Origin of the sequence: Rhodococcus sp. 06-1474-1B (genome assembly GCF_002258885.1) — a bacterium.
Classification (GTDB): Bacteria; Actinomycetota; Actinomycetes; order Mycobacteriales; family Mycobacteriaceae; genus Rhodococcoides; species Rhodococcoides fascians.
Map to the genome: position 1 here is coordinate 171,198 of NZ_NOYR01000033.1, position 56,646 is coordinate 227,843.

Below are 56,646 nucleotides of genomic sequence, written 5' to 3' on the forward strand. Positions count from 1 at the left end.
GTGGTAGAAGTCGACCCACTCGTCCATCTTGCCGAGCTCGACATTGCCGACCACGTGATCGAGAGCCTGGAAGATGCGCTTGGGAGCGCCTTCCGGTCGCTGCAACGTCGACGTCCGCGGTACATAACCGGGGAGGTAGGTGCCGGTATAGCGGGAGCGGTCGACCAACGTGTGTCGGGTGTCGCCGTAGGTCGCGATGGCCGCGGTGCGGACCGTGCCGTGCTCGTCGGACATGTCGGTCGGTTCTTGTAGTACGCGCGCGCCCTGGGCTCGCGCATGTTCGATGCACCGGTCCACGTCCGGCACGGCCAGCGCGATGTCGACGACGCCGTCGCCGTGGCGCGTGTGGTGTGCCACCAGTTCGCTGTCGGGGTCGACGGCTCCCTTGATGACGAAGCGCACTGCGCCGGACTTGAGTACGTAGGCGTGGTGGTCGCGTTGGCCGGTCGTCGGGCCCGAGTAGGCAACGAGCTCCATGCCGAACGCGGACTGGAAGAAGTGTGCGGTCTGCGTCGCATTGCCGACCACCCACACGATGGCGTCCCAGCCACTGACGGGAAAGGGATCTCGCTTGTCGTCGTACTCCACGAGTCCGACTAGCTGCCGCAGCTGATCGGCGTCGAGATCGGCGAGCTTCTCGTCGTCGTTGAGGATGTTGTCGAGGCTCATGAAAGCTCCTGGTTGGTCCGAGTGAGGCACACTGTTCCGCCCAGCCCAACATCGCGGTGCAGGGGAGTCAATCGACGCCTGAATAGCTGTCCGTGCTGTGCAGATAGGGCAGGTTGCTCCGCACTTTGCTATACGATTCGTATAGCAAAGTGGAGGTGCGTCATGGAATCGACGTTGGACGAATTGGACCGGGCGATGCTCGCTGCGCTGCATGACAATTCGCGGATCGGCGTGCTCGAGCTGTCGCGAACGCTCGGTGTTGCACGTGCGACTGTGTCGGCCCGCCTGCAGCGATTGGAGGACAGCGGTGTCATCACCGGCTATCAGCCTCGAATCGGTTTGGCAGCAGCCGGTTACGGCGTGCAGGCGTTCGTCACATTGGAGATTGCCCAGGGTGCGCTCGGCGACGTCGTCGCCGTCCTGGAGCAGATACCCGGAGTGTTGGAGGCATTCGCGACAACCGGCGTCGGCGATGTGTTGTGCCGGGTTGCCGCGGCGTCTCATGATGATCTGCAGCGAACGTTGATCGCGCTCAATCAATCTCGCACGATCGCGCGGTCGACCAGTGTTGTCGTACTCTCGGAATTGGTCGAGTTCCGGGCACTGCCACTGCTCAACAGCGCCGAGTCCGATCGAACCCCCAGAGCCCCCGCATACCGACGGACGCGCGAGTGATAGGCCTCAGGCCGGAACGATCCGGCCACGTGCGTCGCCGAACCCGATGCGCGCACCGTTCGGCCCCGGAGCGCTGGCGGCGATAACGACCTCGTCGCCGTCTTCGAGGAAGGTCCGGGTCTCCGCGCCGAGTGACACCGGTTCCTTTCCGCCCCAGGTGAGTTCGATGAATGCGCCGCGTTGATTCTTCTCGGGTCCCGAGATGGTGCCCGACGCGAACAGATCACCGGTTCGGGATGTCGCGCCGTTGCTGGTCTCGTGAGCCAGCATCTGGGCCGGCGACCAATACATCGAACTGTACGGCGGACGGGATACGACGTGGCCGTTCCACGTGACGGACAGATCGATATCGAGTGCCCAAGAACGAGATTCGCGGAGGTGTTCGAGTGGCGCGGGGTCCTGAGTCGGCGTCGACACCCGAGCCTGTTCCAACGCGAGCAAGGGGACCACCCACGGTGAGATGGACGTCGCGAAACTCTTGCCGAGGTTCGGGCCCAGCGGCACGTACTCCCAGGCCTGGATGTCGCGAGCAGACCAGTCGTTGACGATGACGGCACCGAACACGTGCTCGGAGAACTGATCCGGCGAGATGGGGCCATCCGCCGGAACGCCGACGACGAAGCCCATCTCGGCTTCGATGTCCAGTCGCCGACTCGGACCGAAGGTGGGCGATGGCTCGTCGGGTGCCTTGCGCTGACCGCAAGGCCGGGTGATGTCGGTGCCGGAGACGACAACCGTGCCTGCCCGGCCGTGATACGCCACGGGCAGGTGCTTCCAATTCGGTAGCAGCGGTTCGGCATCGGGCCGGAAGAGTCGGCCGAGATTGGACGCGTGGTGCTCGGACGCGTAGAAGTCCACGTAGTCCGCAACTTCGAACGGCAGGTGCATCGTGACATCGGAAACCGAGACGATCGCTTCAGCGGGGGTCGTGTCACTGACGATCATGGCGGTGACGGACTCGCGAACCTCGACCCACCGATTGCGGCCGCGCGCCATGAAAGCATTGAGGCTGGGCGAGGCGAAATCCGAATCGTTCAGAGCGACAAACAGATCGATCACAGTGTCGCCGTAGCGGACTCCGACCCGAGCGTCCGAACCAGGAGTACTGAAAATGCCGTAAGGAAGGTTGTCGATTCCGAACTCGGAGTCGGCGGGGATGTCGATGTCCGTCATGAACGGCGCGCTCCTTGGTTCACTGAGGTGGGACGAGTCCGAGGCGGACGAGGTCGTCCAGGGGTTCGCGGATGCTGCAGGTGCCGAACGATGCGAAGGCGCGTTGACCCTCGATCCCGGCGACGAGACCGGCGAGGACGTCAGCGTCCCGGATCGCCAGGATCTTCTCGAGCTCGCCGACGCGTGCGCCGCTGTGTGCGGCCTGCGCCGCGAGGATCACGTTGAGGAAACCGTGTTGCTCGAAACCGTTGTGGGGATCGGTGTTACGGGCGGCGTGGTGCAGACCCGCGGTGGCTTTGAAGTGGACCTCGCGCTGTGCCGCCTTGTAGATGGACCCGGCAAGCTCTCGCTCGTCCGGGTACTCGTCGGCCGTGACGCCGCCGGTCCTGAATTTGGCGCGATACCCGAACTCGTCGACTGCGTCGAAGATGTCGTCTCGTCGGGAGTCTCGGGGGATTTCGACATAGATGTCGATGTCCTGAGTGATGTTGCGCAAGGCGTCGATGTTCGTGCCGTCGGGTACGGCCACTTCGACGGCAACGACCGTCACGCCGGCGGTCCGGTCGGCGGCGCGTAGGCCTGCCTCCACGCTGCCCGGACCGGCAGGTGCGGTCAACGCGACCTCCATCCGGGCGCCCAGGACGAGTTCGTGCACCCGGTCCATCGGAACGACCAACGGGCCGACGAGGTCTGCGAAAGAACTCGCCCGGTACTCGAGATGTTGTGCTGCAGCAACATCGAGTGGTGCATTGCCGGGAGGGAAGGCAGCGGCGTCGTCGCACAGGCGGTGGAAGAACTTCGGGATCATCGGTTCGGCCCCCGGCCTGCCCACGTCCACGCATACCCGGTGTCCTCGCACGCGAGCGCTCCTTCACCGAGTTCGAGGGGGCGGAAAGTATCGACCATGACGGCCAGTTCGTCGAAGAACTCGGCGCCGATACTGCGTTCGTATGCACCGGGTTGCGGACCGTGAGCATGACCGCCCGGATGCACCGAGATCGATCCCTGGCCGATTCCGGAACCCTTGCGGGCCTCGTAGTCGCCGCCGACGTAGAACATGATCTCGTCGGAGTCGACGTTGGAGTGGTAGTACGGCACCGGAATTGCGAGCGGGTGGTAGTCGACCTTGCGCGGAACGAAATTACAGATCACGAAGTTGACCCCCTCGAATGCCTGATGCGCAGGCGGCGGTTGATGCACACGGCCGGTGATCGGTTCGTAGTCGGAGATGTTGAACGTGTACGGATACAGGCAGCCGTCCCACCCCACCACGTCGAACGGGTGTTGCGGGTAGACGTAGCGGGTTCCGACGATGCCCGTCGAACCACGGTGCTTGACAAGTACTTCGATGTCTTCGCCGTCGGCGAGTAGAGGCTCGGTGGGGCCGTGCAGATCGCGTTCGCAGTAGGGAGCGTTCTCGAGCAACTGGCCGTACTTCGACAGGAACCGCTTCGGTGGAGCGATGTGACTGTTGGCCTCGATGGCGTAGGCGCGCAGGGGGCCGTCGGGAATCCAACGGTGCGTCGTCGCACGCGGAATGAGCACGTAGTCACCCTGCTGCGCCTGGAGAGTACCGAACACCGTTTCGACGGTGGCAGAACCGGATTCGACGTAGACCATCTCGTCACCGATCGAATTGCGATACAGCGGTGAAGTTTTCGATGCGACGATGTAGGACAGTCTGACGTCGGCGTTGCCCAGAACGAGGCGTCGTCCGGTGACCACGTCGGTGTCCGCCACCGTGGATTCGGGAAACAGCTCGTGCAACTTCAGGTGCCGCGGCACGAGCGGATGGTTGGGCGTCGTCGATTGATCGGGCAGGTCCCACACCGTGGCATCGACGATGGCCGACGGTATGTGGCGGTGGTACAGCAGAGACGAGTCCGAGGAGAAGCCCTCTTCGCCCATCAGCTCCTCGTAATAGAGGTTGCCGTCGGGAGTTCGGTGCTGGGTGTGCCGCTTCGGCGGAACCGATCCGAGCTGCCGGTAGTAGGCCACGTGCTCTCTCCTGAGTTCTGTCACCGCTTGTAGTAAAGACATTAACTACTTTCACGTGATCTACGCAACCTTCAGTTGCGCCCCCGTACGTCGAACTGGCTGCGGTTGGTGATCAGTTTGGTCAACAGCATCACCAGGATTCGCTGTTCGGGTTCGGTGAGCGCGCTGGCCCATGCGTTCTCCCGTTCGTTCTGTTCGGCGAACGCCGCGACCATCTCGTCGTGCCCCAGCGCGGTCAGGGCGAGGCGCACCGAACGTCCGTCCTTCTCGTCGGGCGTGCTGGCGAGCAGGCCGCCGGAGATGAGTGTCTTGGACAGGTTCGACACGGCGGCGCGGCTCATGCCGGTCAATTCGGCTGCTCGTCGCGGCTCGATCGGGCCGGCGAGCCACGTGACGAACATCAGCCGAAACGACGACCACGACCAGCCTCGCGGGCGATGAACCGTCGACTCGAGGTCGTACGTGACAATGTTCGACGCTCGGTTCAGTGTCAGCAGAACCTCGGTGGCCAGCTGATGCTCGAACCCGTACTCCCGGGCCAGTGTGGTGTTGGCGGTGTCGATGAACGACCAGAAATCGGGCTCGGGTGCGTCGGTCACGGATTCACTGTAGCCACGAACACATCTGATCAACACCTTTACTACTCACGCAGCGAGATTCGTGTCCCACCGAGGAGGGGCCATGATGGACCCATGAGCTCGAAGAACCTGTTCGGTGGCCCCCGCACCCTGCTGATCGTGGCAGCAGTGGTCATCGTGATCGCACTCGTCGCTGCTGCCGCGACCCTGATCGTCCGCGCCGTGCTCGGACCGCCTGAGGGGGAGAACAAGTTCGAGATCCAGGGTTACTCTCTCGTACAGGTCGATCCCCAGGTCAGCGACCTCGCGCTCGCCACACGCTAGCCGACTCTGCACCGACCTGCGGGTCGTGCGTCTGCTGAAAATTTCGCCCGCCGCGCGCGAATGTGCGTAGCGTCGCGGCGGGTACCTCGTGTTCGGGAACAGGCTTGCTGATCCACTCGCAGTCACGGACGAAGATCAGGTTCGACGCCACCGCGTCGGCGCTGCGATCCTCCCGCAGTGGGCCGGAAATTCGGCCGAGGAAGTACTCGCCGTGCTCGGTTCGCGTCCAGACGAAAGATCCGTCCGCGACCTGCTCGAAACGCTCGACCCGGCGTAGCGAGCGTTCGTCGTTCGCCGACATACCGCAGAGTCCGTAGGTGAGGGCACGCTCGACGCCATTCGGCATCGGGGCGCGGTAGACGGCGTCCGGCATACAGCCGAGAGTATCGATGCTGGCTGGAATGCCCAATGGATGCTAAGTTGAAGTTTCAACTTAGGTACTTCGAAGGATTCGCCATGACTTCTGTGATGAACCCGCCCGTCGCGGGTGCCGCATTCGATGCGTTTCTCGCCGACGCAGCACCCGCGAGCCGGTCGCAGCAGATGTGGACCCCACACGATGGGCCGATGCCCGCGCTGTACATCAGTCACGGTGCGCCTCCGGTGTTCGACGACGCGCTCTGGATGAACGAGCTCTTCACCTGGTCGCAGTCGATGCCCAAGCCGAAGGCGATTCTGATCGTCAGCGCGCACTGGGAAGAGGCCCCGTTGAGCCTGTCCGCGACGGCTGCGGCGACACCACTCGTTTACGACTTCGGTGGATTTGCGCAGCGTTACTACTCGATGGAATACCGGACTCCCGACGCTCAGTCACTGGCCGCACGGGTGGCCGCGGCCATTCCGGCGTCGGAGAACCTGCATCAGCACACCGCGCGCGGACTCGATCACGGTGCCTGGGTCCCGCTCAAGGTCATGTATCCCTACGCCGATGTCCCGGTTCTGCAACTGAGCCTGCCGACGCACGCCCCCGACCGGCTGATGGCGATAGGCGCTGCGCTGAAGGAACTTCGGGCCGAGGGTGTGTTGGTCATCGGTTCCGGGTTCATGACCCACGGACTGCCGTTCCTGTCCCGGGAGAATTTCGCAACCAACACCGTGCCGACGTGGTCCGAGGACTTCGACCTCTGGGCCGCCGACGCCTTGTCTCGCGGTGACATCGGGACTCTCGCCGACTTCCGCAGTGCCGCACCGGGAATGCCGTACGCGCACCCCACCGTCGAACATTTCACGCCGTTGTTCGTCACCCTCGGTGCCGCCGAGAATCCGGAAGCTCCGGTGACGACGGCCATCACCGGTTTCCAGTTCGGTTTGGCGAAGCGGTCTTTCGCCGTCGCGTGACGAACGGGAACTGCCCCGTGCAATTGGGCACGATTCAGTTCTGAATCTATTTCGGCTCGGGGATTGTTATCCACGCCACTTCGCTCTACAGTTCTCAGCACCATCTCGGACATCGGTGTCCAAGATTGTCGGATGCGCTGTACGAAATGTCGCCGGGCGCGCGTCCTGTGGACCCCGTTGTCCGGCGCGAAGGAGTACAGCCGTGTCTTCTGCCCGACCTTGGACGCTGCGGGTAGCGATCGGTGTGGCGACCGTAGCCGCCGCCGTTGCCGCTGCGACCAGCCCCGCTTCCGCTGCACCCGATTCAAGCGGTCCGGCCGGTGTGGAGGTTCAGCCGCCTCTGCCGCCGCTCACGTGGCCGAAGATTCCCGAGTTCGACACCGACTTCTACCTTCCTCCCGCCGACGTGGTGGCAGCGGCCGCGCCGGGCCAGATCATCGCCGTACGGCCCGTCGAGCTGGCTACTCTCAACGTCATTCCCACGCAGGTCGACGCGTGGCAGTTGTCGTTCCGGTCCAACAACGGGCGCGACGAGCCGATCGCCGCCGTGACCACGGTCATCAAGCCGCGGGGCGTGCCTGCGGCACCGCGTCCGTTGATCTCCATCCAGGTAGCCGAGGATTCTCTCGCGGCCTACTGCGCTCCGTCGTACGCGATGCGAGCGGGTGCCATCCCCTGGCCGGTGACCGGCGCGGTGACGTCGGGCGCTCAATTCCTCGAAGTGCAGGCAGCGTTGGCGCAAGGATGGGCGGTGTCGGTACCCGATCATCAGGGCCCGAACAATTCGTTCGCCGCCGGGCCGGTCGCCGGTCGGATCACACTCGACGGCATCCGAGCTGCCGAGAATTTCGCGCCGATGCAGTTGGCTGGGGAGGCCACCAAGGTGGGGATGAGCGGCTACTCCGGTGGCGCGATCGCCACCGGGCACGCAGCAGAACTGGCCGAAAACTACGCCCCTGAGCTCGATATCGTCGGAGTCACCGAGGGCGGCACCCCGGCCGAACTCGGGGCATTGGTCGACAACGCGAACAACGCCCTGGGATCGGGCATCGTGGCCGCCGGCGTCATCGGTGCCAGCCGCGAGAGTCCCGAGCTGGCCGCCTTCATCGACGAACACGTCGACCCGTTCGGTAGAACGTTGTTCGCGGCCAAGGACAACCTCTGTGTCGGCTACTCGTCGGCGCTGCTGCCGTTCGTCAACCTGAAAGGCTTGCTGCACACCGACGGCGACCCGATCCAGCAACCGGTGGTGAAGAAGGCCCTGTCTGCGATGCAGCTCGGCCGCACCACTCCGAACATGCCGCTCTACGTCTACCATTCCAACCCGGACTGGCTGGTGCCGATCGGGCCGGTCAACGCGATGGTCGAGTCGTACTGCAGTCGACCGGGTGCCGACGTCACCTACACCCGCGATCATTTCAGTGAGCACATCAGTTTGGAGCTGATCGCTTTTCCGAGTGCGGTGTTGTGGATGCGCGATCGATTTGCCGGTGTTCCGGTGGAACCGGGTTGCCGGACGAACGATGTCGGCTCGATGGCGCTCGACACGCGTGCGCACCCGACGTTCGTCGCGGCCGTCGGCGAGATAATCGCCGGATTGTTCGGAAAGCCGATCGGGTCGTGATGGAACCCATCAGCGGGGCTGCGAACGGTGCGTCGCCTGTAGACTCCCTCGGTGACTGTCGCCGATGATCAGGGCCGCATCTACGCCGGACGATCCTCCGCTGTTCGGAAAGCCGATCGTCGAGCTCGGTTCTTGCACGCGGCTATCGAGGTCATCGGGGGACGCGGATACGCCGCCACCTCGGTGGCGGACATCTGCGCCGCGGCCGGCCTCGCGCGCAGTCAGTTCTACAGTGAGTTCGCCAACCGTGAGGCGCTGCTCGTGGACGTCTACGACCTGATCCAAGACGACGCGCTGGCCGCCGTCGTCGCCGCACTCGACGAGCAGGTCGACCGCGACCGTCGCTCTCTGGTCGTCGCAGCGATGACGGCCCTGGTCGGATCGATCGGAGGTGACCCACGTCGGGCGCGCATCTCCTATCTGGAGATGCTGGGTGTCAGCGATGCCGTCGAACAGCATCGGACGCGCCGTCGTGCGCAGTGGGTGGAGTTCTTCGAGAACACCCTGCGCTCGGAAGTCGGTTCCGATTTCGTTCCCCCGGGTGGATACCGCTTGGCCGCAACGGCATTCCTCGGTGCGCTCACTGAGATCGTCTCCGACTGGTCCCGCACTGCTCCGCCTCGTCCACCTATCGAGCAGATCGTGGACACGATGGTTGCCGTCCTGGCAGCGTTCGTTCCGGACCTGAACTGAACTGCAGCCGGCCGCGCAATACAGTGGACCGATGACAGACGCCACCGGTCCGCTCACCGGCCTCGTGGTCGCGGACTTCTCTCGTGTGCTCGCCGGACCGTACGCGACGATGATGCTCGGTGACATGGGCGCGGACGTGATCAAGATCGAGCGACCGGGTACCGGTGACGACACCCGATTGTGGGGCCCGCCCTACGATTCTGCCGGTACTGCAACGTATTTCAACTCGGTCAATCGAAACAAGACGTCTCGGTTCATCGACCTGCAGTCCGAGAGCGGTGTGGCCGAGGCTCGTGAGATCGTCGCGGGCGCAGATGTTGTGATCGAGAACTTCCGCGCCGGAACGATGGACCGGCTCGGTCTCGGCTATTCGGCTGTCGCGCAGACGAACCCTGGCCTGATCTACTGCTCGATCACCGGCTTCGGAACCGGCGGCGGCGCTGCTCTCCCTGGATACGATCTGGTGGTCCAGGCCGTCGGCGGGCTGATGAGCGTCACCGGACCCGACGCATCCACACCGACGAAAGTGGGCGTGGCGATGGTCGATATCGTCACCGGTCTGCACGCGATGAGCGGAATCCTTGCCGCACTGCATCATCGATCGAACACCGGTGCGGGTCAGCAGGTGCACACCTCGCTGATGGCGTCGGTACTGTCCGCGCTCAGCAATCAGTCGGCGGCCTACCTCGGGGCGGGCACCGTGCCGGTTCCGATGGGCAACAAGCATCCGTCGTTGGTGCCGTACGAGGTGTTCGAGACCGCCGATCGACCGCTCGCGTTGGCCGTGGGCAACGATCGGCAGTTCCAGGCGTTGGTCGACGTGCTGGGTACCCCGGATCTGGCTGCGGATCAACGCTTCTCGTCCAATTCTGCTCGCGTCGAACATCGAGATCAGTTGGTCGACATCTTGAACTCGGCGTTGCAGACGCGTACTGCGGACGAGTGGTATCGAGAGCTGATGGCCCGCCACGTTCCCGCTGGGCCGGTCAATTCCATCGAGGAGGCCTTCGCGTTCGCGGAATCACTCGGGCTCGAACCACGCATCGAGGTTCCCGGGGCAGCGGCCGAGGGCGTCCGAAATCCGGTGGATTTCTCGGCGACCCCGGTGAACTACCGGCTGCCGCCCCCGCCGGCCGGCTGAGCCCGCGCGTGGTGGTCCTGCAACGTGTGCTCCACTCCCGGGCTCGAGTCGGCGAATCCCCGGTATGCAACCTCCTCAGTGGAGCAATAGTTGCAGCGGCAGTAACTCATTGCGCTAGTTCAGCGCCCACTTCACCGACACGGACACGCTGACGGTCTGCCGTCCCGGTTCGATGGGCACTGCCGTGTCGAACGAAGCGGAGTCGCGAAAGCTCGTCGGCTGCTCCTGACCGGTGATCGACTCGGTGATCGACAGAACGTCACCGAGTTCGCCGCCTGCGAGCGACGCATACTGCTCGGCGCGATCGCGGGCGTCGGCGAACGCCCTGGACCGGGCATCGGTGATCAGCTCGGAATCGTCGTCGATCTTGAACGAGACCCCGGAGATTCGGGTCGCGTTGCCACCGGCGGAGGTGGCGTCGCCCAGGACTGCAGACGCCTTCGACAGGTCGCGCACCGTGACCTGCAACGTGTTGGTGGCCTGATATCCGGAGATGGCCGAGGTGCCGCCCGGCAGTGCTCCGGAGTACTGCGGATCGATCGACACCTGCTGCGTCTGAATGTCCTCGCGCGCGACGCCGGCAGCAATCACTGCGTCGGTCACCTCGGTAACTGCAGCATTGGCCTGTTCGATGGCGGCAGTGACGTCCTCGGCTGTGGCCTGAACGCCGATCTGAGTCGTCAACGTGTCCGGTGCACCCTGGACTTCGCCCACTCCGTTGACGTTCACTCCGGGAGGTCCGTCCGGGGACGTGGTCGCCGGACTGCTGCAGCCTGCGGTCAGGGCTGCGGCCAACACCAGGGCCGATGCGCACGATCCGATCGTCCATCGATTTCGGTTCACCGCCGTAGTGTCCACCATTGCAGGTGAATTGGGAAGGCTCAGGGCTTGCGATACTCGGCGTCGAACGTGACGGTCACGTCGTCTGCCACCTTCATGGCTCCGAACATCTGCGAATACGGCGTGATCTTGTAATCCGTTTGACGCACGGTAGTTTCGGAACCGATCTGCCATCTGTCGCCGGAGTCGGTGACGTCCACGTCCACGGTGATCTCCTTCGAGACACCGTGTATCTCGGCGGTGCCCGCCAAGCGAAATCCGGAGGCAACGGCAGTGATCTCCTCCGAACGAAATCGAATTGTCGGGTACCGATTGGCGTCGAAGGTCTTGAGTGCGTTGGCTTTTGCGACGATCTTCTCCGGCCCGATCAGCGGTGTCAGTCCGCCCTCGCCGTGGATCACCTCGAGTGAGCCGACCTCGGCGGTCAGTGACACCGCGGTGGGGGCGTCCCCGGACCACTCGACCGTCGCGGTCCAGGAGGTCACCGCAATCGTGAGTCGATGCCCCATCTTCGATGCCCTCCCGGTGACATCCGTCCGAACAGCCAGCTGCCCGCCGTCCGATGCGTCGAAAGCCCAGGTCTCGGTGGTCATCTTCGCGACTGTAGACGCGCGGCGGCCCGGCAGCTCACCGAAGCCGACAATGGAGGCTTAGTGTGAAGGAATGTTCTCCAATTCTCCTCGAACATTCGTCGCCGACGCCCTCCGCGGCTTCGTGGCCGCCACCGACGACGTCACCTGGCACGCCGATCCCGGATTCCTCACCCGTCGCTATCGCATCTCCGACGGTCAAGTCGCGCTGCTGTCCGGTGGCGGATCGGGCCACGAGCCGATGCATGCCGGATTCATCGGTCGCGGCATGCTCACCGGCGCGTGCCCCGGCCTGGTGTTCACGTCACCGAACGCCCTCCAAGTACACGAGGCATCCAAGGCCGTGGACTCCGGCGGCGGAGTGGTGCACATCGTGAAGAACTACACCGGCGACGTGATGAACTTCAAGATCGCCCGAGACTTGTTGCAGGAAGACGGTATTGCAGCCGATGTCGTTCTCGTCGACGACGACGTGGCCAGCGAGAGCGAGGACGGCCCGGGTCGCCGTGGCACTGCCGCGACCATCGTCGTCGAAAAGGTGTGCGGCGCAGCGGCAGAACGTGGCGACAGCCTGCAGGCGGTGGTCGCGCTGGGGCGTCGAACAGCGGAGAACGCGCGCAGCATGGCGGTCGCACTGAACCCGCCGACGCTACCGGGTGCCGACGGGCCGTCGTTCGAACTGCCCAAGGAGGAAATCGAACTCGGCATCGGTATCCACGGCGAGCGCGGCACCGACCGGGTGCCCCGGCTGCCTGCTCAGGAGGTCGTCGAGAAGCTGACCGAGCCCATCGTGAGCTCGCTCGGATTGAACTCGGGCGAATCGGTGATCGCCATCGTCAACGGGCTCGGCGCAACGCACCCGCTCGAACTGCATCTGCTGTTCGGAGAACTCTCGGAGTACCTCGCGGGTAAGGGCATCGAGATAACCCGCTCACTCGTCGGAAGTTTTGTCACCGCGCTCAACATGGGCGGAGCGTCCATCACTCTGGTGCGCGCCGACGACGAGATGCTCGAACTCTGGGACGCCCCCACCGATGCGCCCGGTTGGCCCAACGCGCAGAACCAAGGCGCGAAACCGGTGGGCGAGCGCGGCGCATTCGGGCCGACTTTCTCGCCGTCCGACACCGGAGAGAAGTCGGCATTCGTCTCGGAGTGGATCGGGTCGTGGGCCCAGCGGGTACTCGACGAGGAGCCCGCTCTGACCGAGTTGGATCGCAAGGCGGGCGACGGCGACTTCGGTACCAACATGGTGGCCGCACTGGAACAACTCGACCTCGACGCGATCAAGGAAACCTATTCGGCAGCAACGGTATTCGAAGCCGTGAGCGAGGCCTACCTCGGCCACGCAGGCGGTACGTCCGGTGCACTGTTCGGCATCTGGTTCCGCCAGTTCTACCGAACGATGCTCGAATCCGAGCCATCTGCCGTGGCTGTCGCAGCGGCCGCGCGGGCCGGACTGGACAGCATCACCGAACTCGGTGGAGCCCGCGTGGGCGACAAGACGATGATCGACGCCATTGCCCCGGCCGTCGACGCGCTCGAGAAAGACGGCGGCACCCTGCAGGATGCCGCCGACGCCGCGAAGTCCGGAGCCGAATCGACCAAGGACATCACCGCCAACCGGGGCCGCGCCAGCTATGTCGGTGAGGCCGCGCGAGGCGTCGTCGACCCCGGTGCGTTGGTCATGGCCTGGTTCTTCGAGGCAGCAGCGTCTAGCTGATCGAACCGAGGAACACCGCCGCGATCGCTTCGAGGCCGGCCTGATCGTCGGCGTCGAAGCGATCGGGTACCGGGCTGTCCAGATCGAATACACCGATCAGTTCCTCGCCCTGGTACAGCGGAACGACGACCTCGGAGCGAGTGTTGGCATCACACGCGATGTGGCCGGGGAAGGCATGAACGTCGGCCACTCGCTGTGTCTCGCGGGTGGTCGCGGCAGCGCCGCAGACCCCTTTGCTCAGCGCGATACGAACACAGGCGGGCTGGCCCTGGAACGGGCCGACCACCAGTTCGGTGCCGTCGAACAGGTAGAAGCCGACCCAATTGACCTCGGGCAGAGCGTGATAGACCAACGCGGAGAGATTGGCGGCGTTGGCGATCAGGTTCGATTCCTCGTAGACGAGGCCCCTGGCCTGCTCGGTGAGCTGCTCGTACTGCTCTGCCTTGGAACCGTTCAGTTCGGTCGCGGTGAAAGACATGCGCCGAGTCTAAGCGCACACCCCAGCACCACCAGATACGCCGACATCCCGCCCACCTGCACCCGCTGAGCGATGCCGAGACCGTGATCGCCGGGAAGGTTGTCGGCGATCAACAGCCACGCCGTGGCCAGGGCCGTGATGGCCAGCACGGCGACACCGAGCGTCCGAAGCAGGGGATAGGCCCCATAGCGGAATGCGGCGAGCGTGAACGCGATCATGACCGTGAAAATCGCGAACACCGCGATGGTGCTCGTCAGAGCGTGAAGATGATGAAGCTGGGGGAACAACCCGCTGGGCTCGATCGGACAGCTCGGATCGTCGGCGGCCACACACTCGAGGGGCAGTTTCGCGTCGGCGATGGTGGCGATACCGAAGATGCCCGACGCCACCCAGCCGGTGACGACGAGCCGTCGGCGAGGGCTGACGAGGAAACCGAGCACGGCGGCGAGGATCATCAGCGAACCCGTGACCACGTCTGCGGTGGAGAAGAATTCGCGGTACGGCTGATCGCGGGCATCGAGTTCGCTGAGGAACGACCGGGCCGGGTCGAGCCCGGTGTCGAGGAAGAATTCGGCCACCCACGCGGAGTACAGCAACCCGGCGAGGATCAGAAACACCACCGCGATTACTCGGCGGATATCCACACCTTCGGTTTTCGAGCGCACCGATCAAGGCTAACCAGTGAGCTCGTCGGCAGCTGCCACCGCCAGCGCGACGGCGGAGTCGCAGTCGTCCGCCATGACGGACAGCTCGGGAACCGTGCGGGCGTAACGCGCGGCCGAGTCCTCGTTATCGGGCAGGCCGAGAACGGGGTTGCCCAACACGATGTCGGCCGAACACACCGAATCCGAGTCGCGAGTCTCGACGGTGTAACCGCCCTGCCGGATCTTCTCGCGATCTGTCGAACGCAAGTCGCTGTCGTCGTAGGTGAGCGCGACGTCGAGCAGTACCAGGTTGTCCTCGAACGTCGCCGACGACGCCTCGAAGTGGCAGCCGTACGGATCCGCGGCAGGGTTCCACCGGTCGACAGTCCAGGTCTCGGGCAGATGCTCCAGAACGCTGCAGGGATCCTTCGTGGCCAACGGAAGGTTGTACCTGGAATCGGCACGGAGTGGTGGATCGCTCACGAGGCCGAGTGCGGTCTCGGTGACGGATTTCGCTGCACTGCAGGCGTCTCCGTCAGCAAGATAGACGTCGATCGTGGCGAAACTACGACCCGATTCGGTGAGGACATCGTCCATGGGCCCGGAGGTGGTGCCGTCGAACTCGTCGCGCAGCGGGAAGCTGACGCGACACGTCCCTCGGGAGGCGTCGTCGAGGTACACCTGTTCGTCGCCGATCGTGACTTGCTCGAAGTTCGGGTCGGCCGGCGTCGGCTGGTATCCGTTCAGCTTGATCGACACGGAGTCCGTTGCGTCCGATCGCCCAGGGTTGACTTCTGCCGAGCAGCTACTCAGTTCGCCGTCCGGTCGCAACTGAACCACGGTGCCGAGGGCGGTGAGGTCGTCCTCGGTGAGGAAGCCGCAGGGATCGAGGCTGCGGACGAAGGCCGCCGAGTCGGCCAGATAGCGGTCTGCCTCCGACATCTCGAATCCGTACCGGTTCTGCCCCGCAGGCGACGCACTGCCGGCGGGGAACGCGCTGCCGAGCAACACCACCGCGCATCCACTGGTCGATACCGACATCGCCGCTGCCATCGCCGCAAGCACCCAACTTTTACGCACTGTCCTCATCCCCCGACTCGAATCGACCGATCATCAGGTTGGACGCGCGGGGAGTGCTGTGGGTTTCAGTCGGTCACTATCGGATCTGCAGCAAGATCGTCGACGACGCGTTGGGCGGCGACGACCGGGTCCTCGTGTTCCCAGATCCGCACGACGCGCCAGCCTTCCTCGATCAGGCGGGTGTCGGTGTCGCGGTCGCGGGCCACGTTGGCAGCCAGCTTGTCGGCCCACCACTGGGCGTTGTTGCGGGGTTTCGTCGCGTGAATGGGGCAACTGTGCCAGAAGCAGCCGTCGACGTAGACCGCCACTTTGCGTCGGGGAAACACCAGATCTGCTCGACGCCGCATGCCCTTCAGCGGGGCGCGGTCGACGAAATAGCGCAGTCCTCGTCGGTGCAACTCACGACGCAGCGCCACTTCCGGTTTGGTGTCGCGGCGGCGTTGCTTACTGAGCCGTGCACTGGTTTTCGCGTCGGTGACGGGGCGTGTCGCGCTCACACCGACACCCGTTGCGTGTACCCACCCATGCGCTCGAGGTGGGCGTCGAGGTCGTCGAGAAAGCCGTCGGCGAAGCGGAGGTTGCCGGCTCGCGCGCGCTTGAGGAACCCGGCCGTGGCTCGCGCCGACAGCAGGGTGGAGTCGTCCAGGAAGTCGATCAGGTCCTCGGGCGGTTCGTGCACCGGCATGGTCGAGACGGTCACCTTGAAGCTCGCGCGGTCTCGGCCCCACGCGGCCGTCGGCCAGGCCTGACCGGGCAGCAATGCGGTGTCGCCTGCGACGTCGTAGGGCTTCGGGTCGTCGAGTGCACCGGCCACCCACGACGCCATCCGCACACTGACGGCATTGCCGACGAGCTTCCAGCGATGCCCGGTACGCACTCCGGCGCGCTCGACCGCGGGCAGCGTCCAGTCCGGATCGAACCCCTGCAGCCGCTCGGCCCCGATGATGCCGGGCGTGACGATCTCCCCGGACGGCAACCGGACGGCCGGCGGACTGGCGATGCCGAGGGAGGAACCGCCCTTGAGGGTGGGGACGGCGTTGACGGCCCAGCCCAGTCCGCGGGTGCCCTCGGTCCAGTAGAAGCCGCAGGGCGCAGTACTCGGATCGCCGTCGGGCAACGGCCCGGCATCCTGCGAGAACAGCACCTCACGCGGATCATCGGTGCGCGAGGCCAGCATCACCACGCGCTGTCGACGCTGCGGCAACCCGAACGCACGGGCGTCGACGACGCGATAGGCCCACATGTAGCCGAGGTCCTCGAGCGCGTCGGTGATGTGTCGCATCGCTGCGCCACGTCCGAGTTGCAGCATGAACGGCACGTTCTCCATCAACAGCCACCGCGGGCCGCGGCGACGTGAGACCAGCCGGAACACCTCGTCGACCAGCCCGGAGCGAGCACCGGTGATGCCTGCGGTCCGTCCAGCCTGGGAGAGATCCTGGCAGGGGAAGCCGGCAGCAACGAGCTCGGTGCCGGTGGGCAGGCTGCGCAGCGTGGTGACGTCGGTGTGCAGCGGAACGTTCGGCATCCGCGCCGACAGCACCGCGCCGGCACCCGGATCGATCTCGCACAACAGCTGCGTCGTCCACCCTGCCTCGGCCAACCCCAGCTCGAGCCCGCCGATACCGGCAAACAACCCGACCATCGACCGTGTGCTCACGTATGCCCTTCTCTCGCCCGACGGGTTCACGTTACTCGAGAGCCGGTGCGCTGAGCGTCCACGAGCTGAGCGTCGGTCGAACTTGACCTCGACCGCGCTCGAGGTTCCACACTGGAATGCACGCCGCCGAAAATCGGTTGGAAACTGAGCCTGAGCAATGAAATCATTCGGGCACCGCAATAAGGAGAACAACACGTGTCCACGGGTGTGCTCGACCCCGAAGCCCCAACCGTCGTTGAGTCGAACCCGAATGCTGCGCGGACACCCACGTCGCTGCAGCGTTTCGCGCCGTTCCTGGCCCCGTACAAGTGGTTCTACATCGGCTCCATCGTGGTCTCGCTCATCGCTACCCTGACCGGCCTCGTCATTCCGCTGGTGATGCAACGCGTCATCGACGGGCCCATCGCCGACCGCAACTTTTCCGCGGTGTGGTGGCCCGCGGCGCTGATCCTGCTGCTCGGCACCATCGACGCGGCCGGCATCTGGGTGCGTCGATACCTGGTGTCCCGCCCGTCGAGCCAATTCGAGATCAGTGCTCGGGCAACGGTATTCGACAAGCTGCAACGGCTGTCGGTCGCGGCGCACGAGAGTTGGGAATCGGGTCAGCTGCTCTCCCGTGCCATCGCCGATCTCGGGTCGCTGCGCCGGTTCATGGCGTTCATCGGCCCGTTCATCATCATCAATGCCGTCACGCTCGTCGTGGGTATCGGCGTATTGCTCGTTCAAGCATGGCAATTGGGTCTGATCATGTTGGTGACATCGATTCCGTTGGTGATCGCCTGCACCAGGTTCGAGACGCTGTACCGCGTCGTCGCGCGTGATGCTCAGGACCAAGCGGGTGACGTGACGACAACGGTCGAGGAGTCCATCCAGGGCATCCGTGTTCTGAAGGCGTTCGGGCGAAGTGCGCACTTGGGCAAGCAGTTTCTGCGTCAGGCCTACACTCTTCGCGGCACCGAGCTGAAGAAGGTGCGCTATCTCGCGATCATCTGGGCGGTGATCGTCGGACTGCAGCCGATCACCATCGGCGCGATTCTGGCCGTGGGGACCTACTCGATCGTGCAGGGCACGATGACGGTCGGCACGCTCGTCGCTGCCATCGCCATCGTCACGTTCCTGCTGTGGCCGATCGAATCCTTCGGATACCTGCTGGCGGAGTTGAACAACGCGCGGACCGCGGCGGATCGTTACTGGGAGATCATCGACACCCCGGAGACCGTGACGGATCCGGACAACCCCGTCGAATTGCCCGACAAGATCCGTGGCCGAGTGCAGTTCGACCGCGTCGGATTCACCTTTCCCGACGCGTCCTCGCCGCTGCTCACCGATGTCAGTTTTGTCGTCGAGCCGGGGGAGACCGTTGCGCTCGTCGGCAACACCGGCAGCGGAAAGACGGCACTGACGAACCTCGTTCCTCGTTTGTTCGACGCCACCGAGGGCACCATTTCGATCGACGGTATCGACGTGGCGTCGATGCGGCTGGCCGATCTGCGCTCGATCGTGTCGGTGGCGTTCGAGGATCCGGTGCTGTTCTCGGCCAGTGCGCGAGAGAACATCGCGCTCGGCTCTCCCGGTGCATCCGATGCCGAGGTCACCGAGGCGCTGGAGATCGCGCACGCAACGGAATTCGTCGACCGGCTGCCGTGGGGCCTGGCCACGCGCATCGGTGAGCAGGGTATGAGTTTGTCGGGCGGGCAGCGGCAGCGACTCGCATTGGCCCGTGCGGTGCTGGGCAAGCCGCGGGTGCTGGTGCTCGACGACCCGCTCTCGGCACTCGACGTGGACACCGAAGCGAAAGTGCAGAAGGAATTGCGGCGCGTGCTGGCGCATTCGACGACGTTGCTGGTGGCGCACCGGCCGTCGACTGCAGCGTTGGCCGACCGGGTGCTGTATCTGGAGAACGGAAGAATTGTGGAGCAGGGAACGCACGAGGGACTGCTGGCGTCGTCGCCGCGGTACCGCGACGTGATGGGGTCGATCCATGGCTGAGCAGACCGCAACCGCGGACTGGCGGGGAGTGGGCGGCGAGGACTCGGAGGTCGACGCCACCGGAAACCTGGTGTTGGCCGGGCGTTCTCGGCGGTTGCTCGCCTCGCTGGTGCGCCCGTACAAGAAGCAGGCCCTGCTGTCTTTCGTCATCATCCTGATCGACAACATCACCTATGTGGCCGGCCCGCTGTTCGTCGCCTACGCCCTCGACAACGGCGTCGGTGCTGCCGGACAGGGTGATTGGGGTCCGCTGCTGTGGGCCGTGGGCGGATACACCGGCTTCGGCCTGCTCGGAATGTTCACCACCTACGCGTTTCTCACCGTCTCGGGCCGGCTCAGTCAGAACATTCTCTACGACCTGCGTGGACGCGTGTTCGACCATGCGCAGAAACTCAGTCTGTCGTTCCACGAGAAATACACGTCGGGGCGGTTGATCTCGCGGTTGACCAGTGACGTGGAGTCGTTGCAGACACTGCTCGAAAGTGCGCTCAACGACGCGTTGACGGCCATCCTGTCGATGGTCTCGATTGCCGTCATCCTCGTGTATCTCGATGTTCCGATGGCGATGATCGTGCTCGCCGGCTTCGTACCGTTGGTGCTCGTCACCCGGTGGTCACAGCGACGCCAACGCCAGGGATACCGTCGAACACGGGTGGCGATCGCACGTGTGGTGGTCCATTTCGTGGAGTCGATGGGCGGTATCCGTGCTGTGCAGGTCTTCCGGCGTGAAGGTCGCAACGACGCGATTCTCGAGACCGAGGACTCGGAGTACCGGGACGCCACCACCGCGGCCCTGCGCGGCATGGCGAGCTACACCGGAATCGTTCGGTGGATCGGCAACGTCACTCTGGCGATCATCCTGGTGTTCGGTAGCTGGCGAGTGATCAACGGGCACATGGACGTCGGCGTGCTCGCCGCGTACGTGCTGTACCTTCGCCGGTTCTACGGCCCGCTCGACGAGCTGGCGATGGTGTTCAATGCCTACCAGTCGGCCGCCGCTGCGCTGGAGAAGATCTCCGGCGTACTCGAGGAAGAGCCGTCGGTGGTTGCCCCGAAGAACCCGGTGTCGATCGGAACGGTGAAGGGAGACATCACGTTCGACGACGTGCACTTCTCCTACGGCACCGAGCGCGTCGTGCTGCCGGAGTTCTCGCTGCACGTGCCGGCGGGTCAGGTGGTTGCCATGGTCGGTGCGACCGGAGCCGGAAAGTCGACGTTGGCAAAGCTGTTGGCGCGCTTCTACGATCCGACCGCCGGATCCGTGCGACTCGACGGCATCGACATGCGCGACATCTCCGACGAGGACCTGCGCCGCAACGTCGTCATGGTGACACAGGAATCGTTCCTGTTCTCCGGCTCGGTGGCCGACAACATCCGCCTCGGACGTCCCGACGCGACGGACGCCGAGGTCCGGGCTGCCGCCGAGGCCGTCGGACTGACCGAGTTCATCGCCTCGCTCCCCGAAGGGATCGATACCGACGTGCGTAAGCGCGGAGGCCGATTGTCCTCGGGCCAAAGGCAATTGGTGGCGTTCGCGAGGGTGTTCCTCGCTGCGCCGTCGGTAATCGTGCTCGACGAGGCAACGTCGAGTCTCGACATCCCGAGCGAGCGGTTGGTGCAGCGCGCACTCGAAACGATTCTGCAGGGCCGGACGGCGTTGATCATCGCGCACCGCTTGTCGACGGTGGCCATCGCGGACCGCGTCCTCGTCATGGCGGACGGCAACATCGTCGAGGACGGCACCCCGGCGGACCTCATTGCGGGAGAGGGCCGCTTCGCGCACCTGCACGAGGCGTGGGAGGACTCGCTCGTCTAGGTCCAGGGGGTGATCGGCGGCTTGACCCACATGATCTTCTCGTCGGCGTGCTGGGGCGTCGCCCCGTCGTGACCCGGGTGCTCGGCTGCCCACGCGGATTTGCGGTCGAGCAACTCGGCCACGATGGTCCACGTTTCCATCGTGCTCGGTGGATGCAGGTCGGCTGCGCGGGCCAGTTTTCGACGGGTGGCGTCGGTGAGATCGAGCAGTTCCGCGCCGCTGATGCCGCGCTCCCAGACGTAGCGCGCCAGAGCGGTGGCCTTGTCCTGTCGGCTCTTCGCGGCCTGCTCGGAATGCGCGAAATCGAACTGGCCGCCGCCTGGGTTCCCTGTCGTCACGGCCATCACCTTAGTAATCGTGAGCGAAATCGACAGGGCCTGCCGCTGTAAGGCGTCGCACACGGTAGCGGGCCAGAAGTCGACGTCGACGGGGGTCGGCCGGGGTGGAGCGCAGCATGAACGGCCGGGTCGGTGCAAAGAAAAGTCGCGTCCGCTTGTTCTACGGGGGGCCCTGTCGCATACCGTAGGACCTGTGATCACTCAAGCATCGGGTGCAGAGCACGTCTCCGTTCCCGCAACCGCCACCACCGACGCGAAATCCTGGCCCTCGATCCTGACGTGGCGAGCGCACGACGTTCCCCGCATGGAATCTGTGCGCGTCCAGCTTTCCGGCAACCGCATCAAAGCTGCCGGACGCATCATCGGTGCCGCCTGCAGTGATCATCCCGCGTTCAGCGCGTCGTACGACCTGGTGACCGACGAATACGGCGTCACCAAGAGGCTCTCGGTGCGCACCTCGCTCGCGTCGGGCGACCGGCAGGCCTCGGTCAGCCGCGACGACGAGGGCTACTGGATGGTGGAGAACTCCGCCAACCACCAGCGCTCGACCTACAGCGGTGCCCTCGACGTCGACATGGTGCTCAGCCCGTTCTTCAACACCCTGCCGATCCGACGATTCGGTCTGCACACCCAGGTCCAGGACCTCGAGGTGCCGACGGTCTACGTCAACCTCCTCGATCTGAGCATCCAGGAAGCGACGCTGACCTACAGCAGCGGCGCGCACGGCATCCACGTCATCTCGCCGGTCTCGACATCGTCGGTGACGGTCGACGCCGACGGCTTCGTCGTCGACTACCCGGGACTCGCCGAGCGGATCTGACGCACGACGCCACCGCGTCGCCCCGCGTCCTGCAGGTTCTCTCGCCACCCCGGCTCGCCCGGGGTGACGTCGGTGATGTCGAATCGCTGATGCTGCTCGTACTGCAGTCGCGCTGCGTGTCCGGCGTCGACCAGCGTTTCGGTCGAGTTCTCGTTCAATTTTTCGCGCGCTGTGGTGAGCGCATGCAGCGCCTCGTCGAGCGCGGTTCGTAGCGCGGTCGCGTTGCCCTCGGTCATCGCACGGACGAGAGTCGGGGCCGAGGACGCCACCCGGGTGCCGTCGCGAAACGACCCCGCGGCGAGCCCGAGCGCCAACGGCCCGCCCGCAGCCCCGACGATCGCCAACGCCTCGGCCAGCAGATGCGGTAGGTGCGAGATGCGGGCGACGGCACTGTCGTGCTCGACGCTGCCGGCCGGAACGACCACCGAACCGCAGTCCAGGGCCAGCTGGGCCACCCGGACCCACACGTCCGCATCGACACCGGGGTCCGTGGACACCACCCACACCGCGTCGGCGAACAGCGCCGGGTCCGTCGCCGACCAGCCCGAGTGGTTGGTACCCGCCATCGGATGGCCGCCGACATAGCGGGCCTGTAGTCCGCAAGCAGCGACGGCCGCCGCAACCTCGGCCTTGACGCTCACCACGTCGGTGATCGGGGCGGTGGGTGCGTGCTCGGCGATGGCCTGCAGCACGGAGTCGACGGCAGGCATCGGAACGGCGATGACGATCAGCGCATCCTCGTCTGCAGCCCTGGTCAGAACGGTTGTCAGATCGGTGCCGACGTCATAGCCATCGGCCGCAGCCCCGGCGATCGCGTCGACCGATCGGTTCCAGCCCCACACCCGGCGACCGGCGTCGTGCGCCGCCCGCAGAATCGACCCACCGATCAGTCCCAGACCGAGAACGCACACCGAAGAAGAAGTCACCCGATCAGATTGGCACAGGTGGGTGACTTCCAAGGGAGGTGGACTTCGAATACCGGCACCTACCGGACTACCGTTGCGCACATGGCCGCACAGCGCGCGAACAACAACCGTGCCTCCGCATCGGAGTACGACGACCTCGAAGGATTCGGCGTTGCAGTTGTCCGAGAGGACGGCAAGTGGACCGTGACGCCACTGTCCGACGACGCACTGACCAGCCTGTCGGCAGCAGAAACCGAATTGCGTGAACTGCGCAGCTCGGGAGCGGTGTTCGGACTGCTCGACGTGGACGAGGAATTCTTCGTCATCCTGCGTCCCGCACCCAACGGCACCCGCCTACTGCTGTCCGACGCGGTCGCCGCCGTCGACTACGAAATCGCCGCCGACGTCCTCGACGCACTCAACATCGAGATCCCCGACGTCGACCCCGACGAGCTCGACGACATCGAACCCTACGAGGAAGGCGACCTCGCTCTCCTCGCCGACCTGGGCTTGCCCGAGGCAGTGCTGGGCATCATCGTCGCCGAGACCGACGACTACCCGGACGAACAACTGCAATCCATCGCCGAGCGCCTGGGCTTCGAGGACGAATTCGCCGCAGCGGTGAACAAGCTGCGGCGGTAACCGATGCCGCTGCCCGACGCGGACATGATCCGCGCAGCGCTGACGGCCGCAGCCGAGGCATCGGACGCCGACGTCCCCGTCGGAGCCGTCGTGTACGACGCGTCGGGGCGTGAGATCGCGCGGGCCTGCAATGCGCGGGAGGCGTCGGGCGACCCCACTGCGCACGCCGAAGTGCTCGCATTGCGTCGAGCAGCCGCCGTCCACGGAGACGGTTGGCGACTCGAAAACTGCACTCTGGCAGTCACTTTGGAACCCTGCACGATGTGCGCCGGGGCCCTCGTTGCGGCCCGCGTCGGCACCGTGGTGTTCGGAGCCTGGGAACCGAAAACCGGGGCCGTCGGCTCGCTGTGGGACGTCGTCCGAGACCGTCGACTCACCCACCGCCCACAGGTGCGCGGGGGAGTGTTGGAAGCCGAATGCGCCGAAGTGCTGACCCAGTTCTTCGCCCGCCAGAGATAACGATCTCGTCACGGGGTGGCCGGAATGTCCAACATTGGGGAGGGTGGAGGGCAGGGCGCAACGCTGCGCTCCGAACTTGCGAAGGAGACACTCATGGGACTCGACGACAAGATCTCGAACAAGACCGAAGACCTCGGCGGCAAGGCAAAAGAAGCCGCAGGTTCGGCAACCGGAGACAGGGACCTCGAAGCAGAGGGCAAGGGCGATCAGACCTCCGCCGCATTCAAAGACGGTGCCGAGAAGGTCAAGGACGCGGCCTCGAACATCAAGGACAAGCTCACCGGTAAGTAACTTTGCGCTCTGAGCAGGCGATTTAGCCTCAGGCGCTCATTCCGGTACAGTCTTCTGCGGTGGCGTGTCCGAGCGGCCTAAGGAGCACGCCTCGAAAGCGTGTGAGGGTTCACCCCCTCCGAGGGTTCAAATCCCTCCGCCACCGCCAAAACTCCCCACCCGATCCGTCGGGTGGGGAGTTTTTTTGTGCGCGGGGTGGGGTGGCTGGGTGTTGCTCGGCAAACGCGCGCGCATTCGTCAGACGCGAGCGAATTTGCCACCGAATCGGGGTCTACTTCGCGCGCACCTGGCAAACGCGCGCGCGTTTGCGGGATCACCAGGGCCCGGGCGGGGTGGGGTGGCTCGGTGTTGCTCGGCAAACGCGCGCGCATTTGTCAGACGCGAGCGAATTTGCCATCGATTCGGGGTCTATTTCGCGCGCACCTAGCAAACGCGCGCGCGTTTGCGGCGGTAGAGGGGCGGCGACCGACTCAGACGCTCAGCATTGCCCCGCGCCCGCGGCGTCGAGTCCCCGCAGAATTTCGCCTTGATCGGCCTCGGGCACCGTGGACCAGCTCGGCGCGGTGGTCATTTCGCTGCGCAGACCCTCGACGGATTTTGCGCGGTCGGAGATTCCGGTTTGCTCCAGTGCATCGATGGACGGCAGAAACTGGGTGCAGGTCTGCTGGTACAGCGCTTCGCCGGTGACGCCCGAGGTTGGGGCATCGGGTTCAGCGGCAGGCGGAGCCTCGGGGATCGGAGTGTCGGCAGGAGCGGGTGCCGGTGCGTCGAGTGTGGTGCTGGCGGGGACTGTTGTGGAAGCCGCGGCAGACGTCGTCGTGCTGGCCTGAACGGACGTGGTCGACGCGTTCTCGGTCGACGCGTCGTCGCCGCATCCGGCTACAGAGGTGGCCACGATCAGCCCGAGCAATCCGGTCGCGATCTTTCGTTTCATCGCCACTGTGTACCACCTGCGGCTCAGAGCAGTGTCTGCGCGCGCCCGGTGATGGTGCTCAGTGCGGTGGACCAGGCGATGTGCTTGGGGTCCAGGAACGCTCCGTGTCCGGCTCCGGGCAGTACGACCAGCTCGGGGTCCGTGCTCCCTGCGCGGGTCGCGGCGTCGACGTAGACGCGGCTCTGGTTCACCGACACGGTCTGGTCAGCATCACCGTGCAGCGCGGTCAGCGGGACGTCGAGGGGGAGGTATTCGATGGGGGAGGCGATCTTGTATCGACCGGGAACGTCGTTGGGCATGCCGCCGAGGAATGCGGGTACGAACTTGTCGTTGCCGATGTTCGCCGCCCGTTTCATGTCGAACACCCCGGCCATGATGGTGGCACTGCGCGGTCGGATTCTGGGGTCCGCTCCCGGCGCGTCGATCGGCATCAGGTGACGCGCAGCGACCCACGCGGCAAGCTGTCCGCCGGCCGAATGTCCGGCTACATGCACTCGATCGAGGTCGAGTCGCCCGTCGGCGGCGTTCTGTACGACGGTTGCCAGTGCCTCGGTGGCGTCGTCGACGTCGGTGAGGGTGTTGGCCCAATTGTTCGGACCGCGCCGGTACTCGACGTTCCACACGGCGATGCCCTGGTCTGCGATGGCCTTGGACATCTGCTGGAAGTACGACAGATCGAGGTTCTCCTGCCATCCACCGCCGTGGATCATCACCACCACCGGCAGCGACGTCGCAGCGTTGGCAGGGAGATACAGGTCTCCGATGTTGTCGGGTTGGTACCCGTACTTCAGCCGGATCGGATCTCCGGTCGGTCCCGAAACAGGTTGCAGTGCAGCCGAATACGTCTCTGCTGTGTTCGGTGAGGATGCGGTGTCCGTGGAACTGCAGCCGACCAGCGTGACAGCGAGCAGGCCGGACAGGAAGTGGCGACGATTCACGTGCCCTGAGCCGTCCAATCGAGCAGCTCGGACAGCGACCAGGTGTTGATGACGCGATCGGCGGGAACGCCCTGGGCTTCGGCGCGGACACAGCCGTAGCCCTGCCAGTCGAGCTGGCCCGGTGCGTGTGCGTCGGTATCGATGGAGAAGAGGCAGTCGCGCTCGAGGGCGATGTCGATCAGGCGCTCGGGCGGATCCTGGCGTTCGGGCCTGGCGTTGATCTCCACCGCGGTGCCGAACTGTCGGCATCCCTCGAACACCACCGGGGCGTCGAACGTCGACTCGGGCCGCTTTCCCCGGCCGCCCTCGACCAGTCGGCCGGTGCAATGACCGAGTACGTCGACGTGCGGATTCGCGATAGCGGTGACCATGCGTTTCGTCATCGCCACAGAATCGGCCCGCAGGTTCGAGTGCACGCTGGCCACCACCACGTCCAGCTCGGCGAGCAACCCCTCGTCCTGATCCAGCGAACCGTCGTCGAGGATGTCCACTTCGATTCCGGTGAGGATGCGGAACGGCGCGAGTTGCTCGTTGAGCTCGGCGATGATGTCGAGTTGTTTTCGCAGACGCTCGGCGCTGAGTCCGTTGGCGACCTTGAGTCGCGGTGAATGATCGGTCAGCGCGCAGTACTCGTGCCCGAGTTTCTTGGCGGTGCGCATCATCTCGTCGATGGGGCTGCCGCCGTCGGACCAATTGGAGTGGGTGTGCAGGTCGCCTTTGAGTGCGGCCCGTAGTGCGTTGTTGCCGATGGGTTCTGCGGCATCGCGTTGTTCGGCCAGGTAGTCCGGAACGTCCTGGGTCAGCGCCTGCCGGATGATCAGCGAGGTCTTGGCACCGATTCCGGCCAACGACGACCAGCTGTCCGCCTTCTCGTGCTCGGATCGTTGTGCAGGAGAAAGCGATTCGACGACATCCGCGGCTCGGCGGTAGGCCTTGACGCGGTGGGTGTCCGAGCGCGAACGCTCGAGCCAGAAGCCGATCTCACGAAGTGCCTCCACCGGATCCATGGGTTCCATTGTGCCTGGCACCACCGACACCTGCGCACGGGGTAATCGGACAAAATTCTCAGGGAGTTGCCAGGTCGCTCACTCCCCATGGGCTTGAAGCTGCAACTATCATCGTCGGTCATGACCAAGAAATGGTGGACAGTCGGCGTCGTTGTCGTAGTGCTCGTGGCCCTCGGGCTGTATTTTGGCCCCAAGATCTACGCGTCCTTCCAAGAGGACGACGCTCCGGCAGCGACCGTCGACACCTCCGGTGCGCAGGCCGCCACCACCGACGATCTGAACGGCACCTGGACGGTGACGGCAGGCGATGCGTCGAACAAGACCGCGGCCGGCTACACCGTCGACGAGGTGCTCAACGGATCGGATGTGACCGTCGTCGGGTCGACGCCCGAGGTCAGCGGCTCGGTGACCGTGGCGGATAATTCGTTGACCGCCGGTGAGGTTGTGGTGCAGACCAATTCGATCACCACCGACAGTGACCGTCGAGACGGTCAGTTCCGCGGCAACATCTTCGACACCGCGACATATCCGACGGCGACGTTCACCATCGACCAGCCCGTCGACCTCTCGTCGTTGCCCAAGGACGGCACCACCCAAACCGTCACGGCGGAAGGCACATTGACGCTCAAGGATCAGACGCGTCCGGTGTCGGTCGAGATGGAGGTGCTGCAGTCCGGTGACACGCTCATCGCGTCGGGTGCAATTCCGACGACGTGGTCGGACTACGGCATCGAGCCGCCGTCGCTCGGTTTCGTGACCGTCGAGGGTTCGGGAACCGTCGACTTCCTGATCAATCTGAGTCGGCAGTAGCCCGTTCTCGTGGGGCCGCCGGTGTCCATCCCGGCGGTCCGACGACGTATCCGACGCGTTCCTTCCATGACCTCGATGCCGCGACATCCCGTGCGATGTTGCGGTATTCGTGTGTTTGAAGCGTCCAGATGTTGAACGTGCCGACGGGCTTGGTCAGTCCGTAGTTCGGTCGCTGGACTTCGTCGGCGTAGCTGCCGAACAGGCGGTCCCAGACGATCAGGATGCCGCCGTAGTTCTTGTCGAGGTACTGCGGATCGCGACCGTGATGGACGCGGTGGTGCGAGGGCGTGTTGAAGACGAACTCGAACGGCCGCGGCAATTTGTCGATCCGTTCGGTGTGTACCCAGAACTGGTAGACGAGATTGATCGAAAAGCCCACGAACACCATCCACGGCGGCATCCCCAGCAGCGGCAGGGGCAGCCACATGATGATCTCGCCGCTGTTGTTCCACTTCTGCCGCAGCGCCGCGGCGAAGTTGAAGTACTCGCTCGAGTGGTGAGCCTGGTGGGTCGCCCAGATCAGTCGGGTTCGGTGTGCGATGCGGTGGTAGCCGTAGAACAGCAGATCGACGCCCAGGATGAGGATGACCCACGTGTACCAGGCGTCGGCGGGTAGATGCCACGGCGCGATGTAGACGTAGATGGCGGTGTAGCCGATCAGGGCCAGCGCTTTCCACGCAGTCGTGGTTGCGATCGAAACCAAACCCATGCTCAGGCTCGCCCGTGCGTCCCGGGCCGAATACGCGCCGGGGGTTCCGTCTTCGAGTTTCTTCGCCGCGATCCACTCGATCGTCAGCAGTAGCGCGAACGCGGGGACGGCCAGGGCAACCGGATCCCGCAGCGGTTCGGGTAGCGAGTTCCACGCCGATGCGAGTTGGTCCCTCATGTGTACAGCCTTCCGTGCGTGACACTGCTGTTCGAAGTGTAACGACAGTATGGTGATCGTAGTCTCGACGCGTGAAAATTCGTAGCCGCCGTTCCGGGGATATGGCGTTCTGTGTGACCGCGCTGGCGACGGTGCACGAGGCCGACGGGTATCCCGCACTGTGGCCCGAGGATCCGGCCGCCTGGTTGCACTCCGCAACGCAGGTCGCCGCATGGGTAGCGGAGTCGAATGACCGGATCGTCGGCCACCTGGCACTCGACCTGGTCGACGACGGGCTGATGGTCTCGCGATTGTTCGTTCGTCCCGAGTGCCGGGGCACGGGCGCAGCCGCGGCCTTGTTGGACGCCGCAGTGGCGTATGCGGCGGAACGGTCGGTTGCTATCGAACTGCACGTGGAACAGGGCTCGGCTGCGGCAATTGCGTTTTATGAGAAGTCCGGCTGGGTCAGGGCCGGCACCGAACCCGCGGACTGGATGTTGCCCGACGGGCGCAGAGCCGTCGAGCATAGGTACGTACCGGCACCTGGTCGCTAATTTCCTATCGAAATGATAGGAATTGAATCGTGCACATCACGGCGAAAGCGGACTACGCGGTGCGGACTCTCGTCGAACTCGCCGCGGTCGGCGGCCGAGCACCCGCCAAGGCCGAGGCGCTGGCCGCCGCGCAAGGGATACCGCACAAATTTCTCGAGTCGGTGCTCTCCGACCTGCGCCGCGGCGAGTTGGTGCGAAGTAGAAGGGGGCCCGACGGCGGATACTGGCTCGCGCGGGAGGCGTCGAACATTTCCGTCGCGGACGTGATGCGTGCCGTCGAGGGGCCGCTCGCATCGGTGCGCGGGCAACGGCCCGAGGATGCGCAGTACGCCGGTCCTGCCGAGCCGTTGACGCGGGTGTGGCTGGCCGTCCGAGTCAATCTGCGTGCGGTTCTCGAATCCGTATCGCTGGCCGACATCGTCGACGACGACCTCCCGGATTTTGTCGGAGAGCTGATCAGCGAGCCGACCGCATGGTCCCGTCGATGACCTGAGTCACAGTCGGACGGCGATGTGGCGCGGTCGTCAATATTGCACAGCTCTGCAAACTTGCCGAGCTGTGCAACTTCCGTATGTTGGACAGGGTGACCACCCCGACCGGCCTTCGCGATCAGAAGAAGGCAGCCACCCGCGACGCCCTCGGCATCGCCGCAGTCCGTCTGGGAAAAGAACACGGACTCGATGCCGTGACGGCCGATGCCATCGCACACGAAGCCGGAGTGTCGACCCGAACGTTCCACAACTACTTCTCCAACAAGGAAGAAGCAGTACTCCACAACATCGAGGCATCGGCTCTGGAATGGTTCGAGCTGCTTCGCGCCAGACCCGAGGCCGAACCCATCTGGGATTCGCTGCAGCACATCGCCGTCAACCTCGTCGCCGACCCCGGCCGCGACCTCGACGACACATTCGCCGCAGCACGACTCATCGAGGCCAACCCGGCGCTGATGGCACGCAAGCTCGAAATGCACCACTCGCTCACCCGCAAACTCGGCGAGGCAATCGCCGAACGCACCGGAACCGATATCGATTCCGACCTCTACCCCAACCTGCTGCAAATGGCAGTCGGCGGCGCCGTGACCGCCGCACTGAACCTGTGGATCAACGACCCCGGCGGAGAGAACACTCCGAAAGCACTCGTGGAGAACGCATTCCAACAACTCCGCGCCGGAATCCCCGAGCCGAAATCTCGCCAGCACGTATCCGATAACAACCGAGGAGCCTGACAGTGGCCACCTATCTGTACCGAATCGGCAGATTCGCCTACCGCCGCAAGGGGGTCGTCCTCGGCCTCTGGCTCGTCATTCTGATCCTGGCCGGAGTGGGCGCAGCCACGCTGTCCGCGCCTACCGTCAACTCGTTCAGCATCCCCGGAACGCCTGCTCAGGCCGCATTGGATCTGCAGAAGGAACGATTCGGCGGAGCCGAGGATCCCCTTCAGGCGGTCAACGCCGAGTACGTGTTCCAGGCACCCGACGGTCAGTCGCTCGATACCCCGCAGTACACCTCGGCCATCGACGCCACGATCGCCGAGATCGAGAAGGTCGATGCGGCCAAGCCGGCGGAAGGCGCTCCGCCGCTTGCCGATCCGGTCGAGGCAAACAAGGCCATCGTGCAGCAGTACACCGACGCCGCCGCCGAGGCAGGAACGCCGGCCGACAAGGTGGCAGCCGACGCGGCAGCCACGTCGCCGTTGAGCCCCAACGGCAACGTCGGCACCGTCACGGTTCCGATCAACGTCGAGCTGGCCGATGTCACCGACGCGATTCGCAGCGATCTCGATGCCGCGGCGCAACCCGCGCGTGACGCAGGACTGACCGTCATCCTCGGTGGCACCGTCGCCCAGGAGAACCCGTCGCCCGGTGGAAGTTCGGAGATCGTCGGTCTGGCCGTCGCCGCCATCGTGCTTCTCATCATGTTCGGCTCGGCCGCCGCTGCCAGCCTGCCGCTGATCACCGCGATCGTCGGTATCGGTATTTCGAGTCTGGCCATCACGACGGCCTCCGGGTTCGCGAGCCTGTCCTCGTTCACCCCGATTCTCGCGATCATGATCGGGCTCGCCGTCGCGATCGACTACTCGCTGTTCATCCTCGCGCGCTACCGGCACGAGCTCACGCTCACCGACAACCGCGAAGAAGCAGTCGGTCGCGCGGTCGGTACCGCCGGATCGGCCGTCGTGTTCGCCGGCGCGACCGTGCTCATCGCCCTCGTCGCCCTGCGCGTCGTCGGCATCCCGTTCCTGTCGCAGATGGGTCTGGCAGCAGGCTTCGCAGTGTTCGTCGCGGTACTCATCGCCCTGACGTTCCTGCCCGCCATGCTGGGCGTCTACAAGGGCAAGGCCTTCGCGGGCAAGCTCAAGTTCGTCAACACCACCGACCCGGAGGACCCGAACGCAACCCCCACCAACGGTCTTCGGTGGGCACGGTTCCTGGTCAAGAAGCCGATCCTCGGCCTCGTCGGAGGCATCGTGCTGCTCGGTGTCATCGCGGGCCCGACCACCGGGCTGTCGCTGGCTCTCCCGTCGATCGCCACCTCGGACCCGTCCACGCCTGCCCGTCAGGCCTACGACATCACCGAAGAGGCATTCGGGCCGGGACGTAACGGACCGCTGCTCGTCATCGCCGACGCGTCCGACGTCGCCGAGGCCGACCGCACCGCGTCCTTCGGCAAGGTCATCGAGACGATCACCGCGCAATCCGACGTCACGAATGCGCAGATCGTCGCCGTCAATCCGGCGGGTGACACCGCGCAGATACTCGTCACCCCGTCGAGCACACCCAACAGTGACCAGACGAAGGCGCTCGTGACCAACCTGCGCGATGCCGAGAGCGGATTGCAGGAGAGCTCGGGCGTCTCCTACGGAGTGACGGGCGAAACCGCGATCGGGATCGACATCTCGGAGCGGCTGCAGAGCGCGCTGATTCCGTACCTGGCCGTGGTCGTCGGACTGGCGTTCGTGCTGCTGATGCTGGTGTTCCGCTCGATTCTGGTGCCGTTGACGGCAACGGTCGGGTTCCTGCTCAGCGTGCTCGCCACCTTCGGCGCGACGGTGTTCATCTTCCAAGAGGGTGGGCTCGGCATCATCTCCAACCCGCAGCCGATCGTCAGCTTCATGCCGATCTTCCTCATCGGTGTGGTGTTCGGCCTCGCGATGGACTACCAGGTGTTCCTCGTCTCGCGCATGCGTGAGGAGTTCGTGCACGGCGCGGCCGCCAAGGACGCCGTCGTCAACGGCTTCAAGTACGGCGCACGCGTGGTCACCTCGGCAGCGGTCATCATGATCTCGGTGTTCGCCGCCTTCATCGCCGAGCCGGACTCGTTCATCAAGTCCATCGGCTTCGCATTGGCCGCCGCCGTCTTCTTCGACGCGTTCGTCGTCCGTATGGTGCTGATTCCGTCGGTGATGGCGCTACTGGGCGACAAAGCCTGGTGGTTGCCGAAGTGGCTGGACAAGATCCTGCCCAACGTCGACATCGAAGGGGCCAAGCTGAAGACTGCCCCGGAGAAGCGCGCGTAGTACTCGCGTCGCAGCTGAGAGGCCGAAGATTGCTCGTAATACTCGAAACGGAGAGACTGTTATCCATGTGTACGAGTAATCTTCGGTCATCATGCTGATCCCCCTTCTGCGTAGGTTTCTCGCCCCGTACAAGCTGCCGATTCTCTGCTTGGTGCTGCTGCAGCTGATCGCCACCCTCGCCGCGTTGTTCCTCCCGAGCCTCAACGCGGACATCATCGACAACGGTGTGACCGTCGGCGACACCGGCTACATCCTGTCCGCCGGCGGCGTCATGCTGTTGATCTCGGCAGTACAGATCATCAGCTCTGCCGCAGCGGTGTTCCTCGGTGCACGCACGGCCATGAGTGTCGGACGCGACCTTCGCGGAGCAATCCTCGAACGCGTCGGCACGTTCTCCGCCCGCGAGGTCGGAAAATTCGGTGCTCCGTCACTGATCACCCGCAACACCAACGACGTGCAGCAGGTGCAGTTGGTGATCATCATGGGATTCACCATCGTGGTGATGGCTCCCATCATGTGCATCGGCGGAATCGTGATGTCGCTACGCGAGGACATCGGCCTGTCGTGGATTCTGCTCATCGCCGTGCCCGGCCTCGCGCTCGCGATGGGCCTGATCATCGTTCGTATGGTGCCGGCCTTTCGCTCCATGCAGAAGCGTATCGACGCGGTCAATCGCGTACTACGCGAACAGATCACCGGTATTCGCGTCGTGCGGGCGTTCGTTCGCGAACAGTTCGAGGTCGACCGTTTCGGCGCAGCCAACACCTCGTTGACCGAGACGGCACTCAAGGTCGGCCGGCTGATGGCCCTGATGTTTCCGACCGTCATGCTCATCAGCAACGTCACCAGTGTCGCCGTCATCTGGTTCGGTGGTCATGCCATCGACAACGGCACGATGCAGATCGGTTCGCTCACTGCGCTTCTGAGCTACATCATGCTCATCCTGATGTCGGTGATGATGGCGTCGTTCATCGCGATGATGGTGCCGCGCGCATCGGTCTGCGCCGATCGCATCAGCGAGGTTCTGGCCACCGAATCCTCGGTGGTGTTGCCCGAGAATCCCCGGACGTTCGTGTCCTCACCGGGCACGGTCGAGCTCGTCGGGGCCGAATTCTCCTATCCCGGAGCCGAATACCCGGTGCTGTGCGGGGTGAATCTGACTGCCGAGGCAGGCAAGGTCACCGCCATCATCGGCGGCACCGGATCGGGTAAATCGACTCTCGTCAATCTGATTCCACGGCTGATGGACGTCACCGGCGGCCAGGTGCGGGTCGGCGGTGTCGACATTCGCGAACTCGATCTGGACCTGCTGCGATCCGAGATCGGATTCGTGCCGCAGAAGCCGTACCTGTTCTCCGGCACCATCGCCAGCAATCTGCGGTACGGCAAGGCCGACGCCACCGACGCGGAACTGTGGGAGGCGCTCGAGATCGCCCAGGGAGCCGACTTCGTGCGCGCGATGCCCGACGGCCTCGAGACTGCCGTCGCGCAGGGCGGCACCACCGTGTCGGGCGGGCAGCGTCAACGACTGGCCATTGCCCGGGCGCTGGTACGCAAACCCAAGATCTACTTGTTCGACGATTCCTTCTCCGCTCTCGACCTCACTACCGACGCGAAACTGCGTGCGGCGCTGCGGCCGGTGACGCGAGATGCATGCATGATCGTTGTGGCTCAACGGGTGTCGACCATCGTCGACGCCGACCAGATACTCGTGCTCGACGACGGAAAGCCGGTGGGCGTGGGTAACCACGAGCAACTGATGGCCACCTGCCCCACCTACGCCGAGATCGTCGACTCGCAGCGGCAAGTTGCAGGTGCACTGTGACCGACACCGACACCACCAAGGATTCCGCAGCCAAGCCCTCTTTGGAGAAGAAGAAGGGCGGCCGCGTCGCGAAGGCACTGCCGGCCACGAAAGCCAAGAACTTCAAGGGCTCGTTCAAACGCGTCATCGGTTTGCTCGCTCCGGAACGATTCCTGCTGAGCCTCATGCTCGTGCTGGGAATCGTCAGCGTCGTCCTCAGCGTCGCTGCGCCGACCGTCCTCGGGCATGCGACCAACCTCATCTTCAACGGAGTCGTCGGCGGAGATCTCGAACCGGGGCAGACGAAAGAACAAGCGGTCGACGGCCTTCGGGCCGCCGGTAACGACACCGTCGCCGATCTCGTCTCGGGCATGGACGTGACGCCCGGTGCGGGAATCGATTTCGGTGCCGTCGGAACGGTGTTGCTCTGGGTTCTCGCACTGTACGTAGTGTCTGCACTGCTGGCATGGGCTCAGGGCTACATCCTCAACATCGCGCTGCAGCGTCGAATTCTGTTGCTGCGCGGCAGCGTCGAGGCCAAGGTGCATCGCCTGCCGCTGCAGTACTTCGACAACAATGCCCGAGGCGAGACGCTCAGCCGCGTCACCAACGACATCGACAACGTCTCGACCAGCCTGCAGCAGACACTGAGCCAGCTCATCACCGGCATCCTGACCGTGCTCGGCATCCTCGGCGTGATGATCTGGATCTCGCCGTTGCTCGCTCTGGTTGCGCTGCTGACGATCCCGGCCTCGTTCCTGGTGACCGCGCTGATCGCCAAGAGGTCGCAGCCGCACTTCGTGGCGCAGTGGAAGCACACCGGCAAGCTCAACGCGCAGATCGAAGAGACCTACACCGGCCACGAGATCGTCAAGGCGTTCGGCCGCCAGGCGGAGGTGGAACGCGAGTTCGGTGACCGCAACGAGAAGCTCTTCCAAGCGGGCTTCCGGGCGCAGTTCATCTCCGGTCTGATCATGCCGATCATCATGTTCCTCGGAAACATCAACTACGTCGTCGTCGCCGTCGTGGGCGGTCTTCGCGTGGCGTCGGGAACACTGAGCCTCGGCGAAGTGCAGGCGTTCATTCAGTATTCGCGGCAGTTCACGCAGCCGCTGTCGCAGGTCGGCGCGATGATCAACCTGATTCAGTCCGGAGTCGCGTCCGCCGAACGCATCTTCGAGGTGCTCGACGCCGACGAGGAAGACCCCGACGTCGTTCCTGCGTCCAGCCCGACGGAGCGCCGCGGACGCGTCGTGTTCGACGACGTCTCGTTCAGTTACTCGCCGGAGCAGCCGCTCATCCAGAATCTGTCGCTCACCGCGGATCCGGGACATCTGGTGGCGATCGTCGGACCGACCGGTGCCGGCAAGACCACACTGGTCAACCTGATCATGCGGTTCTACGAGATCGATTCCGGCCGAATCACACTCGATGGCGTCGACACCCGCAAGATGACGCGCGACGAGTTGCGTTCACGAACCGGCATGGTGTTGCAGGACACCTGGTTGTTCGGCGGCACCATCCGCGACAACATCGCCTACGGTGACCCGACCGCCAGCGAGGAAGAGATCCTCGAGGCGGCTCGGGTGAGCTACGTCGACAAGTTCGTGCATTCGCTGCCCGACGGATACGACACGATCATCGACGAGGAGGGCAACAACGTCAGCGCCGGTGAGAAGCAGCTCATCACCATCGCCCGTGCCTTCCTGGCCAAGCCGCTGATCCTGATCCTCGACGAGGCCACCAGCTCGGTGGACACTCGCACCGAGCTGTTGGTGCAGAAGGCGACGGCAGCGCTGCGCAACGACCGCACCAGTTTTGTTATCGCGCATCGTCTCTCGACCATCCGTGACGCCGACACCATCGTCGTGATGGAAAACGGCAGCATCGTCGAGCAGGGCAATCACGAGGAATTGCTCGAGGCCAAGGGTGCGTATTACCGGCTTTACAGCAGTTAGGCGGCTGGCGCCGCACGTGAGTGGAAAATCGTAGTGGGCTACGAATTTCCACTCACATGCGGCGAAGCCGCATACTGACGCGGTGAGTTCTTCCAATTTCGGCTTCGATATCGGCACCCGGCTCGACGGTGAGCTCGGCCGCACCGGCACCATCCACACCCCGCACGGCGACATCGCCACCCCGGCGTTCATTGCGGTGGGGACGAAGGCGACCGTCAAAGCAGTGCTGCCGGAGGCGATGAAGGAACTCGGCGCTCAGGCGGTACTCGCCAACGCGTATCACCTGTACCTGCAGCCGGGCTCGGACATCGTCGACGAGGCGGGTGGGCTGGGAAAATTCATGAACTGGGACGGGCCCACGTTCACCGACAGCGGCGGCTTCCAGGTGATGTCCCTCGGTGTCGGGTTCAAGAAGGTCATCTCGATGGACGCCTCACGGGTGGAGTCCGACGACGTCATCGCCGAGGGCAAGGAACGATTGGCCCACGTCGACGACGACGGAGTCACATTCAAGTCCCATCTCGACGGCTCGAAGCATCGATTCACTCCCGAGGTGTCGATGCAGATTCAGCATCGGCTCGGTGCCGACATCATGTTCGCGTTCGACGAGCTGACCACGCTGATGAATACCCGCGGGTATCAGGAGAAGTCGGTCGACCGCACCCAGGCATGGGCGAAGCGATGCGTCCTCGAACACGAACGCCTCACCGTCGAGCGCGCCGACAAGCCGTACCAGGCGCTGTTCGGAGTGGTCCAGGGAGCGCAGTACGAGGACCTGCGACGCAAGGCCGCGCACGACCTCGAGACCATCACGGGGGACACGGGCCGTGGGTTCGACGGCTACGGAATCGGCGGCGCACTCGAGAAGCAGAACCTGGGCACCATCACCCGGTGGGTGAACGAGGAACTGCCCGAACACAAGCCGCGCCACATGCTCGGGATCAGCGAGCCGGACGACTTCTTCGTCGCGATCGAGAACGGTGCCGACACCTTCGACTGCGTCAATCCCTCACGGGTGGCGCGCAATGCGGCGATCTACGTGCCCACGGGCCGTTTCAACATCAACACCGCGAAGCATCGACGCGATTTCACCCCGATCGACGAGAACTGCGACTGCTACACCTGCGCGCACTACACCAAGGCCTACATCCATCACCTGTTCAAGGCGAAGGAGATGCTTGCCTCGACGCTGTGCACGATTCACAACGAGCGATTCACGGTCAAGCTGGTCGACGACATCCGTGCTTCGATCGAGCAGCAGCGATTCACCGAGTTCAAGACGGAGTATCTGGGCCGGTTCTATGCGTCGAAGACTGCCTGAGCTGATCCTCCAGCTCCGAGATGCGCTGCAGTAGTTCGGTTTCCCGCTCGGCAGCTTTGCGCTGGTACACCTCGGACAGGTCCGCGAGGTACGCCGCGTCGTAGCGCGGGATGATGCTGCGCGTGCAGTTCCAGTCGAATGCCTCGACATCGATGACGACGCTGCGTTCGCAGGTGGCGGCGACGGTCAGGTCACCGATCTTTTTGAGTCGCTCCAGTAGTTCGAGATCGTCCGCGGCCTCGATCGTACGTGCCCGTCCGTAGAGCTTGAGTCGTTGCCGCAGAGGATAATTCACGAGGAAGATGGCGACGCGGTCGTCGTGATCGAGATTGGCCGCCGTCACGTACTGATGGTTGCCGGAGAAATCGGCGAAACCCAGAGTGTGGTCGTCGAGAACCTGGAGAAAGCCTTTCGGCCCACTGCGGTACTGGATGTAGGGCCACCCGGACTCGGTGACGGTGGCGATCTGGAACTGATCCAGGGCTCGGATCATCGCTTTCTCGCGATCGTCGAGTGGCATCGGGCCGTCGTCGGGTCGCTCGGTCTGCGAGCCGTAGGCGGTGTAACTGCCGTCGACCTGCTGCCGCGCAATCGCGGCAGGTCCGAACATCAAGTGGTGATAGTGGTTGTTCGGCGGCACGCACCGACCATACGACAAGCCGGCCTGTGTGCCCCTCGTGGGAATCGACGTGTCAGAGGCCGCCGCAACAATCCGATACGCCTGATGTAGGGCAATCACGCACAATGGACCAGTGTCCATACAAGACTTACGTGGCAGGAGGTGATGACGACGACCACTCAGTTCGAGTTTCGTTTGAAGAACATCGACGCACCCGAGGGCGAGCTGGACGCCGACCAGCTGATCGCACTTGTTCAAAGTCTTAAAGCGGTCGCAATGAACATCGGTCGGATCGAGACCGATGCCGACCGACTGGGGCGCGCGCCCGCACGAGTTCATCGCGTCGCGAATTTGGTCGTCGGGCTGGCTCCCGGCAGCACAAGACTGCTTGTTCGTCGAGCAGGCGCTGGTTCGACCGCATTGGAGTTCGATCTGGCGGATGAGAGAGCTTTCGACGACAAGTTCGAGAGATTGGTCATGTCGATCGGCTTGGATGAGCGACCGGATTGGGTGAGTGACTCCCTGTCGAATGCGGCGGGCGCGTTGGCTGCGGCGCTTCGACACGCCGCCCCAGAAGTCGAGTTCAAGGCCGATGGGCAACTGCGCCAAGCGTTCACTACCGCTGAATTGCGTTCTGCCACGTGGGAACTCCCTACGGAAGTATCCTCCGCGCCCACTGTTTTCGTCGGTCGCCTGTACTCCGCGAATCTCCACACGCATCGTCTGCAGGTGCAGGACGATGTCGGCAATCAAATCGCGCTTCCTGGCGTGGCTGAAGATGAAGAGGTCGGTCCGCTGCTCGGCAGATACGTAATGGTGACCGGTTCCCCGGAATCCGGTGCGGATGGACGGGTAAGAAGGCTGCTGAACGCGACGATTGTTGCACTTCCTGATCCGATCGCTCCGGGGTTGCCCGAACCGGCATCTCTAGGAGAGATACTCGTTGGTGCTGCCGGCCTGGAACCCGGCGGAATCGACGGCGTGAGCGACGACGAAGCTGATGCGTTCTTCGGCGCAATCGGCCTATGACACTTCCGTCGGGTTCGGGAACCGTACTGATCGATACCGATGTGTTCAGCATCTTGTTCATCGACCCGACTAGAGCTGCGAATCGTGGTCTTCCTGTCGATAAACTGCGCGCGCGACTGGCAGGGCTCCAGATCGTCATCGCGTTTCAGACGCGGGCGGAGGTGCTCGCTGGTGCTTTGTCGGCGAACTGGGGTGAACGCAAGATCGCCGGCGTCGAGGCAAAACTCGATTCAGCCCCTACCGTCTCCATCGACCGCGAGGTCGTCAACGCGTATGCAGCTCTGACAGCTGAGTGCAAGCGGACGGGCCACGCGCTTCACGCCAAAGTTCACACCGGCGATCGCTGGATTGCTGCGTGTGCAATATCGAAGGGTGCGCCGTTGCTCAGCCTCGACGGGATCTATTCGGGGGCTCCGAACTTGTCCGTTCTCAGTCCATGAGGCTCGGCTCCCACGAAAGTCCTGCCTGCTCGTTGCCTCCCGCCTGAAAGGCAAGATCCTCCACTATCCCGCAGCCTCGAGAATGTCGGTCAACGCGTCGATCAGGGCCACGATTCGGGCCGACGGCGGCCTACCGCGCATCGTGTGAATTTCGGCCCGGCGCTGAGCGAAAACCGGATGCACGAGGGGGATGTACGTCAGGCCCGATTTGCGGTCACCACCCAGGTCGCTGACGAGTGCGACGCCGTCGCTCGAGCGAGCGAACTCCAGTATCGGAGCCAGCCGCTCGCATTGCAGACCGACGTGGGGTGAGAGTCCCTCCAGACGGATTCCGGCGTCGAACAATTCGCGTTGACTCGATCCGGTGGTCGACAGCGCGAGGGGATAGGAGCAGATATCGGCCAGATCGACGCTGGCTCGGTCGCTGAGCGGGTGACCGAGCGCGACGACGGCGCAGATGGGCACGGTGACGGAATGTTCGACCGTCACGTCGGTTCGTCGACCCAGCGAGAAGGTGACCGCGACGTCCGCGCGGGCATCGACCACCCGTCGGCTGGCCTCCTCCGGCCCCACCACGTCGAGGGTGAACGTGACCGACGGGTGAGTCCGATGGACCGACGCCATGGCCCGCGGGACGACGGACTGCGAGAAGCCTTCGGTGCAGGCCACGGTGACGCTGCCGTGTTCGGTGGCATCGACGCTGCGTATTTCGGCGATGAGGGACGACGATTCCACTTCGTGTCTGCGCGCGTGGGCGAGGAGGCGATGGCCCGCTTCGGTGAGCGTCATTCCCCGGGCATGTCGTGCGAAGAGCGGCACGCCGATGTCACGTTCGAGCTTGGCGATCTGTCTGCTGACCGCCGACGCGGCCAGATGTTGTGTTGCGGCCGCCTCGGTGACGGACCCCGTTCGCGCTACTTCGCAGAAGTACGTCAGCGCAGAGGGCATCAGATGCAACGAAACCACCCCTTCTTTAACAGCACTGTCACGGCGGTGACGCGTGATTGTCATCGAGCCACTGGCTGCCCCTGCGTTGCCGTGAAAGCAACGCTGGGGCCACCAATCGGCAATGGTGTAGACGGTATCGGGCTCGCTACTGTCAGGCGAACACCAGGCCGACGGCGAGGGAGATTCGATGAACCGCGAGCATGTGATCGCGCAGGCCGAGGACTTCTACGATTCGGGTGCGTTCCATCGTGAACTCTCCGAGCTCGTGTCCGTCCCTTCGGAAAGCCAGTCGACGGCCGGTCGAGTTGCGTTGTCGGCATATCTCCAGGATCTGCTCGTGCCGAGGCTCGAGGCGCTCGGGTGTGCGGTCGAGACCTATTCCAACCCGGTCGAGGAGGGTGGTCCCTTCCTGATCGCCACCCGTCACGAGGCCCCCGAACTGCCGACCGTGCTCTGTTACGGCCACGCCGACGTGGTTCTGGGCATGGCCGAGGACTGGTCGGACGGACTGTCGCCGTGGAATCTGGTCGAGCGGGACGGCCGGCTCTACGGGCGTGGAACGGCCGACAACAAGGGTCAGCATCTGGTGAACCTCGCGGCACTGCGGACGGTTCTCGACGCCCGCGGATCGTTGGGATTCAATCTGACGCTCCTGTTCGAGACCGGTGAGGAGATCGGCTCACCCGGACTCGAACAATTCGTGTCGGATCATCGAGGCGAACTCGCTGCCGACGTGCTGATCGCCTCGGACGGACCACGCCTCGACGCCCAGACGCCCACACTGTTTCTCGGTGCCCGTGGGGGCGTGGACTTCGACCTCGTCGTCGACCTACGTGAGCGCGGCTACCACTCAGGCAACTGGGGTGGACTGCTCCGCAACCCCGCGACCACCCTGGCCGGTGCCATCGGGACGCTCGTCGACGGCCACGGCCGTATCCAGCTCGACAGCTTGGTGCCCGAGCACATTCCCGAGTCCGTCGTCGACGCGCTCAGAGCTATCGAGGTCGGACGCACCCCGGGCGATCCGGTGGTCGACTCCGGCTGGTCGGCCACCGAATTATCGCCTGCAGAGCGGGTTTTCGGGTGGAACACTCTCGAAGTGATCGCTATGAACGCCGGCAACATCGTCGAACCGGTCAATGCGATTCCCGGCCAGGCGCGAGCGCGGTTGCAGCTGCGGTACGTCGTCGGGACCGACCTCGACGATCTCGGCGTGCGGCTACGACGACACCTCGACGCGCACGGGTACTCGATGGTCGCCGTCGAACTCGGCATCTCGTTTCCTGCGAGCCGAACGGACCCGAACGACCCCTGGGTTCGCACGGTCGCCCAGTCGGTCGAGCGCACAGTCGGTTCCCCGGTCACCGTGCTGCCCAACATCGGTGGGTCCCTGCCCAATCACGTGTTCACCGACACCCTCGGAATTCCGACGGTCTGGATGCCGCACTCCTACCCGGGATGCCGTCAACATGCACCCGACGAACACATGCTTGCTTCCATCGCTCGTGAAGGTCTCGCGATGGCCGCCGGCCTGTTTTACGACATCGGCACTGCCGCCGGTGGTCATGACGCACCGCTCGAATCCGCCAGCGCCTCGCGCTCCTGAACACCACCGGAGAATCCGACATGTCCACTGCACACGTTCATCGAACTCCCGATCGTGACGGCGCGGGTGAAGCCGTTGTGTCCGTCAAGAATCCGGTCCGCGCCATCGCTGCCGCAACCATCGGGAACGCTCTCGAATGGTTCGACATCGCCATCTACGCGTTGTTCGCCATCTACATCGGGCAGAACTTCTTTCCCTCGGCTGACCCCGGCGTGCAACTGGTGCAGACGTTCGCGGTCTTCGGGGTCTCGTATCTGATTCGCCCCCTCGGCGGACTGATCCTCGGGTCCTACGCAGACCGGAAAGGGCGAAAGAAGGCTCTGGTGATGAGCATTCGCCTGATGGTGCTCGGCACCGCGTTGATCGCCTTCATGCCCAATTACGACGACATCGGCATCCTCGCTCCGATCGGTATCATCGTCGCGCGCCTGATTCAGGGCTTCGCGGCCGGTGGCGAATTCGGCGCGGCCACATCCTTTCTCGTCGAACAGAACGGCAAGCGCCGCGGATTCTTCGGCAGCTTCCAGTTCGCCAGCCAGGGACTGGCTACGCTGATGGCGGCCTCGTTCGCCGCCGGATTGACCGCGGTGTTGTCCGAGGCCAGCATGGTCGACTGGGGTTGGCGAGTGCCGTTCGTCTTCGGGCTCATGGTGGGCCCGGTGGGATGGTTCATCCGACGTCACGTCGACGAATCACCGGCCGTCGTCGCCGCGTCGGGCACCCCGAAATCGCCTGTGCGCGATCTGTTTCGGAATCAGTGGGGCGGGATTCTCATCGCCGGCGGTGTGCTGGTGGTGTCCACCGCGCTGAACTTCATTCTGCAGTACCTGCCGACCTTCGGTATCAAGCAACTGGGACTGAACAATTCGCTGTCGTTCGTAGCATTGATGATCACCGGCGTCATCCTGACGGTGGTGACACCGTTCGTCGGCCAGCTGTCCGACAAGGTGGGACGCATCAAGATCATGTTGCCGTCGGCGATCGCGATCGGCGTCAGCGTCGTCCCGCTCTTCATGTGGCTCATTGCGGTGCCGTCGTTCCTCACCCTCGCGCTCGTCATGACCGTGCTCGGATTGCTGAAGGCGCTGTACTTCGGTGCGCTGCCGTCGGTGATGTCCGACGCGTTCCCGGTCCATTCGAGGGCCACCGGCCTGTCGTTCGGATACAACGTCACCACGGCGATCTTCGGTGGATTCACTCCGACCATCGCGGCCGCTCTGGTTGCCGCGACCGGTCAGGCGGTGTCCCCGGGCTACTACATCCTGGCGGTGTCCCTGGTCAGCATCGCTGCGTTGATCGGCGCCGTACGGATTCGCGGGATTCGCTAGCTTACAGATGCCTAGCGGTCGGCACATTGATGTAATACGCTGATCTCACCAGCCCACCACCTCGAGGACGATCCATGAGCGTCGAAGCGAACACCCGGAATATCGAGAAGAGCGTCGTCACCGATTTCAGTGACCGCATGAGCTACGGGTCCTACCTCGACCTCGATACGCTGCTCAGCGCTCAGAAACCGGTGAGCACCCCCGAGCATCACGACGAACTGCTGTTCATCATCCAGCACCAGACCACCGAGCTGTGGCTCAAGCTGGTGCTGCACGAGACCCTTGCCGCGCGAGCCGCATTCGATGCCGACGACATCGGTACCGCACTCAAGTGCGTGGCCCGGGTGAAGCACATCCAGAAGACGCTCACCGAGCAGTGGTCGGTGCTGGCGACACTCACCCCGACGGAGTACTCCCAGTTCCGCGACTTCCTCGGCAACTCCTCGGGGTTCCAGTCGTATCAGTACCGGGCCGTGGAGTTCGTCCTCGGCAACAAGAATCCGGGAATGCTGACGGTCTTCGAGTCCGATCCTGCTGCGCATGAGATGCTTTCGACTCTGTTGCGCGAGCCCAGCCTGTACGACGCCTTCTGGCGGTCGTTGGCACGGCAGGGATACGACGTACCGGCATCGGCCCTCGACCGTGACGTCACCACGGCGTACACGTTCAACGAGGGCCTGATGCCGCTGATCAAGTTCGTCTACGAGAACCACACCGAGCATTGGGCGGTGTATGAGGCATTCGAGGAGCTCGTCGACTTGGAGGAGAACTTTCAGCTCTGGCGATTCCGCCACATGCGCACGGTGCTGCGCACCATCGGAATGAAGAGCGGGACGGGAGGGTCGAGTGGCGTCGGATTTCTGCAGAAGGCGCTCGAACTCACGTTCTTCCCTGAATTACTCGCTGTGAGAACGGAAATCGGCCGATGATGGAACGTGCAATCGAACTCGACGACAATGATCCGCTCCGGACCTACCGCGACAAGTTCCTCGGTAGTGACGACCCGTCGATCACCGCATATCTCGACGGCAACTCACTGGGTCGGCCCACCAAAGCCAGCGTCGAACGTATCAACACCTTCATGACCGACGCCTGGGGCGGTCGTCTGATCCGCGGCTGGGACGAGCAGTGGTTCGACCTCCCCGTCACCATCGGCGACGCCCTGGCCGACGCCACCCTCGGGGCAGCGCCCGGCCAGACCACGATCGGCGATTCGACGACGGTACTGCTGTACAAGCTGGCGCGGGCGGCGATCGCCATGCGGCCGGGCCGCACCGAGATCGTCATCGACCGCGACAACTTCCCGACCGACCGATACCTGCTCGAAGGTATTGCGGCCGAGATGAATATGACGCTGCGGTGGATCGAGACGGACCGCCGCGGTGGCATCGAACCGGAACAACTCGCCGAGGTGGTGGGGGAGAACACCGCCCTGGTGGTGATCACCCACGTTGCTTACCGTTCGGGCTTCCTCGTCGACGTGGCCGAGGCGACGCGCATCACCCACGAAGCCGGCGCTCTGATGCTGTTGGATGTATGCCATTCCGTCGGGTCGGTTCCGCTCGAATTCGATTTGTGGGGAGTGGATCTGGCCGTCGGGTGTACCTACAAGTACCTCAACGGCGGTCCGGGTTCGCCGGCCTTCGCGTACGTGCGCAGTGATCTTCTGGCCGACTTCGTGCAGCCGATCTGGGGCTGGATGGGCCGGGCCGATCCGTTCGAGATGGCGCAGGGTTACGTTCCGGCACAGGGTATTCGACGCGTCATCAGCGGCACGCCATCGGTGTTCGGGATGATCGCGATGCAGGACACCATCGAGATGATCGCCGAGGTGGGTATGGACGCGATCCGTGCGAAGTCCGTTGCGCTCACCGAGTACGCCCTCGAACTCGTGCGCGAGATGCTGGTACCGCTCGGGGTGGAGATCGCCTCACCCGAGGATTCGAATCGGCGCGGTGGTCACGTCACCATCGACCATCCCGAGTTCAAGGCCATCACTGCTCGGATGTGGGAGCAGGGTGTCATCCCGGATTACCGAGCGCCACACGGTATTCGGCTGGGGTTGAGCCCGCTGAGTACCTCCTATCGCGAGGTGTACCTGGGTATCGTGGCGATTCGTGACGAACTCCGCGCCTAGCACCGCCGGGGCCATCCTCGACGACTTCGAGTCTCGTCCAGGTAGCGCCACCTCTTTGGTGCGCACGGTGCTCGGAGCCTACGTTCGGCCTCTCGGCGGGTGGTTCGCCATCGCCGATTTCGTCGTCTGGATGGACACGCTGGGAGTGCCACCGGAGAGCACGCGCATTGCGGTGACGAGGTTGAAGAAGAAGGGCGTCGTCGAATCCGCCAATCGTGAGGGCCGCACCGGCTATCGGATCACCGAGCAGGCCGACGCAATGTTCGCTCGGGGAGACGGCCGGATCTTCGGCTTCCGGCGGATGGCCGACGGCGATCCATTTCGGTTGATCTCGTTCACCATTCCCGAGACGCAACGGGCGGCTCGGCACCAGCTGAGGCGTCGGCTCACGTCGATAGGTTGTGGGACCGTCTCACCAGGATTGTGGATCGCGCCCGAATATCTCGCGGCGGAGGCCATTGCCATCGTCGAGGCGTTGGAGTTGTCGCAGTACGTCACGACGTTCGTCGCGTCCGAGGTCGCGCCTCCCGGCACGCTGCGCGAAAGTGCTGAGCACTGGTGGGATCTCGCCGGAATTGCCAATCGGCATCGGGCATTTCTCGACGCTTTCGACGGCGGGTCGCCGGCGCGGAACCCGCGCGACGCGTTTGTCACATTCGTGCCGTTGCTCGACGAATGGCGCGTCATTCCCTACGTCGACCCGGGTCTTCCGCCGTGCATGACGCCGGAGGACTGGCCGGGCACCCGGGCCGTCGCCACGTTCGAGACGGCCCGGGAGCGCTACTTCGATCTGAGTATGGAATGGGTCGCGTTCTAGCGATCCTGGTACGACGGCTCGCGCTTTTTGATGTACGAGATGACGCGGTACGTGATGGGCATGACGATGACCTCGGCCAGCGTCTTCCACAGGAATCCGACGATGACGTAATTGATGAAGTCGGTCCACGTGGTGATGCCGATGACTCCGGCGGCGATGGAGCAGAAGATCAGGGTGTCGAAGAATTCGCCGACGATGGTCGAGCCGATCAGTCGCGCCCACAGGTGCTTTTCCTTGGTGCGTTCCTTGATCTTGACCAGCACGACGGAGTTGAGGAGCTGCCCGACGGTGTACCCGGCGAGACCGGCGAGGACCAGCCGGGGTACGACGCCGACGACGCTTTCGAGCGCGGCCTGGTTCTCGTAGAACGAGGCAGCGGGAAGTTCGATGGCGATCCAGAAGCACACGGACGTGAGCAACAGGGAGCCGAAGCCGAGGTAGATCGCGCGGCGCGTGGCTTTGAAGCCGTAGACCTCGCTGAGCACGTCGCCGAGGATGTAGGCGAGGGGGAACAGAAAGAATGCGCCGTCGGTGTTGATCGGCAGGATTTGGAACGGTCCGAGCATGACGTCGGACGAGGCGAAGAAGGCGACACCTTTGCTGGCGGCCACATTCGAGATCAGCAGCGTCGCGACGAACAAGGCGACGATGGTGGGGTAGTAACCCCGGCTGATGTGAGCGAACGTGGCCTGCCCAGACTCGGCGCCGCCGTCAGGGGCGGTGTGTTGGGTAGTAGTCACCTGACAATCCAAGCACCGAGACGACGATGGGCGCGAATCCCGGGGTGGGGGATTCGCGCCCATCGAGGCGGATTACAGGTCAGGCGACGTGGCCACGCACCGTGACGCGGTAAGCGTAGGTACCGGCGATGATCGTGATCGGAATGGTCACCAGCAGACCGAGGCCGAGGGGGATCGCACCGACGATGTTGAGGCCCACCAGGGCGAGAGCGAGCACGAAGAGTGTTCCACCGTTCGACGCAATCGCCTGCGCGCTGGCCTTGATAGCCGGGATGGGTTCGTCGCCACGGTCGATGACGAACTGGAAGGTCCACCACGTGAAGAACGTGATGACGATGCCGGGGATGATCAGCAGGACGAAGCCGATGCTGGTTGCAATGCCGACGAGGATGCCGGCGATGATGACGGCGGCGACGTTGCCGAATTGGAAGAAGGACCCGAAAGCAGGCTTGATCCCGTCCACCTCGTGCAGAGCGCCGCGGACGAGCGCCGCCTGGATGAGGAGTGCGACAACACCGACAATGATGCTGAACACCAGGCTGAGGACGATGCTGTCGGACCTCAGAACGAAGTTCAGGACGCCCTGGATGATCGCCGCGATCAGGACGATGCCGATCCAGACGAGGGCGTTCTGCTTGAACTTCTCGAACGCGTAGCCGATGGCTGTTCCCACGGATAGCTGCGTCGCCATCGGCGAGTTACCGAACGACGGAGGCGGCGGGTAGTTGCCCTGTGGGGGCGGTGGGTAGCCGCCGGGTGGCGGGTAGCCGCCTTGCTGGGGGTAATCGCCGGGAGGTGGCGGGTAATTCCCGGGCGGCGGATAGTTGCCCTGCGCGGGTGGTGGGTAGTTGCCGGGTGGTGGGTAGCCGCCGCCCTGCGGCGGGGGATAACCACCGGGGTTCTGTGGATCCTTGTCGGGGTCGTAGCCGCCTGAGGTCATTGTGTCCTTCTCCCTCGGGATAAGTTTGTCGCGGTCACTGTACGTCCGATTCGTGCGCAGTTGGGTTCTGTCGCGTTGCGACGTGATCTCGATTTTGTCAGGGCGTTCAGGCATTCGAGGGGTCGAACACCCACGGTTCGCGCGGCACCAGCCTCGGCTTCCACCGCTCGAGCAGTTCCTCGGCGTTCTTCACGTCCGGCATGCCGAGGGATGCTGTGATGAGCGTCCACGCATCGGGTCGTTCGCGCAGTGTGACGGCACCGTCGCGCTTGGCAAGGCGCTTACCCTCGACGTTCAGTGCGAGGGGGACGTGGACGTACGTCGCGGGGGTCAGGCCCAAGAGTTGAGCGAGGTAGCCCTGCCGCGGCGCGGACGTGAGCAGGTCGTCGCCGCGCACGATCTGGTCGACGCCTTGCGCGCCATCATCGACGACGACGGCGAGGTTGTAGGCGGGTACACCGTCGGATCGACGCAGGACGAAGTCGTCCACCTGGCCTCGGAAGAGACCGTGCAGCTGATCGACGACGGTGAATTCGGTTGTCTGCGAGCGCAATCGGATGGCAGGTGGTCGGTCTTTGGCTGCTTTCTCGTCAGCGGTCAGATTTCTGCAGGTCCCCGGGTATGCGCCGTCGGGTGCATGCGGAGCCGACGCGGCCTGCAGGATTTCCCGACGCGTGCAGAAGCATTCGTACGTCAGCCCGGCGGCGGTGAGCGTGCGAATCGTGGCGTCGTAGATTTCCCGACGCTCGGATTGCCGCATGATCGGCCCGTCCCAGTCGATGCCGATTGCCGCGAGGTCGTCGAGTTGACGTTGCTCTGAGCCGGCTTTCACGCGATCGAGGTCTTCGACGCGCATCACGAAACGCCGTTCGGTGGAGCGGGCGAAGAGCCAGGCCAGCAGTCCTGTGCGGAGATTGCCGAGATGGAGATCGCCGGAGGGACTGGGAGCGAAGCGTCCGGCGGGCATGGGGACAACTCTAGGTTGCGACCTGCAGTAGTTTCTCGAGGTGGAGCAGTGAGGTCGCCTCGAGGTCCGGTGCGATGAAGTGCTGCGGGTAAGTGGTGTCGGTTCGGTTGATCCAGGCAGTGCGCAGCCCGGCACGGTGTGCGCCGTCGATGTCCCAGGGGTGGACGGCGACGAGCATGGCCTCGTGGGGTTCGACGTCGCACCGATCGAGCGCGTATCGGTACGACTGTGCGGCGGGTTTCCATGCCTCGGCTTGGTCAACGGACAGCAGCATCTCTGCGTGTTCCAGTACTCCGGCACCTTCGAGCAATTGTCGAGCGACGCCGACCGCACCGTTGCTCAGGGTGATCAGTCGGATGTCGAGCGCAGTCAGTGCTCTGATGCCGCCTGCTACGTCGGGATGCACGTCCAGACCCATGAAACCGCCCATGATGTGCTCGACGGCATCGTCGAGCCCTCGATCCAGCGCCTCCCGGGGCAGCATGACTGCAAGCAGCCCGGATGCGATGTCCGCGAAGGGCCGAGCCGCGCCGACCGCGGTGAGTGCGAAGCCGTCACGCAGAACACTTGCGAACCAGAGTGACGCGAGTTCGGCGGGGGCTCCCACGTCTGCGAAGCGCTCCGACAACGGCGACATGTCGGATAGCGTTTCGTTGACGTCGAAGATGATCACGCGTGGTCGGCGAAGTGCAGACGACTCGTTCGGGCTATCGGCATCGTTCACGAACTGCGCTCCTCGTGGTTCTCTTGTCCTCGGGGCAACGACGAGGCTCACCCGACGGTATCGACATTCTCTGTGCCGCGAGTGGACTTCTCACGTCGACCTCGGTGCAGGCCGGCTCGGTGATCTGATGCGTACCGTGGAGTCCGACGGGAGGTCCGAGTGAGCTGGACGAACATTCGCGCAATGCTGGGCCGCGTCGAGGCGAGTACCCGTCCGGTGGATCCGCAGACGCGCGCGGCGCTGGACGAGCGGTGGGCGGCGTTACCCGTCGGCGTGCGGACGCCCTCGCAGACACTGGGCCGGCACGCGGTGGGATGCGAGGGCACCCATGGGGTCTTTCCGAAATGCAACCTGACGTGCAGTCCCTGCTATCACAGCGCAGACGCCAACAAGGTTCGCATCGATGGCGAGCACACCCTGCGTGAGGTGGCGGCGCAGATGAGACACCTTGCCGCTCGACGCGGACCGCGGGCGCACGCACAGCTGATCGGCGGGGAGGTGAGTCTGCTCGCCCCTGAGGTTCACGCTGCTGCGCTGACGATCATGCGCGAGCACGGCCGCGAGCCGATGTCGTTCACGCACGGCGACTTCGACTACGAGTATCTGCAGTCCGTCGTCGTCGGTGAGGATGGCCGCCCCCGCTTCGGACGTGTTTCGTACGCAGTGCATTTCGACAAACTGATGCGTGGCCGACGCGGAATCCCGAGGCCCAGGTCGGAGGCCGAGCTGCATCCGTATCGACAGCGGTTCGCCGAGATGTTCGCGCGGTTGAAGAGCGAGCACGGGGTGAGCTCGTATCTGGCCCACAACATGACGGTCACTCCGGACAACATCGACGAGGTGGCCGAAGTCGTCGAGAACGTGGTCGCCATGGGTGGCTACTCGATGGTGTCCTTCCAGCCCGCGGCGTTCGTCGGGGACGCGCGGCGGTGGTCCGGTGGCTACCGGGAGGTCGATATCGACATGGTGTGGGATCGGATCGAAGTCGCTATGCAGCAACAGATTTCGCACCATTCGATTCAGTTCGGTGATCCTCGGTGCAACAGAACGGCATTGGGATTCATGGTCGGAGGCCGGTGGCATCCGTTCATCGACGTGACGCACTCCGCCGAGGTCGATGCGCGCGACCAGTTCTTCCGGCACTTGGGCGGAGTGAACTTCGGCGGCACCCCACCGCCGCTACTGTTCCTCAAAGTGCTGCGCGTGCTCATCGGACATCCGCGGGGTGTGCTCGTGGCCGTGCGGTGGGCCCGCAGTGTTGTGCGTCGATGCGGTGGCGTCCGGGAGCTGTCGGTGGCGTTCGCTCGCCGGCGCGTTCGTCCGATGACGTTCGTCGTTCACCGGTTCATGGATGCCGAAAACGTTTCTCCCGCTTGGGCGATGATGCAGTCCGGTAAGACCGCATCGGATTCGGTGCTGCTCGAAACGCAGGAGAGATTGGCCGCGTGTACCTACTCGATGGCACATCCGGAGACCGGGGAACTCGTCCCGGCCTGTGTGCAGCACTCGGTGTTGGATCCGGGGGAGAACCAGGAACTGCGAAAGCTGTTGCCGTTACTCGTGTCCGGCTCGGAGCCCGCTGGTTGCTGTGGCTGACGTCCGCACGGGTGGTGTCGAGTCATGCGACACCACCCGAGCGAAACCGTCGGCTATCCGCCGCTGGTGTTGAGCTCGCCGTTGACGCCTGCGGGGAAGAATCCACCGGACGTGACCGGAGCCGGGTTCAGGTACACGATATTGAGTACCTGGCCCGGTGAGCGGGAGTACGCGATTCCGTTGGCGTCCAGGGGAACCAGGTTGGCGGCACCGTTGAGAGTGATTCCCTGATCCAGATCGTCCGGCCCATCGAGGCTGTCTCGGGCGTCGGAAATGGCGTTCGCGGGCGTTTCGAGACCCAGAGAGAACAGGCTCGTCCGGATGATGCCCGCGTGGTAGGCCTCGGCAGCCAGAATGCCAGCAGCGGCTTCGAGATACGTCTTGTTGGTCACCAGCGGTGCCGCGCCCTTGTATGCGGTGACGCCGACGTCCTCGAAGATGAACGCGCCGAGCAAGAAATTCTGTTCGTTCGCGTAGACGTCGAAGGTCTCGCCCTCACCGATCAGTCCTGCTGCCATGGCTGCCGCGTTGAAGCTCGCGTCGAGGTCGATCGCCGGTCGCGCTACTGCCGCGTTTCCGAGCGCTCCGCGCAGGAACGCCACGTGATTGAGCTCGTCGAACGCGATTTCCTCGGCATAGGCCTTGATCAACTTGCTCTCGAAGGTCACCTGCCGACCTCCGGTGACAGGCCCGGGAGTTCCGGTGCCGCCCACGAGAGTGTCCGGCAGACCCTTTCCGGTCACCGCCCGCTGATAGAACTCCGCTTCCAGGTACTCGAGGTTGAGGGCAAAGTTCAGAATTGCTGCATCGGAGGGGCCCTGACCGGGCATTCCGGGGATGAGCGGACCATCCGAGGAGCCGAAGGGAAATGCTGATGCGACGCCTGAGCCCACAGTCATTGCCGCGCCTGCACCCAAACCGGTGAGACCTGCTGCCCGCATGAAACGCCTACGGTCGAGACCGTTTTCAGAGCTGCTGTTGATGGCCTTGGTGATGAATTTCTTGTCGAACATATGCGACTGGGCCTCTCGTCCGGGTGAAGTGCATGATGCCGACGCCCCCGCGGACCAGGCAACAGTAGCCCCTCCAACGACGATCTGTACTTTTCCTCAGAAATTGCCTATAACTACTGGCAGAGGCCCTGTGTATTGTCCAGCGACGCCTCTGGCGGTGAGCTGGGGCTCGGTTATGAGGTGGCGGGCGAGTCCTGGCTGAACGTGTTCTGCCAACGGCCATCTTGTTGGAGCTTGGTCGGGGTGACGAACACCGGACCGCAGGTGATGGCGACTAGATTTTCTGCCTGCAAGTCGGATTCGGTTGTCGCGATCACCGTGTGGACGGCGTTCTCGTTCAGGCCGAGGACCGCCAAGACGAACTCGTCCCCGCTTCAGCACAGGAGCATGTTGCGGCAGCGGAGGCTGCGGCTGATGGTGTCGGCGTCCCGTGCCAGCACGAGTAGATGTTCGTAAGGACACTCGGGGCGCGCCCTGCCAGGGTCACCGATCCTCGGGTCGGCGGCGTCGAATCGTCGCAGCTACCAACGCGCGGATGGAGCGAACACACCGGCCGGGTCGACCGCGTGTCGGGCCGCCTCCAGTCGCTCCGATTCGGTTGTGCTCCATCCTGCCCGCACCAGATCCATCGACCCTGTGCCTGCGAGATTGAGAAATGCGCGGTCGGCGGAATCAGCCGTGAAACGCGAGAGGAGTTCGTCGAGCACGCCTGGTAGGTCCGCTGCGATGGCCGGCTCAGCAACCCCGATCAGATACAGGCAGAACGCGGCCGAACGTCCGCCCACCGAGCCGGGGGACCGCGGCGACCGATCCAAGGCCCCGCCCATCAATCGCAATTCCACTGTGGCGACGGGCAGGTCGGCGGCGGACAGGACCGCGTCGATTGTTTTTTCGGTCATCGTCGACAACAGCAATCCGCGCTCGATCACCGGCAACGGTTCGACCGGGTCCATGTGAATCGAGGCCAACGCGGTCATCGGCATGGTGGCCACCGTGTCGATGATGGGTTCGGCGATCGAGCGCATCGGCGCGAGCAGTTCTTGGCCGCGTTCGGCGGATCCGACGTGGGCGTACCGCAGGTGTAGGACGGTGCGGCCACGAAGCTCTACCGCGAGGGCGGGGTCCGGCGGCAAATGCAGGAGCGCGATCGATGTCGAGACGGATTCCGGCACAGCCTGTACCCAGGTCCGCCATGCGTGAAGAACGGTGGGCGCGTCCTCGAGATCGAAGAACATGCCACCGCCGAACACGGCGTGCATCGGCAGCAGATCGATCACCATTTCGGTCACGATGCCGAACCCGCCGCCGCCCCCGCCCCGCAGTGCCCAGAACAACTCTCCGTCCGTGTGCTCGTCGATCATGGTCACACGACCGTCGGCAGTGACGATCTGGAACGAGCGCACCAGGTCGGCGGCGAATCCGATGGTTCGACCCAGCGGGCTCAGCCCACCGCCGAGGGTGTACCCGACAGCTCCCGCAGCGGTGGATGACCCGGACGGTGCGCCGAGATCGAACACCGCGGCGGCGTCGAGTACTTGCTGCCACCGGACACCGGCGCCGACGGTCGCAGTGCGTGCACCGGCATCGATGTGTACGTCGCTCAACCGTCGGGTGGAGATCATGATCGACGTATCGTGCGTCGCGCGGGCACCGTGGCCGGTGGCTTTGACGGCCACCCCGTAACCGGCGGCTGCTGCGACTCGAACCGCCGCAGCAACGTCGTCGGCATCGGCGGCGACGACCACCGCGGCCGGTGAATGAGACACGGCGACATTGAATCCGGCCACCTCGCCGTCGTATTCCGCGGAACCCGGGCCCCACACCGACCCCCGTGTGGCGCGATCCAACAGGTCGGTTATCGAGGTCGTCTCGGCGGATGTCATGTGTTCCTTATGGTCGTGTGCAGGCTGTGGTTTCGTTCGTCCTCTTTTGTTGTACCGCAACGTGTTCGACAGGTGCGACCGGTCGACAGTGGGCGGTGACTGCTCCTCGGGAGATGCGGTCGGTGCACTTACGAGGGCGGGGAACATGCCGTCGAGTCGCGCCACACAGCCCCTCACCAGCACAGACTCGAGGCCCACCGTTGCGTCGGGGGACGGCAGTCCGCGGCCAGACCCACCTGGACTGCGATTCGGAGGTTCGATGGAGACACAAGGAAAAGCGACGGGTTCGTAAGCAGACACCGTCAGCCGCGCGGCGGCCATCGAAAGTCCGAATGTCGGTGGACCGAAAGATCGATGCCGCGATGGGATTTTTATCGGGATGCGCAGAGCTGTACCGATCGTCGAACAACGCACCCGCACATTGCGAGAACAGGACACGATTATGACGACACATCTCTGGCCCGATGGCGCACGAATGGCGGTCACCGTCTCGATGCAGTTCGAGGCAGGTGGACAACCGATCAGCGGTGCCGGCGGACCCATCACCGAGCCGATACTGTCCGGATACCCCGACCTGGGGCAGAACAGCTTCTACGAATACGGTGCCCGCGAAGGCGTGCCCAGAATCCTGGACCTGCTGGACAAGCACTCGATACCGATGACGTCGTTCATGATCGGCGATGCGGTGCGGCGCCACCCGAAGATCGCGGCCGAGATCGTGGCCCGCGGGCACGAGGCGGGCGCACACGGGCGGCGATGGGAGCGGCAGTACCAACTTTCCCGCGACGAGGAAGCTGCATGGATTGCGGACAGCGTCACCGCAATCGAAGAGGTCACCGGAACGCGGCCCACCGGGTACAACAACTACTGGATCCGGCCCGGTGTGAACACCTTGGAAGTACTGCAGGAGAGGGGTTTTCGGTATCACATCGATGATCTGTCCGCGGACGAGCCGTTCCTGCAACGGATCAACGGTGAGCCGTTTGCGACGGTGCCGTACTCGGTACACCTCAACGACATCGCCAGCTTCGACTTCCCCGGCTTTTCCCCGGCCGATTACGAGCAGCAACTGGTCGACGAGTTCGACCAGCTCTATGCCGAAGGCGCGCATCGGCGCACGATGATGGTCATCGGCCTCCACGACCGACTCTCGGGCCACGCCTCGCGCGTGCGGGTACTCGACCGAGTCTTCACCCGTCTTCGCGAGCGCGGCGACGTCTGGTGGGCGCGCAAGGACCAGATCGCGCAATGGACGCTCGATCACTCGGACACCGCGACCTGGGTCGACCGCGATCCGGCACCGATCAGCGGGCTCCCCGGCCGCAGCCACTGACCACCGACAGCAAGGACTTCCCACATGGACAACGGACAACGCGTCCTGCACGATGCCTACCGCAACCGTGGCACCGCATTCACCACCGAACAACGCCGCGCGCTTGGGTTGACCGGTCGGCTCCCCGCATCCGTCGAAACTATCGACGAGCAGGCCGCACGCTCGTACCGGCAACTGACATCCCAACCGGACGATCTCGCAAAGTATGTGTACCTCAATGCATTACACGATCGGAACGAGATCGTGTACTTCCGCCTTCTCACGGACCACCTCGCCGAGTTGCTACCCGTGGTCTACGACCCGACCATCGGCGACGCCATCGAACAGTGGAGCCACG

Annotated in this window: 58 protein-coding genes and 1 tRNA gene (2 of these 59 running past the window's edge); 32 read left to right on the plus strand and 27 right to left on the minus strand. The window is 64.3% G+C overall.

What is annotated here, in order from left to right; all coding sequences use genetic code 11:
• Positions 1-669, minus strand: the 5' portion of a protein-coding gene (hppD, locus tag CH266_RS21280) for a 4-hydroxyphenylpyruvate dioxygenase (RefSeq protein WP_048316976.1). Its footprint begins 537 nt before the window's first position; 669 of the gene's 1,206 nt are visible here — the first part of the coding sequence; the start codon lies at positions 667-669; its stop codon lies off the left edge, out of view.
• 162 nt (positions 670-831) lie between these two features.
• Here hppD and CH266_RS21285 point away from each other — a divergent pair, with 162 nt between their 5' ends.
• Positions 832-1,344 (plus strand): Lrp/AsnC family transcriptional regulator, encoded by a 513-nt coding sequence (locus CH266_RS21285; RefSeq protein WP_032367826.1) that lies wholly within the window; start codon positions 832-834, stop codon positions 1,342-1,344.
• 6 nt (positions 1,345-1,350) lie between these two features.
• Here the strand turns inward: CH266_RS21285 and fahA are convergent, their stop codons facing one another.
• The 4 genes from fahA to CH266_RS21305 all read right to left on the minus strand — a co-directional run bounded on the left by fahA (position 1,351) and on the right by CH266_RS21305 (position 5,114).
• Complete coding sequence (gene fahA / locus CH266_RS21290) at positions 1,351-2,517, minus strand: fumarylacetoacetase (RefSeq protein ID WP_094716130.1); 1,167 nt, start codon at positions 2,515-2,517, stop codon at positions 1,351-1,353.
• 19 nt (positions 2,518-2,536) lie between these two features.
• On the minus strand, positions 2,537-3,355 hold the full coding sequence (locus CH266_RS21295) for a hypothetical protein (protein WP_051364914.1): 819 nt from the start codon (positions 3,353-3,355) through the stop codon (positions 2,537-2,539).
• Positions 3,322-4,515, minus strand: coding sequence for a homogentisate 1,2-dioxygenase (locus tag CH266_RS21300; protein WP_027494631.1), 1,194 nt, complete (start codon positions 4,513-4,515; stop codon positions 3,322-3,324). Before CH266_RS21300 ends, CH266_RS21295 begins: the two co-directional genes overlap by 34 nt.
• A 71-nt stretch (positions 4,516-4,586) precedes the next feature.
• On the minus strand, positions 4,587-5,114 hold the full coding sequence (locus tag CH266_RS21305; protein ID WP_027494630.1) for a MarR family winged helix-turn-helix transcriptional regulator: 528 nt from the start codon (positions 5,112-5,114) through the stop codon (positions 4,587-4,589).
• 93 nt (positions 5,115-5,207) lie between these two features.
• Between CH266_RS21305 and CH266_RS21310 the strand changes: the two genes are divergently transcribed.
• The gene (locus CH266_RS21310) at positions 5,208-5,417 is read left to right on the plus strand and encodes a hypothetical protein (protein ID WP_032367822.1); all 210 of its coding nucleotides are present in this window, start codon (positions 5,208-5,210) and stop codon (positions 5,415-5,417) included.
• Here CH266_RS21310 and CH266_RS21315 read toward each other — a convergent pair.
• The gene (locus tag CH266_RS21315) at positions 5,389-5,790 is read right to left on the minus strand and encodes a hypothetical protein (RefSeq protein WP_094716131.1); all 402 of its coding nucleotides are present in this window, start codon (positions 5,788-5,790) and stop codon (positions 5,389-5,391) included. The genes CH266_RS21310 and CH266_RS21315 overlap by 29 nt on opposite strands.
• An 83-nt stretch (positions 5,791-5,873) precedes the next feature.
• Here CH266_RS21315 and CH266_RS21320 point away from each other — a divergent pair, with 83 nt between their 5' ends.
• The 4 genes from CH266_RS21320 (at position 5,874) to CH266_RS21335 (ending at position 10,213) form a co-directional block, all read left to right on the plus strand.
• Entirely contained in the window at positions 5,874-6,755 is an 882-nt protein-coding gene (locus CH266_RS21320; RefSeq protein WP_094716132.1) for a dioxygenase family protein, read from the plus strand.
• Between the two features lie 202 nt (positions 6,756-6,957).
• A complete protein-coding gene (locus CH266_RS21325) occupies positions 6,958-8,379 on the plus strand; it encodes a lipase family protein (protein ID WP_441347066.1) in 1,422 nt (473 codons plus the stop codon).
• 51 nt (positions 8,380-8,430) lie between these two features.
• Positions 8,431-9,072 (plus strand): TetR/AcrR family transcriptional regulator, encoded by a 642-nt coding sequence (locus CH266_RS21330; RefSeq protein ID WP_032368661.1) that lies wholly within the window; start codon positions 8,431-8,433, stop codon positions 9,070-9,072.
• Between the two features lie 31 nt (positions 9,073-9,103).
• Positions 9,104-10,213: a CaiB/BaiF CoA transferase family protein gene (locus CH266_RS21335; RefSeq protein ID WP_094716134.1), complete on the plus strand. Its 1,110-nt coding sequence runs from the start codon at positions 9,104-9,106 to the stop codon at positions 10,211-10,213.
• 114 nt (positions 10,214-10,327) lie between these two features.
• On the opposite strand, the gene CH266_RS21340 is transcribed toward CH266_RS21335, so the two are convergent.
• Together CH266_RS21340 and CH266_RS21345 are read right to left on the minus strand one after the other, a co-directional pair.
• Complete coding sequence (locus CH266_RS21340) at positions 10,328-11,056, minus strand: SIMPL domain-containing protein (protein ID WP_255175985.1); 729 nt, start codon at positions 11,054-11,056, stop codon at positions 10,328-10,330.
• A gap of 38 nt (positions 11,057-11,094) precedes the next feature.
• Positions 11,095-11,646: a YceI family protein gene (locus tag CH266_RS21345; RefSeq protein WP_032388009.1), complete on the minus strand. Its 552-nt coding sequence runs from the start codon at positions 11,644-11,646 to the stop codon at positions 11,095-11,097.
• A gap of 70 nt (positions 11,647-11,716) precedes the next feature.
• On the opposite strand from CH266_RS21345, the gene dhaL reads away from it, so the two are divergent.
• Entirely contained in the window at positions 11,717-13,363 is a 1,647-nt protein-coding gene (gene dhaL, locus CH266_RS21350; RefSeq protein WP_094716135.1) for a dihydroxyacetone kinase subunit DhaL, read from the plus strand.
• Here dhaL and CH266_RS21355 read toward each other — a convergent pair.
• From CH266_RS21355 to CH266_RS21375, 5 genes are read right to left on the minus strand one after another with little or no spacing between them, the layout of a single operon-like run.
• Positions 13,356-13,841 (minus strand): GAF domain-containing protein, encoded by a 486-nt coding sequence (locus tag CH266_RS21355; protein ID WP_094716136.1) that lies wholly within the window; start codon positions 13,839-13,841, stop codon positions 13,356-13,358. The two genes, dhaL and CH266_RS21355, sit on opposite strands and share 8 nt — an antisense overlap.
• Positions 13,817-14,506, minus strand: a complete 690-nt coding sequence (locus CH266_RS21360) for a DUF998 domain-containing protein (RefSeq protein WP_230591446.1) — start codon at positions 14,504-14,506, stop codon at positions 13,817-13,819. The genes CH266_RS21355 and CH266_RS21360 overlap by 25 nt, the downstream gene beginning before the upstream one ends.
• 9 nt (positions 14,507-14,515) lie before the next feature.
• Complete coding sequence (locus CH266_RS21365) at positions 14,516-15,574, minus strand: hypothetical protein (RefSeq protein ID WP_141214561.1); 1,059 nt, start codon at positions 15,572-15,574, stop codon at positions 14,516-14,518.
• 56 nt (positions 15,575-15,630) lie between these two features.
• Complete coding sequence (locus tag CH266_RS21370) at positions 15,631-16,062, minus strand: very short patch repair endonuclease (RefSeq protein ID WP_094716138.1); 432 nt, start codon at positions 16,060-16,062, stop codon at positions 15,631-15,633.
• On the minus strand, positions 16,059-17,207 hold the full coding sequence (locus CH266_RS21375) for a DNA cytosine methyltransferase (protein WP_176456770.1): 1,149 nt from the start codon (positions 17,205-17,207) through the stop codon (positions 16,059-16,061). Before CH266_RS21375 ends, CH266_RS21370 begins: the two co-directional genes overlap by 4 nt.
• Positions 17,208-17,417: 210 nt before the next feature.
• Between CH266_RS21375 and CH266_RS21380 the strand changes: the two genes are divergently transcribed.
• Positions 17,418-19,211, plus strand: a complete 1,794-nt coding sequence (locus CH266_RS21380) for an ABC transporter ATP-binding protein (RefSeq protein WP_094716139.1) — start codon at positions 17,418-17,420, stop codon at positions 19,209-19,211.
• Positions 19,204-21,027, plus strand: a complete 1,824-nt coding sequence (locus CH266_RS21385; RefSeq protein ID WP_032373324.1) for an ABC transporter ATP-binding protein — start codon at positions 19,204-19,206, stop codon at positions 21,025-21,027. Before CH266_RS21380 ends, CH266_RS21385 begins: the two co-directional genes overlap by 8 nt.
• Here CH266_RS21385 and CH266_RS21390 read toward each other — a convergent pair.
• Positions 21,024-21,365, minus strand: a complete 342-nt coding sequence (locus tag CH266_RS21390) for a hypothetical protein (RefSeq protein WP_235610125.1) — start codon at positions 21,363-21,365, stop codon at positions 21,024-21,026. The genes CH266_RS21385 and CH266_RS21390 overlap by 4 nt on opposite strands.
• A 304-nt stretch (positions 21,366-21,669) precedes the next feature.
• Between CH266_RS21390 and CH266_RS21395 the strand changes: the two genes are divergently transcribed.
• The gene (locus tag CH266_RS21395) at positions 21,670-22,185 is read left to right on the plus strand and encodes a putative glycolipid-binding domain-containing protein (protein ID WP_027494613.1); all 516 of its coding nucleotides are present in this window, start codon (positions 21,670-21,672) and stop codon (positions 22,183-22,185) included.
• Here CH266_RS21395 and CH266_RS21400 read toward each other — a convergent pair.
• Positions 22,158-23,129 carry a prephenate dehydrogenase gene (locus CH266_RS21400; protein WP_094716188.1) on the minus strand — a complete coding sequence of 324 codons (972 nt, stop codon included), beginning with the start codon at positions 23,127-23,129 and terminating at the stop codon, positions 22,158-22,160. The two genes, CH266_RS21395 and CH266_RS21400, sit on opposite strands and share 28 nt — an antisense overlap.
• Positions 23,130-23,192: 63 nt before the next feature.
• On the opposite strand from CH266_RS21400, the gene CH266_RS21405 reads away from it, so the two are divergent.
• The 4 genes from CH266_RS21405 to CH266_RS21420 all read left to right on the plus strand — a co-directional run bounded on the left by CH266_RS21405 (position 23,193) and on the right by CH266_RS21420 (position 24,630).
• Positions 23,193-23,732 (plus strand): tRNA adenosine deaminase-associated protein, encoded by a 540-nt coding sequence (locus tag CH266_RS21405; RefSeq protein WP_027494611.1) that lies wholly within the window; start codon positions 23,193-23,195, stop codon positions 23,730-23,732.
• 3 nt (positions 23,733-23,735) lie between these two features.
• The gene (locus tag CH266_RS21410) at positions 23,736-24,191 is read left to right on the plus strand and encodes a nucleoside deaminase (RefSeq protein ID WP_094716140.1); all 456 of its coding nucleotides are present in this window, start codon (positions 23,736-23,738) and stop codon (positions 24,189-24,191) included.
• A gap of 93 nt (positions 24,192-24,284) precedes the next feature.
• On the plus strand, positions 24,285-24,482 hold the full coding sequence (locus CH266_RS21415; RefSeq protein ID WP_027494609.1) for a CsbD family protein: 198 nt from the start codon (positions 24,285-24,287) through the stop codon (positions 24,480-24,482).
• A 58-nt stretch (positions 24,483-24,540) separates the two neighbouring features.
• Positions 24,541-24,630 (plus strand) — tRNA-Ser (locus CH266_RS21420).
• A gap of 330 nt (positions 24,631-24,960) precedes the next feature.
• Here the strand turns inward: CH266_RS21420 and CH266_RS21425 are convergent.
• Genes CH266_RS21425 through CH266_RS21435 form a run of 3 tightly spaced genes read right to left on the minus strand, consistent with a single transcriptional unit; the run spans position 24,961 to position 27,361 of the window.
• Positions 24,961-25,416: a hypothetical protein gene (locus tag CH266_RS21425; protein ID WP_052060923.1), complete on the minus strand. Its 456-nt coding sequence runs from the start codon at positions 25,414-25,416 to the stop codon at positions 24,961-24,963.
• A 23-nt stretch (positions 25,417-25,439) separates the two neighbouring features.
• Positions 25,440-26,354, minus strand: coding sequence for an alpha/beta hydrolase family protein (locus CH266_RS21430; protein WP_094716141.1), 915 nt, complete (start codon positions 26,352-26,354; stop codon positions 25,440-25,442).
• On the minus strand, positions 26,351-27,361 hold the full coding sequence (locus CH266_RS21435) for a PHP domain-containing protein (protein ID WP_094716189.1): 1,011 nt from the start codon (positions 27,359-27,361) through the stop codon (positions 26,351-26,353). The genes CH266_RS21430 and CH266_RS21435 overlap by 4 nt, the downstream gene beginning before the upstream one ends.
• 120 nt (positions 27,362-27,481) lie before the next feature.
• On the opposite strand from CH266_RS21435, the gene CH266_RS21440 reads away from it, so the two are divergent.
• Positions 27,482-28,171, plus strand: coding sequence for a YceI family protein (locus CH266_RS21440; RefSeq protein ID WP_032368648.1), 690 nt, complete (start codon positions 27,482-27,484; stop codon positions 28,169-28,171).
• On the opposite strand, the gene CH266_RS21445 is transcribed toward CH266_RS21440, so the two are convergent.
• On the minus strand, positions 28,152-29,057 hold the full coding sequence (locus CH266_RS21445; protein ID WP_032373328.1) for a sterol desaturase family protein: 906 nt from the start codon (positions 29,055-29,057) through the stop codon (positions 28,152-28,154). The genes CH266_RS21440 and CH266_RS21445 overlap by 20 nt on opposite strands.
• Before the next feature lie 71 nt (positions 29,058-29,128).
• Here CH266_RS21445 and CH266_RS21450 point away from each other — a divergent pair, with 71 nt between their 5' ends.
• From CH266_RS21450 to tgt, 7 genes are all read left to right on the plus strand, one after another.
• Entirely contained in the window at positions 29,129-29,590 is a 462-nt protein-coding gene (locus CH266_RS21450; RefSeq protein WP_217901015.1) for a GNAT family N-acetyltransferase, read from the plus strand.
• 29 nt (positions 29,591-29,619) lie between these two features.
• A complete protein-coding gene (locus tag CH266_RS21455; protein WP_094716143.1) occupies positions 29,620-30,078 on the plus strand; it encodes an RrF2 family transcriptional regulator in 459 nt (152 codons plus the stop codon).
• Between the two features lie 83 nt (positions 30,079-30,161).
• Entirely contained in the window at positions 30,162-30,815 is a 654-nt protein-coding gene (locus tag CH266_RS21460; protein ID WP_032368645.1) for a TetR/AcrR family transcriptional regulator, read from the plus strand.
• Positions 30,816-30,817: 2 nt separating this feature from the next.
• A complete protein-coding gene (locus CH266_RS21465; protein ID WP_032385945.1) occupies positions 30,818-33,106 on the plus strand; it encodes an MMPL family transporter in 2,289 nt (762 codons plus the stop codon).
• A gap of 91 nt (positions 33,107-33,197) precedes the next feature.
• Positions 33,198-34,931, plus strand: a complete 1,734-nt coding sequence (locus CH266_RS21470) for an ABC transporter ATP-binding protein (RefSeq protein ID WP_027494600.1) — start codon at positions 33,198-33,200, stop codon at positions 34,929-34,931.
• 41 nt (positions 34,932-34,972) lie between these two features.
• A complete protein-coding gene (locus CH266_RS21475; RefSeq protein ID WP_032368744.1) occupies positions 34,973-36,868 on the plus strand; it encodes an ABC transporter ATP-binding protein in 1,896 nt (631 codons plus the stop codon).
• A gap of 82 nt (positions 36,869-36,950) precedes the next feature.
• Entirely contained in the window at positions 36,951-38,189 is a 1,239-nt protein-coding gene (tgt, locus tag CH266_RS21480) for a tRNA guanosine(34) transglycosylase Tgt (protein WP_032368643.1), read from the plus strand.
• Here the strand turns inward: tgt and CH266_RS21485 are convergent.
• Positions 38,143-38,799: a pyridoxamine 5'-phosphate oxidase family protein gene (locus CH266_RS21485; RefSeq protein WP_176457176.1), complete on the minus strand. Its 657-nt coding sequence runs from the start codon at positions 38,797-38,799 to the stop codon at positions 38,143-38,145. The two genes, tgt and CH266_RS21485, sit on opposite strands and share 47 nt — an antisense overlap.
• Positions 38,800-38,973: 174 nt before the next feature.
• Between CH266_RS21485 and CH266_RS21490 the strand changes: the two genes are divergently transcribed.
• A complete protein-coding gene (locus CH266_RS21490) occupies positions 38,974-39,837 on the plus strand; it encodes a hypothetical protein (RefSeq protein ID WP_094716145.1) in 864 nt (287 codons plus the stop codon).
• Positions 39,834-40,277, plus strand: coding sequence for a PIN domain-containing protein (locus CH266_RS21495; protein ID WP_032384128.1), 444 nt, complete (start codon positions 39,834-39,836; stop codon positions 40,275-40,277). The genes CH266_RS21490 and CH266_RS21495 overlap by 4 nt, the downstream gene beginning before the upstream one ends.
• Before the next feature lie 63 nt (positions 40,278-40,340).
• On the opposite strand, the gene CH266_RS21500 is transcribed toward CH266_RS21495, so the two are convergent.
• The gene (locus tag CH266_RS21500; protein ID WP_217901016.1) at positions 40,341-41,288 is read right to left on the minus strand and encodes a LysR family transcriptional regulator; all 948 of its coding nucleotides are present in this window, start codon (positions 41,286-41,288) and stop codon (positions 40,341-40,343) included.
• A 124-nt stretch (positions 41,289-41,412) separates the two neighbouring features.
• Between CH266_RS21500 and CH266_RS21505 the strand changes: the two genes are divergently transcribed.
• The 5 genes from CH266_RS21505 to CH266_RS21525 all read left to right on the plus strand — a co-directional run bounded on the left by CH266_RS21505 (position 41,413) and on the right by CH266_RS21525 (position 47,113).
• The gene (locus CH266_RS21505) at positions 41,413-42,831 is read left to right on the plus strand and encodes a M20 family metallopeptidase (protein WP_094716146.1); all 1,419 of its coding nucleotides are present in this window, start codon (positions 41,413-41,415) and stop codon (positions 42,829-42,831) included.
• A 20-nt stretch (positions 42,832-42,851) separates the two neighbouring features.
• Entirely contained in the window at positions 42,852-44,159 is a 1,308-nt protein-coding gene (locus CH266_RS21510) for an MFS transporter (RefSeq protein WP_080729925.1), read from the plus strand.
• 74 nt (positions 44,160-44,233) lie between these two features.
• Positions 44,234-45,088 carry a tryptophan 2,3-dioxygenase gene (locus tag CH266_RS21515; RefSeq protein ID WP_094716147.1) on the plus strand — a complete coding sequence of 285 codons (855 nt, stop codon included), beginning with the start codon at positions 44,234-44,236 and terminating at the stop codon, positions 45,086-45,088.
• Positions 45,088-46,296 (plus strand): kynureninase, encoded by a 1,209-nt coding sequence (locus CH266_RS21520; RefSeq protein ID WP_094716148.1) that lies wholly within the window; start codon positions 45,088-45,090, stop codon positions 46,294-46,296. The genes CH266_RS21515 and CH266_RS21520 overlap by 1 nt, the downstream gene beginning before the upstream one ends.
• The gene (locus tag CH266_RS21525; RefSeq protein WP_094716149.1) at positions 46,277-47,113 is read left to right on the plus strand and encodes a PaaX family transcriptional regulator; all 837 of its coding nucleotides are present in this window, start codon (positions 46,277-46,279) and stop codon (positions 47,111-47,113) included. The genes CH266_RS21520 and CH266_RS21525 overlap by 20 nt, the downstream gene beginning before the upstream one ends.
• Here CH266_RS21525 and CH266_RS21530 read toward each other — a convergent pair.
• The 4 genes from CH266_RS21530 to CH266_RS21545 all read right to left on the minus strand — a co-directional run bounded on the left by CH266_RS21530 (position 47,110) and on the right by CH266_RS21545 (position 50,484).
• Entirely contained in the window at positions 47,110-47,853 is a 744-nt protein-coding gene (locus CH266_RS21530) for a queuosine precursor transporter (RefSeq protein ID WP_027494587.1), read from the minus strand. The genes CH266_RS21525 and CH266_RS21530 overlap by 4 nt on opposite strands.
• A gap of 79 nt (positions 47,854-47,932) precedes the next feature.
• Positions 47,933-48,793 carry a hypothetical protein gene (locus CH266_RS21535; RefSeq protein ID WP_094716190.1) on the minus strand — a complete coding sequence of 287 codons (861 nt, stop codon included), beginning with the start codon at positions 48,791-48,793 and terminating at the stop codon, positions 47,933-47,935.
• A 106-nt stretch (positions 48,794-48,899) separates the two neighbouring features.
• On the minus strand, positions 48,900-49,760 hold the full coding sequence (gluQRS, locus tag CH266_RS21540; protein WP_094716150.1) for a tRNA glutamyl-Q(34) synthetase GluQRS: 861 nt from the start codon (positions 49,758-49,760) through the stop codon (positions 48,900-48,902).
• A gap of 10 nt (positions 49,761-49,770) precedes the next feature.
• Complete coding sequence (locus tag CH266_RS21545; protein ID WP_255175987.1) at positions 49,771-50,484, minus strand: haloacid dehalogenase type II; 714 nt, start codon at positions 50,482-50,484, stop codon at positions 49,771-49,773.
• A 159-nt stretch (positions 50,485-50,643) separates the two neighbouring features.
• On the opposite strand from CH266_RS21545, the gene CH266_RS21550 reads away from it, so the two are divergent.
• Positions 50,644-52,080 carry a radical SAM domain-containing protein gene (locus CH266_RS21550; protein ID WP_255175988.1) on the plus strand — a complete coding sequence of 479 codons (1,437 nt, stop codon included), beginning with the start codon at positions 50,644-50,646 and terminating at the stop codon, positions 52,078-52,080.
• 53 nt (positions 52,081-52,133) lie between these two features.
• Here the strand turns inward: CH266_RS21550 and CH266_RS21555 are convergent, their stop codons facing one another.
• Both CH266_RS21555 and CH266_RS21565 read right to left on the minus strand, forming a co-directional pair.
• Positions 52,134-53,093: a ferritin-like domain-containing protein gene (locus CH266_RS21555; protein WP_094716151.1), complete on the minus strand. Its 960-nt coding sequence runs from the start codon at positions 53,091-53,093 to the stop codon at positions 52,134-52,136.
• Positions 53,094-53,614: 521 nt separating this feature from the next.
• On the minus strand, positions 53,615-54,976 hold the full coding sequence (locus tag CH266_RS21565) for an FAD-binding oxidoreductase (protein WP_176457168.1): 1,362 nt from the start codon (positions 54,974-54,976) through the stop codon (positions 53,615-53,617).
• 442 nt (positions 54,977-55,418) lie between these two features.
• Between CH266_RS21565 and CH266_RS21570 the strand changes: the two genes are divergently transcribed.
• Positions 55,419-56,309, plus strand: a complete 891-nt coding sequence (locus CH266_RS21570; RefSeq protein WP_176457169.1) for a polysaccharide deacetylase family protein — start codon at positions 55,419-55,421, stop codon at positions 56,307-56,309.
• A 24-nt stretch (positions 56,310-56,333) separates the two neighbouring features.
• Positions 56,334-56,646, plus strand: the start of a protein-coding gene (locus CH266_RS21575; RefSeq protein WP_094716154.1) for an NAD-dependent malic enzyme. The gene runs 1,352 nt beyond the window's last position; 313 of the gene's 1,665 nt are visible here — the first part of the coding sequence; the start codon lies at positions 56,334-56,336; its stop codon lies beyond the right edge, outside the window.

Excerpts from the sequence above, each read along its gene's own strand:
- CH266_RS21500 (WP_217901016.1), bottom strand. The coding sequence starts at position 41,288 with ATGACAATCACGCGTCACCGCCGTGACAGTGCTGTTAAAGAAGGGGTG.
- CH266_RS21570 (WP_176457169.1), top strand. The coding sequence starts at position 55,419 with ATGACGACACATCTCTGGCCCGATGGCGCACGAATGGCGGTCACCGTC.
- CH266_RS21285 (WP_032367826.1), top strand. The coding sequence starts at position 832 with ATGGAATCGACGTTGGACGAATTGGACCGGGCGATGCTCGCTGCGCTG.
- CH266_RS21310 (WP_032367822.1), top strand. The coding sequence starts at position 5,208 with ATGAGCTCGAAGAACCTGTTCGGTGGCCCCCGCACCCTGCTGATCGTG.
- CH266_RS21315 (WP_094716131.1), bottom strand. The coding sequence starts at position 5,790 with ATGCCGGACGCCGTCTACCGCGCCCCGATGCCGAATGGCGTCGAGCGT.
- gluQRS (WP_094716150.1), bottom strand. The coding sequence starts at position 49,760 with ATGCCCGCCGGACGCTTCGCTCCCAGTCCCTCCGGCGATCTCCATCTC.
- CH266_RS21415 (WP_027494609.1), top strand. The coding sequence starts at position 24,285 with ATGGGACTCGACGACAAGATCTCGAACAAGACCGAAGACCTCGGCGGC.
- CH266_RS21355 (WP_094716136.1), bottom strand. The coding sequence starts at position 13,841 with ATGTCTTTCACCGCGACCGAACTGAACGGTTCCAAGGCAGAGCAGTAC.
- dhaL (WP_094716135.1), top strand. The coding sequence starts at position 11,717 with ATGTTCTCCAATTCTCCTCGAACATTCGTCGCCGACGCCCTCCGCGGC.
- CH266_RS21410 (WP_094716140.1), top strand. The coding sequence starts at position 23,736 with ATGCCGCTGCCCGACGCGGACATGATCCGCGCAGCGCTGACGGCCGCA.
- CH266_RS21405 (WP_027494611.1), top strand. The coding sequence starts at position 23,193 with ATGGCCGCACAGCGCGCGAACAACAACCGTGCCTCCGCATCGGAGTAC.
- CH266_RS21345 (WP_032388009.1), bottom strand. The coding sequence starts at position 11,646 with ATGACCACCGAGACCTGGGCTTTCGACGCATCGGACGGCGGGCAGCTG.
- CH266_RS21320 (WP_094716132.1), top strand. The coding sequence starts at position 5,874 with ATGACTTCTGTGATGAACCCGCCCGTCGCGGGTGCCGCATTCGATGCG.
- CH266_RS21435 (WP_094716189.1), bottom strand. The coding sequence starts at position 27,361 with ATGGATCCGGTGGAGGCACTTCGTGAGATCGGCTTCTGGCTCGAGCGT.
- CH266_RS21460 (WP_032368645.1), top strand. The coding sequence starts at position 30,162 with ATGTTGGACAGGGTGACCACCCCGACCGGCCTTCGCGATCAGAAGAAG.
- fahA (WP_094716130.1), bottom strand. The coding sequence starts at position 2,517 with ATGACGGACATCGACATCCCCGCCGACTCCGAGTTCGGAATCGACAAC.
- CH266_RS21555 (WP_094716151.1), bottom strand. The coding sequence starts at position 53,093 with ATGTTCGACAAGAAATTCATCACCAAGGCCATCAACAGCAGCTCTGAA.
- CH266_RS21395 (WP_027494613.1), top strand. The coding sequence starts at position 21,670 with ATGGAATCTGTGCGCGTCCAGCTTTCCGGCAACCGCATCAAAGCTGCC.
- CH266_RS21565 (WP_176457168.1), bottom strand. The coding sequence starts at position 54,976 with ATGACATCCGCCGAGACGACCTCGATAACCGACCTGTTGGATCGCGCC.
- CH266_RS21385 (WP_032373324.1), top strand. The coding sequence starts at position 19,204 with ATGGCTGAGCAGACCGCAACCGCGGACTGGCGGGGAGTGGGCGGCGAG.
- CH266_RS21425 (WP_052060923.1), bottom strand. The coding sequence starts at position 25,416 with ATGAAACGAAAGATCGCGACCGGATTGCTCGGGCTGATCGTGGCCACC.
- CH266_RS21510 (WP_080729925.1), top strand. The coding sequence starts at position 42,852 with ATGTCCACTGCACACGTTCATCGAACTCCCGATCGTGACGGCGCGGGT.
- CH266_RS21520 (WP_094716148.1), top strand. The coding sequence starts at position 45,088 with ATGGAACGTGCAATCGAACTCGACGACAATGATCCGCTCCGGACCTAC.
- CH266_RS21470 (WP_027494600.1), top strand. The coding sequence starts at position 33,198 with ATGCTGATCCCCCTTCTGCGTAGGTTTCTCGCCCCGTACAAGCTGCCG.
- CH266_RS21375 (WP_176456770.1), bottom strand. The coding sequence starts at position 17,207 with ATGGTCGGGTTGTTTGCCGGTATCGGCGGGCTCGAGCTGGGGTTGGCC.
- CH266_RS21365 (WP_141214561.1), bottom strand. The coding sequence starts at position 15,574 with ATGAGGACAGTGCGTAAAAGTTGGGTGCTTGCGGCGATGGCAGCGGCG.
- CH266_RS21495 (WP_032384128.1), top strand. The coding sequence starts at position 39,834 with ATGACACTTCCGTCGGGTTCGGGAACCGTACTGATCGATACCGATGTG.
- CH266_RS21535 (WP_094716190.1), bottom strand. The coding sequence starts at position 48,793 with ATGACCTCAGGCGGCTACGACCCCGACAAGGATCCACAGAACCCCGGT.
- CH266_RS21440 (WP_032368648.1), top strand. The coding sequence starts at position 27,482 with ATGACCAAGAAATGGTGGACAGTCGGCGTCGTTGTCGTAGTGCTCGTG.
- CH266_RS21445 (WP_032373328.1), bottom strand. The coding sequence starts at position 29,057 with ATGAGGGACCAACTCGCATCGGCGTGGAACTCGCTACCCGAACCGCTG.
- CH266_RS21505 (WP_094716146.1), top strand. The coding sequence starts at position 41,413 with ATGAACCGCGAGCATGTGATCGCGCAGGCCGAGGACTTCTACGATTCG.
- CH266_RS21485 (WP_176457176.1), bottom strand. The coding sequence starts at position 38,799 with ATGTTCGGACCTGCCGCGATTGCGCGGCAGCAGGTCGACGGCAGTTAC.
- CH266_RS21515 (WP_094716147.1), top strand. The coding sequence starts at position 44,234 with ATGAGCGTCGAAGCGAACACCCGGAATATCGAGAAGAGCGTCGTCACC.
- CH266_RS21490 (WP_094716145.1), top strand. The coding sequence starts at position 38,974 with ATGACGACGACCACTCAGTTCGAGTTTCGTTTGAAGAACATCGACGCA.
- CH266_RS21335 (WP_094716134.1), top strand. The coding sequence starts at position 9,104 with ATGACAGACGCCACCGGTCCGCTCACCGGCCTCGTGGTCGCGGACTTC.